General features: G+C 30.8%; 57 protein-coding genes, 1 pseudogene and 1 riboswitch (1 of these 59 running past the window's edge). Of the genes and pseudogenes, 40 read left to right on the top strand and 18 right to left on the bottom strand.

What is annotated here, in order from left to right; all coding sequences use genetic code 11:
- The 3 genes from purD to AC2FB1_RS03375 all read left to right on the top strand — a co-directional run.
- On the top strand, positions 1 to 422 hold the 3' end of the coding sequence (gene purD, locus AC2FB1_RS03385; RefSeq protein WP_490673874.1) for a phosphoribosylamine--glycine ligase. Its footprint begins 817 nt before the window's first position; 422 of the gene's 1239 nt are visible here — the last part of the coding sequence; the start codon falls outside the window, past its left edge; it ends in the stop codon at positions 420 to 422.
- 274 nt (positions 423 to 696) lie between these two features.
- Positions 697 to 870: a hypothetical protein gene (locus AC2FB1_RS03380; protein WP_490673873.1), complete on the top strand. Its 174-nt coding sequence runs from the start codon at positions 697 to 699 to the stop codon at positions 868 to 870.
- 79 nt (positions 871 to 949) lie between these two features.
- Positions 950 to 1114 carry a hypothetical protein gene (locus AC2FB1_RS03375; RefSeq protein ID WP_490673872.1) on the top strand — a complete coding sequence of 55 codons (165 nt, stop codon included), beginning with the start codon at positions 950 to 952 and terminating at the stop codon, positions 1112 to 1114.
- Positions 1115 to 1905: 791 nt separating this feature from the next.
- Here the strand turns inward: AC2FB1_RS03375 and AC2FB1_RS03370 are convergent.
- From AC2FB1_RS03370 to graF, 4 genes are all read right to left on the bottom strand, one after another.
- Positions 1906 to 2715, bottom strand: a complete 810-nt coding sequence (locus tag AC2FB1_RS03370; protein WP_490673871.1) for an energy-coupling factor transporter transmembrane component T family protein — start codon at positions 2713 to 2715, stop codon at positions 1906 to 1908.
- Positions 2708 to 4111, bottom strand: a complete 1404-nt coding sequence (locus AC2FB1_RS03365; protein ID WP_490673870.1) for an ABC transporter ATP-binding protein — start codon at positions 4109 to 4111, stop codon at positions 2708 to 2710. Before AC2FB1_RS03365 ends, AC2FB1_RS03370 begins: the two co-directional genes overlap by 8 nt.
- A 12-nt stretch (positions 4112 to 4123) precedes the next feature.
- A complete protein-coding gene (locus tag AC2FB1_RS03360) occupies positions 4124 to 4699 on the bottom strand; it encodes an ECF transporter S component (RefSeq protein WP_490673869.1) in 576 nt (191 codons plus the stop codon).
- 92 nt (positions 4700 to 4791) lie between these two features.
- Positions 4792 to 4893: riboswitch (TPP riboswitch) on the bottom strand.
- Between the two features lie 205 nt (positions 4894 to 5098).
- A complete protein-coding gene (gene graF / locus AC2FB1_RS03355; RefSeq protein ID WP_002448238.1) occupies positions 5099 to 5218 on the bottom strand; it encodes a glycopeptide resistance-associated protein GraF in 120 nt (39 codons plus the stop codon).
- Positions 5219 to 5368: 150 nt separating this feature from the next.
- Between graF and auxA the strand changes: the two genes are divergently transcribed.
- The 5 genes from auxA to ptsP all read left to right on the top strand — a co-directional run bounded on the left by auxA (position 5369) and on the right by ptsP (position 10858).
- The gene (gene auxA, locus AC2FB1_RS03350) at positions 5369 to 6664 is read left to right on the top strand and encodes a lipoteichoic acid stability factor AuxA (RefSeq protein WP_490673868.1); all 1296 of its coding nucleotides are present in this window, start codon (positions 5369 to 5371) and stop codon (positions 6662 to 6664) included.
- Between the two features lie 153 nt (positions 6665 to 6817).
- On the top strand, positions 6818 to 7990 hold the full coding sequence (locus AC2FB1_RS03345; protein ID WP_490673866.1) for a class I SAM-dependent rRNA methyltransferase: 1173 nt from the start codon (positions 6818 to 6820) through the stop codon (positions 7988 to 7990).
- 67 nt (positions 7991 to 8057) lie between these two features.
- Positions 8058 to 8600, top strand: coding sequence for a DUF697 domain-containing protein (locus AC2FB1_RS03340; RefSeq protein WP_490673865.1), 543 nt, complete (start codon positions 8058 to 8060; stop codon positions 8598 to 8600).
- Between the two features lie 273 nt (positions 8601 to 8873).
- Positions 8874 to 9140: a phosphocarrier protein HPr gene (locus AC2FB1_RS03335; protein WP_002448249.1), complete on the top strand. Its 267-nt coding sequence runs from the start codon at positions 8874 to 8876 to the stop codon at positions 9138 to 9140.
- Between the two features lie 2 nt (positions 9141 to 9142).
- The gene (gene ptsP / locus AC2FB1_RS03330) at positions 9143 to 10858 is read left to right on the top strand and encodes a phosphoenolpyruvate--protein phosphotransferase (RefSeq protein ID WP_490673864.1); all 1716 of its coding nucleotides are present in this window, start codon (positions 9143 to 9145) and stop codon (positions 10856 to 10858) included.
- A 53-nt stretch (positions 10859 to 10911) separates the two neighbouring features.
- Here the strand turns inward: ptsP and AC2FB1_RS03325 are convergent, their stop codons facing one another.
- A complete protein-coding gene (locus tag AC2FB1_RS03325; RefSeq protein ID WP_490673863.1) occupies positions 10912 to 11145 on the bottom strand; it encodes a glutaredoxin family protein in 234 nt (77 codons plus the stop codon).
- 196 nt (positions 11146 to 11341) lie between these two features.
- Here AC2FB1_RS03325 and AC2FB1_RS03320 point away from each other — a divergent pair, with 196 nt between their 5' ends.
- From AC2FB1_RS03320 to AC2FB1_RS03310, 3 genes are all read left to right on the top strand, one after another.
- On the top strand, positions 11342 to 12688 hold the full coding sequence (locus tag AC2FB1_RS03320) for a cytochrome ubiquinol oxidase subunit I (protein WP_490673862.1): 1347 nt from the start codon (positions 11342 to 11344) through the stop codon (positions 12686 to 12688).
- The gene (locus AC2FB1_RS03315; protein ID WP_490673861.1) at positions 12688 to 13704 is read left to right on the top strand and encodes a cytochrome d ubiquinol oxidase subunit II; all 1017 of its coding nucleotides are present in this window, start codon (positions 12688 to 12690) and stop codon (positions 13702 to 13704) included. The genes AC2FB1_RS03320 and AC2FB1_RS03315 overlap by 1 nt, the downstream gene beginning before the upstream one ends.
- Positions 13705 to 13828: 124 nt before the next feature.
- Entirely contained in the window at positions 13829 to 14488 is a 660-nt protein-coding gene (locus tag AC2FB1_RS03310; protein ID WP_490673860.1) for a potassium channel family protein, read from the top strand.
- Between the two features lie 49 nt (positions 14489 to 14537).
- Here AC2FB1_RS03310 and rnjA read toward each other — a convergent pair whose 3' ends face one another.
- From rnjA to def, 3 genes are all read right to left on the bottom strand, one after another.
- On the bottom strand, positions 14538 to 16217 hold the full coding sequence (gene rnjA, locus AC2FB1_RS03305; RefSeq protein WP_490673859.1) for a ribonuclease J1: 1680 nt from the start codon (positions 16215 to 16217) through the stop codon (positions 14538 to 14540).
- Complete coding sequence (locus AC2FB1_RS03300; protein WP_490673858.1) at positions 16217 to 16435, bottom strand: DNA-dependent RNA polymerase subunit epsilon; 219 nt, start codon at positions 16433 to 16435, stop codon at positions 16217 to 16219. Before AC2FB1_RS03300 ends, rnjA begins: the two co-directional genes overlap by 1 nt.
- 360 nt (positions 16436 to 16795) lie before the next feature.
- Complete coding sequence (def, locus tag AC2FB1_RS03295) at positions 16796 to 17347, bottom strand: peptide deformylase (protein WP_490673857.1); 552 nt, start codon at positions 17345 to 17347, stop codon at positions 16796 to 16798.
- 135 nt (positions 17348 to 17482) lie between these two features.
- Here def and AC2FB1_RS03290 point away from each other — a divergent pair, with 135 nt between their 5' ends.
- From AC2FB1_RS03290 to auxB, 12 genes are all read left to right on the top strand, one after another.
- Positions 17483 to 18112, top strand: coding sequence for a YkyA family protein (locus AC2FB1_RS03290; RefSeq protein WP_490673856.1), 630 nt, complete (start codon positions 17483 to 17485; stop codon positions 18110 to 18112).
- A gap of 166 nt (positions 18113 to 18278) precedes the next feature.
- Positions 18279 to 19391, top strand: a complete 1113-nt coding sequence (gene pdhA / locus AC2FB1_RS03285; RefSeq protein WP_070813312.1) for a pyruvate dehydrogenase (acetyl-transferring) E1 component subunit alpha — start codon at positions 18279 to 18281, stop codon at positions 19389 to 19391.
- Positions 19392 to 19394: 3 nt separating this feature from the next.
- Complete coding sequence (locus AC2FB1_RS03280; protein WP_490673855.1) at positions 19395 to 20372, top strand: alpha-ketoacid dehydrogenase subunit beta; 978 nt, start codon at positions 19395 to 19397, stop codon at positions 20370 to 20372.
- A 203-nt stretch (positions 20373 to 20575) separates the two neighbouring features.
- A complete protein-coding gene (locus tag AC2FB1_RS03275; protein WP_490673854.1) occupies positions 20576 to 21880 on the top strand; it encodes a dihydrolipoamide acetyltransferase family protein in 1305 nt (434 codons plus the stop codon).
- Between the two features lie 3 nt (positions 21881 to 21883).
- Positions 21884 to 23290: a dihydrolipoyl dehydrogenase gene (gene lpdA, locus AC2FB1_RS03270; protein WP_490673853.1), complete on the top strand. Its 1407-nt coding sequence runs from the start codon at positions 21884 to 21886 to the stop codon at positions 23288 to 23290.
- Between the two features lie 144 nt (positions 23291 to 23434).
- Positions 23435 to 23707: a UPF0223 family protein gene (locus AC2FB1_RS03265; protein WP_490673852.1), complete on the top strand. Its 273-nt coding sequence runs from the start codon at positions 23435 to 23437 to the stop codon at positions 23705 to 23707.
- Positions 23708 to 23872: 165 nt separating this feature from the next.
- Positions 23873 to 24412: a helix-turn-helix domain-containing protein gene (locus tag AC2FB1_RS03260; RefSeq protein ID WP_490673851.1), complete on the top strand. Its 540-nt coding sequence runs from the start codon at positions 23873 to 23875 to the stop codon at positions 24410 to 24412.
- Positions 24413 to 24425: 13 nt separating this feature from the next.
- Positions 24426 to 25520: an ABC transporter ATP-binding protein gene (locus AC2FB1_RS03255; protein ID WP_490673850.1), complete on the top strand. Its 1095-nt coding sequence runs from the start codon at positions 24426 to 24428 to the stop codon at positions 25518 to 25520.
- A complete protein-coding gene (locus AC2FB1_RS03250; RefSeq protein ID WP_490673849.1) occupies positions 25513 to 26316 on the top strand; it encodes an ABC transporter permease in 804 nt (267 codons plus the stop codon). Before AC2FB1_RS03255 ends, AC2FB1_RS03250 begins: the two co-directional genes overlap by 8 nt.
- 5 nt (positions 26317 to 26321) lie before the next feature.
- Positions 26322 to 27131 carry an ABC transporter permease gene (locus AC2FB1_RS03245; RefSeq protein WP_490673848.1) on the top strand — a complete coding sequence of 270 codons (810 nt, stop codon included), beginning with the start codon at positions 26322 to 26324 and terminating at the stop codon, positions 27129 to 27131.
- A complete protein-coding gene (locus AC2FB1_RS03240) occupies positions 27128 to 28201 on the top strand; it encodes an ABC transporter substrate-binding protein (protein WP_490673847.1) in 1074 nt (357 codons plus the stop codon). The genes AC2FB1_RS03245 and AC2FB1_RS03240 overlap by 4 nt, the downstream gene beginning before the upstream one ends.
- 72 nt (positions 28202 to 28273) lie before the next feature.
- On the top strand, positions 28274 to 29410 hold the full coding sequence (gene auxB / locus AC2FB1_RS03235; RefSeq protein ID WP_490673846.1) for a lipoteichoic acid stability factor AuxB: 1137 nt from the start codon (positions 28274 to 28276) through the stop codon (positions 29408 to 29410).
- 173 nt (positions 29411 to 29583) lie between these two features.
- Here auxB and AC2FB1_RS03230 read toward each other — a convergent pair whose 3' ends face one another.
- Together AC2FB1_RS03230 and AC2FB1_RS03225 are read right to left on the bottom strand one after the other, a co-directional pair.
- Complete coding sequence (locus tag AC2FB1_RS03230; RefSeq protein ID WP_490673845.1) at positions 29584 to 30930, bottom strand: Nramp family divalent metal transporter; 1347 nt, start codon at positions 30928 to 30930, stop codon at positions 29584 to 29586.
- A 241-nt stretch (positions 30931 to 31171) separates the two neighbouring features.
- Positions 31172 to 31783, bottom strand: a complete 612-nt coding sequence (locus tag AC2FB1_RS03225; protein WP_490673844.1) for a YktB family protein — start codon at positions 31781 to 31783, stop codon at positions 31172 to 31174.
- Between the two features lie 666 nt (positions 31784 to 32449).
- Here AC2FB1_RS03225 and AC2FB1_RS03220 point away from each other — a divergent pair.
- On the top strand, positions 32450 to 33265 hold the full coding sequence (locus tag AC2FB1_RS03220) for an inositol monophosphatase family protein (protein WP_490673843.1): 816 nt from the start codon (positions 32450 to 32452) through the stop codon (positions 33263 to 33265).
- A gap of 70 nt (positions 33266 to 33335) precedes the next feature.
- Here AC2FB1_RS03220 and AC2FB1_RS03215 read toward each other — a convergent pair whose 3' ends face one another.
- A complete protein-coding gene (locus AC2FB1_RS03215) occupies positions 33336 to 33527 on the bottom strand; it encodes a DUF5325 family protein (protein ID WP_207025827.1) in 192 nt (63 codons plus the stop codon).
- A 98-nt stretch (positions 33528 to 33625) separates the two neighbouring features.
- On the opposite strand from AC2FB1_RS03215, the gene typA reads away from it, so the two are divergent.
- Positions 33626 to 35470: a translational GTPase TypA gene (gene typA, locus AC2FB1_RS03210; RefSeq protein ID WP_490673842.1), complete on the top strand. Its 1845-nt coding sequence runs from the start codon at positions 33626 to 33628 to the stop codon at positions 35468 to 35470.
- 76 nt (positions 35471 to 35546) lie between these two features.
- Here the strand turns inward: typA and AC2FB1_RS03205 are convergent, their stop codons facing one another.
- Together AC2FB1_RS03205 and AC2FB1_RS03200 are read right to left on the bottom strand one after the other, a co-directional pair.
- Positions 35547 to 35741 (bottom strand): DUF2197 domain-containing protein, encoded by a 195-nt coding sequence (locus tag AC2FB1_RS03205; RefSeq protein WP_070718710.1) that lies wholly within the window; start codon positions 35739 to 35741, stop codon positions 35547 to 35549.
- 1 nt (position 35742) lies between these two features.
- On the bottom strand, positions 35743 to 36228 hold the full coding sequence (locus AC2FB1_RS03200; RefSeq protein ID WP_490673841.1) for a hypothetical protein: 486 nt from the start codon (positions 36226 to 36228) through the stop codon (positions 35743 to 35745).
- A gap of 138 nt (positions 36229 to 36366) precedes the next feature.
- Between AC2FB1_RS03200 and AC2FB1_RS03195 the strand changes: the two genes are divergently transcribed.
- The 3 genes from AC2FB1_RS03195 to AC2FB1_RS03185 all read left to right on the top strand — a co-directional run bounded on the left by AC2FB1_RS03195 (position 36367) and on the right by AC2FB1_RS03185 (position 41904).
- On the top strand, positions 36367 to 36642 hold the full coding sequence (locus AC2FB1_RS03195) for an Fpa/YlaN family protein (RefSeq protein WP_490673840.1): 276 nt from the start codon (positions 36367 to 36369) through the stop codon (positions 36640 to 36642).
- Positions 36643 to 36887: 245 nt separating this feature from the next.
- Positions 36888 to 38120 carry a cell division peptidoglycan polymerase FtsW gene (gene ftsW / locus AC2FB1_RS03190; RefSeq protein ID WP_490673839.1) on the top strand — a complete coding sequence of 411 codons (1233 nt, stop codon included), beginning with the start codon at positions 36888 to 36890 and terminating at the stop codon, positions 38118 to 38120.
- 334 nt (positions 38121 to 38454) lie between these two features.
- A complete protein-coding gene (locus AC2FB1_RS03185; protein ID WP_490673838.1) occupies positions 38455 to 41904 on the top strand; it encodes a pyruvate carboxylase in 3450 nt (1149 codons plus the stop codon).
- A 122-nt stretch (positions 41905 to 42026) separates the two neighbouring features.
- Here the strand turns inward: AC2FB1_RS03185 and AC2FB1_RS03180 are convergent, their stop codons facing one another.
- A complete protein-coding gene (locus AC2FB1_RS03180) occupies positions 42027 to 42947 on the bottom strand; it encodes a COX15/CtaA family protein (protein ID WP_490673837.1) in 921 nt (306 codons plus the stop codon).
- Positions 42948 to 43184: 237 nt separating this feature from the next.
- On the opposite strand from AC2FB1_RS03180, the gene cyoE reads away from it, so the two are divergent.
- Positions 43185 to 44096, top strand: a complete 912-nt coding sequence (gene cyoE, locus AC2FB1_RS03175; RefSeq protein WP_490673836.1) for a heme o synthase — start codon at positions 43185 to 43187, stop codon at positions 44094 to 44096.
- Between the two features lie 29 nt (positions 44097 to 44125).
- A complete protein-coding gene (locus AC2FB1_RS03170; RefSeq protein ID WP_490673835.1) occupies positions 44126 to 44587 on the top strand; it encodes a DUF420 domain-containing protein in 462 nt (153 codons plus the stop codon).
- 94 nt (positions 44588 to 44681) lie between these two features.
- On the opposite strand, the pseudogene AC2FB1_RS03165 reads toward AC2FB1_RS03170, so the two are convergent.
- Positions 44682 to 45885, bottom strand: a pseudogene (locus AC2FB1_RS03165) (transposase).
- A 394-nt stretch (positions 45886 to 46279) separates the two neighbouring features.
- Here AC2FB1_RS03165 and AC2FB1_RS03160 point away from each other — a divergent pair.
- Positions 46280 to 47341 carry a CAP-associated domain-containing protein gene (locus AC2FB1_RS03160; RefSeq protein ID WP_490673834.1) on the top strand — a complete coding sequence of 354 codons (1062 nt, stop codon included), beginning with the start codon at positions 46280 to 46282 and terminating at the stop codon, positions 47339 to 47341.
- 17 nt (positions 47342 to 47358) lie between these two features.
- The gene (locus AC2FB1_RS03155) at positions 47359 to 47793 is read left to right on the top strand and encodes a YlbF/YmcA family competence regulator (RefSeq protein WP_490673832.1); all 435 of its coding nucleotides are present in this window, start codon (positions 47359 to 47361) and stop codon (positions 47791 to 47793) included.
- Positions 47794 to 47946: 153 nt separating this feature from the next.
- Here the strand turns inward: AC2FB1_RS03155 and AC2FB1_RS03150 are convergent, their stop codons facing one another.
- The gene (locus AC2FB1_RS03150) at positions 47947 to 48882 is read right to left on the bottom strand and encodes a lysophosphatidylglycerol phospholipase D (protein WP_490673831.1); all 936 of its coding nucleotides are present in this window, start codon (positions 48880 to 48882) and stop codon (positions 47947 to 47949) included.
- 146 nt (positions 48883 to 49028) lie between these two features.
- Between AC2FB1_RS03150 and AC2FB1_RS03145 the strand changes: the two genes are divergently transcribed.
- Positions 49029 to 49280 (top strand): DUF2129 domain-containing protein, encoded by a 252-nt coding sequence (locus tag AC2FB1_RS03145; RefSeq protein ID WP_490673830.1) that lies wholly within the window; start codon positions 49029 to 49031, stop codon positions 49278 to 49280.
- A gap of 17 nt (positions 49281 to 49297) precedes the next feature.
- On the opposite strand, the gene AC2FB1_RS03140 is transcribed toward AC2FB1_RS03145, so the two are convergent.
- Positions 49298 to 49687 carry a DUF7147 family protein gene (locus AC2FB1_RS03140; RefSeq protein ID WP_490673829.1) on the bottom strand — a complete coding sequence of 130 codons (390 nt, stop codon included), beginning with the start codon at positions 49685 to 49687 and terminating at the stop codon, positions 49298 to 49300.
- Between the two features lie 70 nt (positions 49688 to 49757).
- Here AC2FB1_RS03140 and rsmD point away from each other — a divergent pair, with 70 nt between their 5' ends.
- Both rsmD and coaD read left to right on the top strand, forming a co-directional pair.
- On the top strand, positions 49758 to 50309 hold the full coding sequence (rsmD, locus tag AC2FB1_RS03135; protein ID WP_490673899.1) for a 16S rRNA (guanine(966)-N(2))-methyltransferase RsmD: 552 nt from the start codon (positions 49758 to 49760) through the stop codon (positions 50307 to 50309).
- Entirely contained in the window at positions 50302 to 50787 is a 486-nt protein-coding gene (gene coaD / locus AC2FB1_RS03130) for a pantetheine-phosphate adenylyltransferase (protein ID WP_490673828.1), read from the top strand. Before rsmD ends, coaD begins: the two co-directional genes overlap by 8 nt.
- Positions 50788 to 50828: 41 nt before the next feature.
- On the opposite strand, the gene AC2FB1_RS03125 is transcribed toward coaD, so the two are convergent.
- A complete protein-coding gene (locus tag AC2FB1_RS03125; RefSeq protein ID WP_490673826.1) occupies positions 50829 to 51968 on the bottom strand; it encodes a nucleotidyltransferase in 1140 nt (379 codons plus the stop codon).
- Positions 51969 to 52094: 126 nt separating this feature from the next.
- Between AC2FB1_RS03125 and AC2FB1_RS03120 the strand changes: the two genes are divergently transcribed.
- The 5 genes from AC2FB1_RS03120 to pheT all read left to right on the top strand — a co-directional run bounded on the left by AC2FB1_RS03120 (position 52095) and on the right by pheT (position 57574).
- Positions 52095 to 52649, top strand: a complete 555-nt coding sequence (locus tag AC2FB1_RS03120; RefSeq protein ID WP_490673824.1) for a YceD family protein — start codon at positions 52095 to 52097, stop codon at positions 52647 to 52649.
- 84 nt (positions 52650 to 52733) lie between these two features.
- Positions 52734 to 52907 (top strand): 50S ribosomal protein L32, encoded by a 174-nt coding sequence (gene rpmF / locus AC2FB1_RS03115; protein WP_001830121.1) that lies wholly within the window; start codon positions 52734 to 52736, stop codon positions 52905 to 52907.
- A 114-nt stretch (positions 52908 to 53021) separates the two neighbouring features.
- Positions 53022 to 53762, top strand: a complete 741-nt coding sequence (locus AC2FB1_RS03110) for a TrmH family RNA methyltransferase (protein ID WP_490673823.1) — start codon at positions 53022 to 53024, stop codon at positions 53760 to 53762.
- 351 nt (positions 53763 to 54113) lie between these two features.
- The gene (gene pheS / locus AC2FB1_RS03105) at positions 54114 to 55172 is read left to right on the top strand and encodes a phenylalanine--tRNA ligase subunit alpha (protein WP_490673822.1); all 1059 of its coding nucleotides are present in this window, start codon (positions 54114 to 54116) and stop codon (positions 55170 to 55172) included.
- Positions 55172 to 57574 carry a phenylalanine--tRNA ligase subunit beta gene (gene pheT, locus AC2FB1_RS03100; RefSeq protein WP_490673821.1) on the top strand — a complete coding sequence of 801 codons (2403 nt, stop codon included), beginning with the start codon at positions 55172 to 55174 and terminating at the stop codon, positions 57572 to 57574. The genes pheS and pheT overlap by 1 nt, the downstream gene beginning before the upstream one ends.
- Positions 57575 to 57671: the final 97 nt, after the last annotated feature.

The following is a 57671-nucleotide window of genomic DNA, read 5'->3' as shown; positions in this document are numbered from 1 at the left end:
GTGAAGGTCCTAAGGTTATTGAATTTAATGCACGATTTGGTGATCCAGAAGCGCAAGTATTGTTAAGTCGTCTAGAAAGTGACTTGATGGCACAAATCGTTGCTCTAGACCGTAAAGAACCTATTCGTTTTCAATGGATTAACGATTATGTGGTAGGAGTAATGCTTGCTTCGAAAGGCTATCCTGGGTCATATGATAAAGGTGCAGAGGTTTCAGGCTTTGAATTAAATAACCATTATTTCGTTAGTGGTTTGAAAAAAGAAAATGATACATTTCTTACATCTGGCGGACGAGTTGTATTAGCCATTGGAAAAGGAAAAACTATTCAACAAGCACAAAAAGATGCTTATGGAAATGTAGAAAAAATTAAGAGTGATCAACTATTTTATCGTAAAGATATTGGAAATAAAGCATTGAAATAAATTAAAAGAGGAGGCTAGGATATAATTCCTAGCAAAATAGCCAGTAAATGAGTGTATTATAAATTCATTTACTGGCTTCTTTATTTACAATACTACGTATTGTTGGCTCGCTTTCTTAGGGGACAGATTCTGCCTATAGTCTTCAGCTTGTCTTGTTCCCTCAAGAGTCTCGCCAAAACACTTTGTATTTATATATAATTTTACATTGAAATACTAAAAAAGTAAGGCACTTTCGTATAATTTAATAAATATCACTAAATTAACGAGGTATCTTATGTATAAAGAATATAACATGACTCTACTAATGGAAACGTCAATTCTTATTCCCACAAATGATATTGTAGAAATCATTCCTAAGACTGAATTCGATGAATTCAGACATCATCGTGGGGCAACATTATACCATCCGAATGATGTGGCTATCACAAAATCAAAAACCTTCTTATAAAACGATGAATTGATTTAGAGTCAATCCAAACGTAGAGGCTTTATTAACATCATTATTCATTCAATTTCATAGTCATTGTTTGAAACAACATCTTATAGATGATTTGGCCATTTTTATTGATGGTACGAAAGTTGAGACGAATGACAATCGATATACATGTGTATGGAAAAAGAGTATTCAAAACCATGAGTCAAAAATGAATGCAGATTTTAAAGCACTCTATCTTGAATTGGTGACAAAATAAAATCATATCTGAGATTAAAAAAGGTCACGGTAATGACTTAACAAAAGAAAAAATAGATTTGATTGATAGTCATTTAGATAAAGACATCGAAGATTTAAACCAATATATCGATAATAAAAAATGTACTAAAATAAGAAAATAAATACGGCTTAAAAGAACTAAAATTAAACAATACAAAAAGAAAATTAATGAGCGCTCTGAGCGAGAGCATAGATATGAAGTCCAAAAATCTATTTTAAATGATAGAAATAGTTATTCTAAAACAGACCATGATGCCACATTTATGAGAATGAAAGAAGATTATATGAAAAATGGACAACTCAAGCCAGGGTATTATTTACAAATAGCGACAAATTCCCAATTTATTTTGTCTTATTGTATCAAAATCCGATTAATACAAGAACGATGATACCATTTTTAAATTCAATTCAAAAACGAATAAAAAAAATAATGAAAAATTATAATTAGGAATATTTTAAAGCCCAAATTAATAAAAAGCTTTCAGAACCAAAAACAAAAGCCATATACAGTCAAAGAAAAATTGATGTGGAGCCTGTTTTTAGATTTATGAAGCTATTTTAAGGTTCACTCGAATGTCCGTTCAAGGGATAAATAAAGCCAAAAGAGAACTAGGATTTGTGCTAATGGCACTTAATTATGAGAAAAGTAACAGCTCAACAAGTTGAAAATAATCAAAAAATTATAAAAAAGACAATTTCTATATTATTTCAATAGAAATTGTCTTTTTTCACTTATCCGGAAACTTTATGTCCTGGACAACTCTTTATCAATTATCCTAACATTTCTGAAACACGAGCATCTTTGATACCAGTGATAGGAAAATATTGAGATAAATAAAAAGCACAAATTAATAAAGCAATTGTCATAATAACGAAAATAATATCTTTATATGAAAAAGGTGCTTTATAATAGTAAGTACGCGGCCCATCTTTAAATCCTTTTGATTCCATAGCAACTGATAATTGATGTGCTCGACGTATATTTTGACTTAGTATTGGAATTAATAAATGTTTTAGTCGTTTCAAACCTCGATAGTTGGAAGCATCAATCATTTGATAACGCATTTTTAAAGAACGTCGTAATTGAATAAATGATGTAAAAATAAGTGGCACCATACGAATAGCAGCCATAAATGCGTAAGCAATTTTAGGTTTTACTTTTAGATGTTGCATCAAACTATAAAAAATCATAACAATTTGTGATGTTAATGCAATTAATACACCAAACATTGAAACTGTAATTGTTCTTAGGGATAAATGAAGACCTCTTACTACACTTTCGGTACTAACATGAATAATTCCCCACTCAAACAACATGTGTGTACCATCACCATATAGAATCATAAATAACGATGATAGCAAAGCAAAGAAAATTGTTGCTGATAAAAATGCACCAATAACTTTAAAAGCTGTACCATTGAAAGCTAATAAAAATATAAACATTAATAAAGAGATATAAATCATATAGTCAAAGTTGTGAACAAAGATGATAAATATAAATAATAAAACTCCAAGAATTAACTTTGTAATAATATTTACATCATCAACAAGTGTATGACGCTTTTTCCAACGTTCAAACATGTGGTTCACCTTCCCAATCTGAAACTTTTCCATTTTCTACTTCTAGTCGACGTGTTGGATAACGATTAATAATTTCAGGGTCATGCGTCACCATTACGATTGTTTGACCTCGTTCAACACGTTGTTCAAATAGTTTAATAAGTTGAAATGTATTATGACTATCAAGTCCAAATGTGGGTTCATCTAACAATATAATGTCGGCTTTTGAACTTAGGGCAGTTGCTACACTTAATCGACGTTTTTGGCCTGTAGAAATTTCAAAGGGGTGTTGATGTTTAACTTTTTCTAAATGTAAAAGTTTTAAAAGATGTTCAGTTTCTTCTTTCGACTTTGTTTTATCAAGATGATTATAATGGATATTTATCTCTTCATAAACTGAATTTGTAATAAATTGAAGTTCAGGGTTTTGGTATACAAGATACATATGTCGTGCAGCATCTTTGATTTTTTTTAATAATTTCCCATTATAAAACATTTCACCTTTATATTTCACTAATTGCATCATTGATTCGAGTAAGGTAGTTTTACCAGCTCCATTTTTTCCAGTAATTGTAATCCATTCTCCAGGATGGATATTTAGTTCAGGAATCTTAAATAACAAATTCTTACCGCGAACAATTTGACCTTTTTGAAATTTAAAAAGTGTTTTAGATAATTGCGGAGTTAAGTCTTTTCGGATAGGAGCGTAATCCCATGCATGTGGATGCCATACACCGAATTCGGTTAGTAAAGATTCACAATGATTGAGTATGTAATCAGGTGTATTATCAGCTATAATTTCCCCATCATAGTTCATTAATATGACTCGATCTACATGGTGCCAAATATGTTCTACTTTATGTTCAACAATTAGTACTGTTTGATCAGTCCATAATTGAATTAATCGTTGCCATAAGTCAGCAGTTGCTTGGACATCTAACATAGCTGTAGGCTCATCTAAAAAGAGTGTATCAGCTTTTTGTAAAATAGTTTCGACGATAGCAAGTTTTTGTTTCATACCGCCACTTAAATTATTTACGAAGGTTGAATCATCCACATCTAAGTCTACTGACGCAAGTGCTTTTTTAATTTGTTCATTCATGTCTGCTCTTGGTACTTGTCGATTTTCTAAGACAAAAGCTAATTCTTCATAAACTTTTGGCATACAAAATTGTGTATCTGGATCTTGAAAAATGACCCCAGAATGAGGGTCAATATCTAGTTCATCATATTTCATAGGTAATTCTATGAGGTTAGGAACAATACCACTAAGGACATTAAGCAATGTGCTTTTACCAGATCCAGAAGGACCTAGTAAAAGCACTTTTTCTTTATCTTTAATTTCTATATTTAAATTATCGAAAATTTTTCGATCGCCATTAGGATATTTAAGGCGTAAATTTTTGACTTTTAACACAATCATTTCCCCTTATAGGTTGTCATAGTCTTTTTGAGAGGCAGGACGGAATAATTTAGTAACGCCAGTTTTATCTAATGCTCTTACAATTAGATAAGAGAGTATACCTGAAAGTACAATACCACTAATAGCGCGAAAAACAATAAATAGAAGTAAGTTCCATCCTGCAACTTCATTTAAATAACCGTAAAAATAGTCTACAGGGAAAGATACTAATGCTGTTACTAAGCCTGCTAACATTGCTACCATCATTGAGCGTGATTTATATTTAAAAATAGCAAATACAACTTCACATGCAAGACCTTGTAAAATTGCATATACTATAGTTGGAATATCAAATTTACCCATAACAATTGTTTCTCCGGCGCCAGCGGCAAATTCAGCGATTAAGGCAATACCTGGTTTAGGAATGATTAAGTAAGCGACAATAGCTGCCATAAACCAAATACCGTACGTAAGTTGTTCTAAATGAATACCTGCCACCTGTGCTAAATTATACGGTAACCACCATAGGTTATAGATAATTGCAAAAATGACAGCAATCAGTACAGTTACTAAAATTTCTGAAAGCTTTAAACCTTTAGACATAAAACAGTTCCTCCTAAAAAAACGCACAACCTTCCGTAGAAAAGTTGTGCGTAAATTTAAATAAAAATGCTATTGATTATTAAGAACATAATTTATTTAAGTTAACACTTTCCTACGCTAGTATTTAACTAGATCAGGTTCAAAGGGTTTGAGGATAAGCCTCATCTCAGTACTGTACACCCCTAGTGCGTTTATATTTTCTTTAATTTAAATGTATGACTTTTAAAAGTGAATGTCAAGGTACTTTTAAGTAATAGTAATTTAAAAAAATAATTATTAATTAATGGCTCTATACATTGAATGACTCGTATAAAATTGACATAAAAATAAAGAATAGCGTATAAAATAATTTTTTATACGCTATTCTTAAAAAAGTATAAGTATTTGAAAATTATTAAATTAGTCTAATGTATTTTGAACGTCTTGTTTAGTTTGTTCAATATCGTCAGTTTTTTCTTCTTTTTGTTCTTTTAATTTTTCTTCATATTCTTTTGCTTTTTTTGCATCTTCATGTGTCATAGGACAACACTCCTTTTCAAAAATTACTTTACAATAGTAATATACCCAATCAATAAATAGATAAACTTATCTCAGTCTAGAGAAGTATTTTATTTTTTATTAAAGACAAGAATAGAAAGTTCATATATAATTAATTTTGAGGTGAACTGTATGTCTTTTCTTAAGAAACACGCCGAGATTATCTATAGTTACTTAATCGGTATCGTTTCACTCTTCACAGGTCTCATTATCTTAATCAATTTGTCTTTAATTCATAAATTAAAGGATAAAGGAAAAGTTGATTTAAAAATACATAATATATGGGACTTTCTTAATGCATTTTTTAGTGAAATAATTAGAGTGATGAGTAGATTCATAGGCAACTTTCCAGTTGTAAGCGCAGTCATAATTATTCTGTTTGGTATTCTAGTTATATGGATTGGATTTACATTATTTAGAACAACCAAATATGATTACGACATCTCAATTTTCTTTTTAGTCATTGGCATTTTATACTTCCTTATTACAATTACATTGATGACTCAAGTATATGGCTTTTGGGCAATTATATTTGTTATTCCATTTGTGATTCATACAGGATATATCGTTTATAAAGATGAATTATATCAAGAAAATAGAAAAGTCCATTACTTATGGATTATTATTTCATATGGAATAAGTTACTTGATTACTCAAATATCATTATATGGTAAAATCGACGCAAATGAGATTGAGCCTATTGATATTTTAAGTGTAAATACATTCTTCATTATTATGTGGTTACTAGCTCAAGCGGCAATTTGGAACTTCTTATTCTTACGTCGTGCATTACCTTTAACAAAAGAAGAATTAGGGGAAGAAGAGCCTACATTATCAAGAACTCAAAAAGGAAACGTTTCGACTCAATCAAAAGTTCATTTTAAACAACTTCAAGATAAAACATCAGAATATGCACATAAGACAAGAAGAAGTGTGGATTTAGATAAAATTAGATCTAAACGCGATAAATTTAAAAGTAAATTTAAAAATATTGTAGATATAGAAGAAGATGATATTCCTAAGTGGATGAGACGTCCTAAATGGATTAAACCAGCATATGTAGAGATTTTCTGTGGTTTTATCTTGTTCTTATTCACATTTATAGAATTTAATAACAGAAATGCTCTATTTGTATATGGAGAATGGGAATTATCACAAACTCAATACGTGATTGAATGGATTACATTGTTAATATTACTCTTTATTATTATTATTTACATTGCTACGACATTCACTCATTTTTTAAGAGGCAAATTTTACTATTTACAGTTGTTCATGATTAGTATTCTATTTTTCAAATTGCTTACTGAATTTATTAATATAATGCTTCATGGTCTATTACTTTCAATATTTATTACACCTACACTAATTATTATGTTAATACCTGTAATTATAGCATTTTCATTACAATTAAAAGAAAAACCATAATCTGTGAAAGGGAGTGGGACACAATTCATTTTTTGAATTCTTGTTCCACTTCCTTTTTTGACTTAATGTTTAGGTGAGGGATTTTAAGTTTGTTAAAATAGTAGAGTAAATCATAACAGATTCATAAAAACAATTAAAATAGGAGAAATTAAAATGAAAATAGCAATTTTAAATAAAGGTAAAGAAACTAAGTATTTAAATCAATATCCTTTGGTTGAAGAAGAAGATATTTTTCAACATGATCATTTAAAAGAAGGCGATTTATTTAATATAGTTACTGAAAATAACCAATATATTGCAACAGCCTATGTAGGACGTCAACATAAAGGCTTAGGATGGGTAATCACATATAGCCAAAATGAAGATATCAATATTACTTTCTTTGAAGATTTATTTGAAAAAGCGCTAGAAGAAAGGGAGTATTACTATAATATAGAGGGAACCAACGCATTTAGATTATTTAATGCTGAGGGAGATGGCGTTGGAGGCTTAACTATTGATAATTATAATGGACATCTACTTATTCAATGGTATTCAAAAGGAATTTATAAGTTTCGTTATATAATTATTGAAGCAATAAAAAAAGTATTTAAATTTGAATCTGTTTTTGAAAAAATGCGTTTTAAAGATACGGAATACACAGGAGGACATGTACTTGGAGAAACTCCAGAATTTCCTATAGTCATTGAAGAAAACTTTACATTTTATAATGTTGATTTAAATGATGGATTGATGACAGGAATATTTTTAGATCAAAAAGAAGTTCGTAAAAAGTTACGTGATTACTTTTCTAATGATAGAAGTATTTTAAATCTATTTAGTTATACGGGTGCGTTCTCAGTGATAGCATCTAAAAATGCTAAAGTAACAACAAGTGTAGATTTAGCTAATCGTTCTCGTACATTAACGGAAGAAAATTTTGGATTAAATGGTATAGACCCTAAGAGTCAATATATCTATGTCATGGATACGTTTGATTTTTACAATTATGCCGCACGTCACGGAAAGCAATATGACACAATAGTCATCGATCCTCCTAGTTTTGCGCGTAATAAAAAGAAAACTTTCTCGGTACAAAAAAATTATGATGATTTAATTACTGGCGCTTTAGACGTTTTAGCACCAAATGGTACATTACTATTATGTACAAATTCAAGTGTTTTTTCTTTAAAAGCATTTAAAAATGTAATCAAGAAAACATTGGAACAAGCTAACGTAGAATATGAAATAGAAGAAGTCATGGGATTACCGAAAGACTTTAAAACTCATCCACATTATAAAAATTCTAAATATTTAAAAGCAGTATTCATAAATATTAAGCATTAAAGTACTGAAAAAGGGTATTAAATGTGTGTTAAATATATTATGGGAAAAATGAAAGGTGAGTTAGTAAATGAGTATTATCAATAAAATTACAAATGGAGTTACTGATAAAGTTGGTAAAAAAGTTTTTGATATAGAAGAAATTAACGAAAAAGATATCTTACCTAAAAATGAAAAAGAAATTGCACACCGTAGAGAAAAAGCTGAAGCAGTCGTTAAGAAAAAATCTTTATTATCTTCAGGAATGAGTGTTGTGCCAATTCCAGGATTAGACTTTGGTGTGGATATCAAATTGATGAGAGATATTATTGAAGATGTTAATAAAATTTACGGGCTTGATCAAAAACAAGTCAATTCTCTCGGCGAAGATATTAAAGAACGCATTTTATCAGCAGCAGCAATTCAAGGTAGTTCAATGATTGGTGAAAAAGTAACTAGTGGCGCGTTAAAATTAGTCATTAGAGATGTTGCTAAGCGTACAGCAGCAAAACAAACAAAATGGTTCCCGGTAGTAGGACAAGCTGTTTCAGCTTCAATTAGTTACTACTTTATGAATAAATTAGGTCAAGATCACATAGAAAAGTGTGAAAAAGTTTTACGTGATATTATTTAATTTTTTAAAATTGTAGTATAATAAAAGGGAAGAAAGTTAAATATAATAATAGAAAATTGGCTAACACAAAGCTATACTAATATAAGTAATCAAACTTTGTTTGATTACTTATATAATGACTGCTATTTTATTCACATAAGTGAATTTTTCTATAATAATTCAATTATATAAGAATTGAATTTAGTTATATATTTTGGTAGTGTTAGAGTATAAAACTTGTTATGTTAGATAATAAGAAGGTTAATTTTCTAACTTATGGAGGAGAAATAGATTATGGAACAAAAATCATATGTAATTGTTGACGAAACTGGAATTCATGCACGTCCAGCTACAATGTTAGTGCAAACTGCATCTAAATTTGACTCAGATATTCAATTAGAATATAACGGTAAAAAAGTAAATTTAAAATCAATTATGGGCGTTATGAGTTTAGGCGTAGGTAAAGATGCTGAAATCACTATCTATGCTGATGGAAGCGATGAACAAGATGCAATTCAAGCCATTAGTGAAGTTTTATCAAAAGAAGGTTTAACAGAGTAACTATGTCTAATTTAATTAAAGGTATTGCAGCTTCAGATGGAGTTGCAATTGCCAAAGCATACTTACTAGTAGAACCTGATTTATCATTTACGAATGAGAAGATTACTGACACTGATGCTGAAATAAAAAAATTCAGAAATGCTTTAGAAGCTTCCAAAATTGAATTAACAAAGATTAGAAATAATGCTGAAAAATCATTAGGTGCAGATAAAGCTGCTATTTTTGATGCACATTTACTTGTACTTGATGATCCAGAACTAATTCAGCCAATTGAAGATAAAATTGCGAATGAAAAAGTAAATGCACCCGAAGCATTAAATGAGGTTACGACTCAATTCATTACCATTTTTGAATCTATGGATAATGAATATATGAGAGAACGTGCAGCTGATATTCGTGACGTTTCTAAACGTGTACTTGCACATCTTTTAGGCGTGGATTTACCAAATCCTAGCATGATTGATGAAAGTGTAGTTATTATAGGAAATGATTTAACACCATCTGATACTGCACAATTAAATAAAGAATTCGTTCAAGGGTTTGTTACCAATATTGGTGGACGTACAAGCCACTCTGCAATTATGAGTCGTTCATTAGAAATTGCAGCGGTCGTTGGTACTAAATCGATTACTCATGAAGTAAAACAAGGAGATATGATTATTGTTGATGGTATTACTGGTGACGTTATCGTAGATCCAACTGAAGATGAACTCATTGCTTATCAAAATAAACGTGAGCGTTTCTTTGAAGATAAAAAAGAATTACAAAAACTTCGTGATGCTGAAACTGTAACTGTTGACGGTGAACATGCAGAATTAGCTGCTAATATTGGTACACCTGACGATTTATATGGCGTTATGGAAAATGGTGCTGAAGGAATTGGTCTTTATAGAACGGAATTCCTATATATGGGTAGAGATCAAATGCCAACTGAAGACGAACAATTTGAAGCGTATAAAAAAGTTTTAGAAACTATGAAAGATAAACGTGTTGTTGTGCGTACTTTAGATATTGGTGGAGATAAAGAATTACCTTATTTAAATTTACCTAAAGAAATGAATCCATTCTTAGGTTATCGTGCAATTCGTTTGTGCTTAGATCAACAAGATATCTTTAGAACACAATTACGTGCATTATTACGTGCATCTGCTTATGGTAAATTAAATATTATGTTTCCAATGGTAGCTACTATTAAAGAATTTAGAGATGCTAAGGCTATTCTTTTAGAAGAAAAAGATAAATTAACTAATGAAGGACAAGAGGTTTCTGATGATATCGAATTAGGTATTATGGTAGAAATTCCTTCTACTGCTGCGTTAGCTGATGTCTTTGCTAAAGAAGTAGATTTCTTTAGTATAGGAACAAATGATTTGATTCAATATACTATGGCAGCTGATCGTATGTCTGAACGTGTTTCATACTTATACCAACCATATAATCCAGCGATTTTACGTTTAGTTAAACAAGTCATTGATGCTTCGCATAAAGAAGGTAAATGGACAGGCATGTGTGGTGAAATGGCTGGCGATGAAACAGCAATTCCATTATTATTAGGTTTAGGATTAGATGAGTTCTCTATGAGTGCAACTTCTATTCTTAAAGCTAGAAGACAAATTAATGGTTTAAGTAAAAACGAAATGACTGAATTAGCAAATCGTGCCATTAACTGTGCAACACAAGATGAAGTTAAAGAACTTGTTCATCATATTTCTAAATAATATTAAAGAGTGAAAGAGAATTGTAATGATAAATTCTCTTTCACTCTTTTTTACTACGCTTGGATATCAAAAGCTTTGTTGATTTCTTCTAAATCTACATGATACATAGGCATCTCATTTAATAAGATAAATGGTGTAGAGAAGGCATCGTATTCTATCATTTCATTACGAAAAGAATGATTCTTAACATTTTTTTCAATATAATTAATATGATGTTCCGTTAAATAATGTTTTAAAAAATTACAAGGTGGGCAATCATCTTGTGTATAGATAACTATTTTAGACATAAATGATATTCTCCTTTTAATTATACATTTTCTACTATATATAAAGTAATAAAAAATTGCAAACTGTGAATTTTATGTGAATCTCATTTGAATTTTCTATTAAAAATTAATCAAAACTATTTTAGTTACTTATGCTTAGGGTATATAATTTAAATCTATTGTCTTTAATTTTAAATTATAGAAAAGGTGATTAGGTATGAATTCTGTCGAAATTAGTCGTTTTTTGACAGGTATGACATTAGGCGTTCATATTATTTTTGCTACCATAGGTGTAGGAATGCCATTAATGTTTGCAATCGCAGAGTTTTTAGGGATTAAAAAGAAAGATCCTAAATATATAGCATTAGCAAAACGTTGGTCGAAAGGTTATACGATTACAGTGGCAGTTGGTGTAGTAACAGGAACTATTATTGGATTACAGCTGTCACTTGTTTGGCCTACGTTCATGAAAATGGGTGGTCATGTTATCGCACTTCCTCTTTTCATGGAAACATTTGCTTTCTTCTTTGAAGCAATCTTTTTAAGTATCTACTTATATACATGGAATCGTTTTAAAAATCAATGGATACATTTTTTAATTAGTTTACCTGTTATTATTGGTGGTTCATTTTCAGCATTCTTTATTACTTCAGTGAACTCATTTATGAATACTCCTGCAGGTTTTGAAATGAAAAAGGGCAAAATGGTTAATGTTCAACCATTTGAAGCAATGTTCAATCCTTCGTTCTTAGTTAGAGCTTTTCATGTTGTAGCAACAGCTGGTATGACGATGGCGTTTATTTTAGCTGCAATCGCGGCATTTAAATTATTGAAAAATAAATATAGTGAAGATGCGCCATATCATAAAAAAGCGTTAAAAATGACTATGATTCTTGGATTTATCCAAACATTATTATCAATGCTAGCTGGAGATATATCTGCTAAGTTTCTTCATAAAGTACAACCAGAAAAATTAGCTGCGTATGAGTGGCACTTTGATACACATTCTAAAGCAGACTTAGTATTTTTCGGTGTTTTAAATGAAAAAACTCAAGAAGTTTCAGGAGCCATAAAAATTCCTGGATTACTTAGCTTTTTAGCTGATAATAATATTAATACTAAAGTAAAAGGTTTAAATGAGTTTCCAAAAAGTGATTTACCTCCATTAATCGTTCATTATTTCTTTGATTTAATGGTATCCATGGGAATCTTTTGTTTTATCGTATCAGGTATTTTCATATTAGCACTATTGCTTAAAAAACTACGTCCTATTATAACTAAAAAAGTGATGCTTTATGCAGTGCTTTTAACAGGTCCTGCATCAATGCTTGCTATAGAATTCGGTTGGTTCTTAACTGAAATGGGACGTCAACCATGGATTGTTAGAGGATATATGCGTGTCAGTCAAGCTGCTACACAAGCAGGTGGAATTACGTTAGTGACAATTCTATTTGGTTTACTATATTTTGTACTTCTCTTTACATCTGCTTATGTATTATTGAGAATGTTTAGAAATAAACCAGCTCGCGAGGATATTGATAAAGTGATTGGAGGTCAGGAATAATGGACTATACTGGTATCGGTATTACCGTATTATGGACTTTCCTATTTTGTTATATTATCGTAGCGTCCGTTGATTTTGGTGCTGGGTTTTTAACATTGCATACAAAATTAACTGGAGAAGAAAAAAAGATTAATCATCTTATAGAAAGATATTTAAATCCTGTATGGGAAGTAACAAATGTATTTTTCGTATTTTTCTTTGTAGGTTTTGTAGGATTTTTCCCAGATTCAGCTCTATATTTAGGTACAGTGTTATTAGTTCCTGGTTCAATTGGTTTAATTCTTATTTCTATTAGAAGCAGTTTTTATGCTTTTGAACATTATGGACAAGATAATAAATTACCTTGGATATTTTTATATGGTGTTACTGGACTTTTAATACCTGCATCACTTGCAACAGTGCTGACTATCTCAGAAGGTGGCTACATTAATGAAAAAGGTAATCATTTTGATTTAGATTGGATACAGTTATTATTAAGTCCTTTTGCTTGGTCAGTTGTATTTTTAGCAATTGTAAGTGTATTATATATATCATCAGGGTTTTTAACGTACTATGCTTCTAAAGCTAAGGATACTGTAGCTTATAAGTTTATGCGTCAATGGTTTATGTTCTGGGGACCACCGATGATTATTATTTCATTGTTTGTATTTTTATCATTAAGAATACAAAACTCTAATCATTTTTATAATGCAATTGCACATTATTGGTGGATGTTTGCAATTAGTTTTATTTTCTTTTTAATTGCGGGAATTTTAAATATGATTAAAAAGTACCACGGTTTAGCATTTATTATGGTTATCTTACAAATGGCTTTCGCTTTTTATGGATATGGCATGAGTAAGTTACCATATATTCTTTATCCATATATTAAAATTTCAGATTCAGGTGTAAATTCATCAATGGGCTTAGCTTTAACAATCGTCTTTATTTTAGGTTTACTTTTATTACTTCCATCGTTAATATTATTATTGAGATTGTTCGTTTTCGATAAACAATATGTGGAAGGTAAAAAGTAATTTAAATTAAGGGAGGAGCTGAAATGAAAGTGATTTATATTTATAGAACTTTAAATAAGTTTCTAGTATATAAATTAACTTATCATTTTAGCTCTTATTTTTTTAGATAGGAGTTTCCAAATTCATGGAGAAAGAGTACGTAGTAATAGGATTAGGTCGCTTTGGAGGAAGTATTGTAAGAGAGTTAAATGCTTTAGATATGGATGTTATGGCTATTGATAGAGATGAAGATCGAGTAAATGAATATAGTGAAATTGCGACACATGCTGTTGTAGCTGACACTACTGATGAAGCAGTAATGAAAAGTTTAGGTATACGAAATTTTGATCATGTCATTGTGGCAATAGGTGAGAATATTCAATCTAGTACATTAACAACTCTAATACTGAAAGAATTAGGTGTGAAAAAAGTTACCGCCAAAGCACAAAATGATTATCATGCAAAAATTTTGAATAAAATCGGTGCGGATACTGTAGTACATCCTGAAAGAGATATGGGTCGTCGTATTGCACATAATGTCGCAAGTGCAAGTGTACTAGATTACCTTGAACTGGCAGATGAACATTCTTTAGTAGAGTTAAAAGTAAGTGAAAAATTAACTGGTCAAACAATCAGAGATTTAGACATCCGAGCACAATTCGGGATTAATATTATTGCAATTAAAAGAGGAAGAGAAATTATCGTTTCACCAAATCCAAATATGAATATTGAAATTGGAGATATTATGATAATGATCGGACACGATAATGATTTAAATCGTTTTGAGAAAAAAATAGTAAGATAGTAAAAGAAGTGGGACAAAATTCATTTTGAATTATGTCCCACTTTCTTTTTTATGCTTCATTTACTTTCATAATAACGGGTAAAATCATCGGACGACGAGCTGTTTTTTCATATAAATACGGTTGTAATGTTTCAATAATTGAAGACTTAATTTGATGCCATTGAATATCATTATTTGAATTTAGTTTTGAAATAACGTCTGTTTTAATTTTTCGTTGTGCATCATAAATTAATTGGCCAGATTCACGCATGTAAACAAAACCACGTGAAATGATATCTGGACCTGAAAGAAGTTTATTTGTATTGAAATCAATACTTACTACAACAATAACCAGTCCTTCTTCAGATAATAATTTACGATCACGAATAACTACATTACCAATATCACCGATGCCACTTCCATCAACTAATACATTACCTGATGGAATTCGACCAGCTTTACGCGCAGAATCATGTGTTAAAGCTAAAACGTCACCTATATCTAAAATAAAGACATTTTCTTCTTTAACACCACAATCAATACCCGTTTGACCGTGCGCTTTTAGCATACGATATTCGCCGTGAATAGGTAAGAAGAATTTAGGTTGAATTAAGCGAAGCATTAACTGTTGGTCACCTTGGGAGCCATGTCCTGATGTATGAATGTTAGAAATCTTACTATGAATAACATCTGCACCAGCTTTATATAATGCATTAATCGTACGATTGATACTTTTAGTGTTTCCAGGAATAGGTGATGAACTAAATACTACAGTATCATCAGGTATAATTTTAATTTGTTTATGTGTACCATTAGCAATACGAGAAAGTGCAGCCATGGGTTCACCTTGAGAGCCAGTACATAAAATAAGTAACTCGTGTTTAGGAATATTATTAATTTTATTAGGCTCAACAAATGTTTCTGGTGGTGCTTTAATGTAACCAAGCTCCATACCAATCTTAATATTATTTTCCATTGAACGACCAAAAGTTACAATTTTACGATTATATTTAATTGCTGCTTCCACAGCTTGTTGGACACGATAGATGTTTGATGCAAATGTTGCAAAAATAATACGACCTTTACAATTACGGAAAATTTTATCGACATTTTGTCCAACTTCACGTTCACTTAATGTGAAATCAGGAACTAGTGCATTAGTAGAGTCAGATAACAAGCATAATACGCCTTCTTTACCAAGCTCTGCCATTTTTGCAATATTTGCAGGGGCGCCAACAGGTGTAAAATCAAACTTAAAATCACCAGTATGGACAATTTTACCTTCAGGTGTATCAACAACAACACCATATGCTTCTGGAATACTATGCGTAGTTAAGTAAAAAGAAATTTCAAAATGTTTAGATTTTATAACACTATCTTCAGTAATTTCATTCAAACTAGCATTACGCAATAAATTGTGTTCTTCTAATTTATTGCGAATTAAACCTAAAGCTAAAGGGCCACCATAAATAGGTACATTAATTTGTTTTAATAGGTAGGGCACACCACCTATATGGTCTTCATGTCCATGAGTAATAAATAAACCAACAATTTTATCTTGGTTTTGTTCTAAGTAGGCGTAATCAGGAATAACGTAGTCAATACCTAATAAATTATCATCAGGAAATTTGATTCCTGCATCGATGATAACAATCTCATCTTTATACTCCACAGCATAAGTGTTTTTACCAACCTCACCTAGGCCACCTAGAGCATATACACCTACTTCATTAGAATGTAGTTGTTTCATTATTGAGCGTTCTCCACATTAAAGTGATCAGAGTGTTCTTTTTCGTATTCTAAATGTGCGCCCTCTAATTTAGTAATAAATTCGATATTAAAATTACGATCTTTTAAATAACGTCTTACTTGTTCTTCAGTTTCACCTTCAACATAAATTGTATTGGTGTTCTCACGAACAATTACTTCGTCTTTATTATGTTGAAAAAATACTTTAAATACTGCCATTGTATATATTTCCTCCTAAATAAATGTTTATCTATTGTCTTATGAGCACTAGTAGAAATTAAATAGAATATACATGTTTATTTATTTTTACATTTAACCTGAATGCTATATAACAGGCAATTTAAATTTTTTAATATAAAATAATATTTATTTTACTGTGCTTAAAGGCAAATTATACATGTCGTTCAATTTTTGAAAGATAGTATTTTACTATGATTTCAGTTAACTTTTATTTTACCTTATGTATCAGAATAAATAAAGCAGTTTATATGTAGTAAAAGAAGTGGAGAACTGAGTGCTAAAAAAAGAAAAGCCTAATACATTTATTACAATAAAGTAAAAATGTATTAGGCTTGAATGTTAAACCTCAACTGAGTCTGGTAATGGAGTAAGAGGATGCTCTTTATCGATATAATCGTAGAACATAATACCGTTTAAATGATCGATTTCATGTTGGAATACAATTGCTGGATAACCTTTTAAACGTAATTTAACTTCATTACCATCAATATCATAAGCTTTAATTGTTGTTCTAAAGTGGCGATGAACTAGACCAGGTATATTTTCATCTACACTTAAACACCCCTCACCAGTAGGTAAATAAGCGTGCTGAACGCTATGGCTTATTACTTTAGGATTGACTAACATATAGTCGTATGACTTACCTTCACCATCATCAGGTAAATACACGGCAATCATTTTTTTTGAAATATTAATTTGTGGTGCAGCTAAACCCACTCCAGATCGTAAACCATATTTTTTGGCAATTTCGTCATCTTGACTATTAATTAAAAATTCACGCATATCACGTAAAGTGTTTTTATCTTCTTCAGAAAGAGGTAAACTCACGTCTTTTGCTTTTTCGCGCAACGTAGGATGTCCATCTCTAATAATGTCTTTCATCGTTAACATGTCATACACCTTCCTTATATAATATAAAATATAACAGATTATATACATATACGTACATTAATATAGTTTCATTTGATTTATAAACTATCTTTATATAATATTACAATCGGACCACTATGAGGAGGAATGACATTAATGAAATTACGTAAAACCATAGTTGTTGTAGCTACCTCTACACTTTTATTAGCTGGTTGTACAACTGATAAAAAAGAGGTAAAAGCTTATGACGATAATGTTCAAAAAGCATTTGATAAAGAACAATCTATAAATGAAGTTAGTAAAAAATTGAACTCACTTGAAGAAAAGAAACAAGGTTTGTATAAAAAGGCAAACAGTAATGACAGTAGTACACGTGAGAAAGCAGCCGACGATGTACTTAATAATATTGATAAACGAGAAAAAACCTTTGATAAAGAAGTTTCAATTTTAAAAGATTCCGAAAAGCAATTTAAAAAAGGAGATTCTCATATTAACGATATTAAAAATGATAATAAAAGAAAAGAAGTTCAACAACTTGATGATGCTATAAAAAATAAATATAAAACGCATGACGAATATGCTAAGGCATATAGAAATGTATTAAGTAAAGAAAAAGATTTATTTGAATTAATCAAACAAGATGGAGTTACTCAATCACAAGTAGACGAAAAAAACAGTGCTCTTAATACAGCTCAAAAAAACTTTAAGAAAAAATTTAAAGCTTATGCTAAAGCAATGAATACAGTTAATAAAGAGAAACAAGACGTCGATCATTTAATCTCTTAATATTACTAATACAGTGCTAATTATTTTATTGATACAGTTTCTTATACTGTATCTTTTTTTAGTAATACAGAACTTTATGAAAATGTTTAACAGTGTAAAATAATTGTGGTACACTATGAGTGGATAAAATGAATTTCTATTATATGGGAAAGGTATGGTGAATTGAATGGCTCCTAAGTTACAAGCCCAATTCGATGCAGTAAAAGTATTAAATGATACGCAGTCGAAATTTGAAATGGTTCAAATTTTGGACGTAGATGGTAATGTCGTAAATGAAGACTTAGTACCTGATTTAACTGATGAACAATTAGTAGAATTAATGGAAAGAATGGTATGGACACGTATTCTTGATCAACGCTCTATTTCTTTAAATAGACAAGGTCGTTTAGGTTTCTATGCACCGACAGCAGGACAAGAAGCATCTCAATTAGCTTCTCAATATGCTTTAGAAAAAGAAGACTTCATTTTACCTGGTTATCGTGATGTACCACAACTTATTTGGCACGGTTTACCTTTAACTGATGCTTTCTTATTCTCAAGAGGTCACTTTAAAGGTAACCAATTCCCTGAAGGCGTAAATGCATTCAGTCCACAAATTATTATCGGTGCACAATACATCCAAACAGCTGGTGTAGCATTTGGTATTAAAAAACGTGGTAAAAAAGCAGTTGCTATCACTTATACTGGTGATGGTGGTTCTTCACAAGGTGATTTCTACGAAGGTATTAACTTTGCTTCTGCTTACAAAGCACCAGCAATCTTTGTTATCCAAAACAATAACTATGCAATTTCTACTCCACGTAGTAAACAAACAGCTGCTACTACATTAGCTCAAAAAGCAATTGCAGTAGGTATTCCTGGTATCCAAGTTGATGGTATGGATGCATTAGCTGTATATCAAGCTACTAAAGAAGCTCGTGATCGTGCAATTAATGGTGAAGGTCCAACATTAATAGAAACTATGACTTATCGTTATGGTCCACATACAATGGCTGGAGATGACCCAACTCGTTACAGAACTTCAGATGAAGATGCAGATTGGGAGAAAAAAGATCCATTAGTTCGTTTCAGAAAATTCTTAGAAAATAAAGGATTATGGAATGAAGAGAAAGAAAACGAAGTTATTGAACGTGCTAAAGACGACATCAAGAAAGCAATTAAAGAGGCTGACAATACTCCAAAACAAACTGTTCTTGATTTAATGGATATCATGTATGAAGATATGCCTCAAAATTTAGCTGAACAATATGAAATTTACAAAGAGAAGGAGTCGAAATAAGCCATGGCACAAATGACAATGGTTCAAGCGATTAACAATGCGCTTAAAACTGAATTGCAAAATGACGAAAACGTTTTAATTTTCGGTGAAGACGTTGGTGTTAACGGCGGTGTATTCCGTGTTACTGAAGGTTTACAAAAAGAATTCGGTGAAGACCGTGTATTCGACACACCATTAGCTGAATCAGGTATTGGTGGTTTAGCTCTTGGTTTAACTGTAGAAGGTTTCCGTCCTGTAATGGAAATTCAATTCTTAGGATTCGTATTTGAAGTGTTTGACGAAGTTGCTGGTCAAATCGCTCGTACGCGTTTCCGTTCAGGTGGTTCTAAAACTGCTCCTGTAACAATTCGTACACCATTTGGTGGTGGGGTACACACTCCAGAATTACACGCGGATAACTTAGAAGGTATTTTAGCTCAATCACCAGGTATTAAAGTAGTTATTCCATCTGGTCCTTATGATGCTAAAGGTTTATTACTTTCATCAATTAGATCAAACGACCCAGTTGTATATTTAGAACATATGAAATTATATCGTTCATTCCGTGAGGAAGTTCCTGAAGAAGAATTTACAATTGAAATTGGTAAAGCAAATGTCAAAAAAGAAGGTAATGACATTACGTTAATTGCATACGGTGCAATGGTACAAGAATCTGAAAAAGCTGCAGAAGAACTTGAAAAAGAAGGTTACTCTGTAGAAGTTATCGATTTACGTACAGTTCAACCAATCGATATTGATACATTAGTTGCATCAGTTGAAAAAACTGGTCGTGCAGTAGTTGTTCAAGAAGCTCAACGTCAAGCTGGTGTTGGTGCTACTGTAGCAGCTGAATTAGCTGAGCGTGCTATTCTTTCATTAGAAGCTCCAATTGCACGTGTTGCTGCTGCTGATACTGTATATCCATTTACTCAAGCTGAAAATGTTTGGTTACCAAATAAAAATGATATTATTGAACAAGCTAAAGCTACTTTAGAATTCTAATAGTATAGATAGTAAGTTATATATGAATGTATGTATTTAAAATAAGTGCTTGTTATTTATTTTATGTATATATAATTAAGTGTAAATTAGAGACGTAGGACAAAATGATAAGGTGTTAACAGACACAAAATATTATTCTGTCCTTCCTCTATATTATAAATTTATTTAAGTAATAAATATTTAAATCTTAGGAGGATAAGAACGTGGCATTTGAATTTAGATTACCCGACATTGGTGAAGGTATCCACGAAGGTGAAATCGTTAAATGGTTTGTTTCAGCCGGAGATACAATTGAAGAGGATGACGTATTAGCAGAGGTTCAAAATGATAAATCTGTAGTAGAAATCCCTTCTCCTGTAAGCGGTACAATTGAAGAAGTTGTAGTTGATGAAGGTACTGTAGCAGTTGTAGGTGATGTAATCGTTAAAATTGACGCACCAGATGCAGAAGAAATGCAATTTAAAGGTCATAATGATGACGATGCTTCATCTAAAGAAGAAGAACCTACAAAAGAAGAAGCTAAAACTGAAGAAACTCCAGCAGCTTCAACATCACAAGATGAAAAAGTAGACGAAAACAGACGAATTAAAGCAATGCCATCTGTACGTAAATATGCACGTGAAAAAGGCGTGAACATTAAAGCAGTTTCTGGTTCAGGTAAAAATGGACGTATTACTAAAGAAGACATCGATAACCACTTAAATGGTGGCGGTGCTCAAGTAGCAACAGCTTCAAATGAAAGTGCAGCTGCTTCAACATCAGAAGATACTTCTGCAGTTCAAACTCAATCAGTACCTGAAGGAGACTTCCCTGAAACTACAGAAAAAATCCCTGCAATGCGTAAAGCAATTGCTAAAGCGATGGTTAACTCAAAACATACTGCTCCACACGTAACGTTAATGGATGAAATTGATGTTCAAGATTTATGGGATCACCGTAAAAAATTCAAAGAAGTTGCAGCTGAACAAGGTATTAAATTAACATTCTTACCATATGTTGTTAAAGCACTTGTTTCTGCACTTAAAAAATACCCAGCACTTAACACTTCATTTAATGAAGAAGCTGGTGAAATCGTACACAAACATTACTGGAATATTGGTATCGCAGCAGATACTGAAAGAGGTTTATTAGTACCTGTAGTTAAAAATGCAGATCGTAAATCTATTTTCCAAATTTCAGATGAAATTAACGAATTAGCTGTTAAAGCTCGTGATGGTAAATTAACATCTCAAGAAATGAGCGGTGCTACATGTACAATTAGTAACATCGGTTCAGCTGGTGGACAATGGTTCACTCCAGTTATCAATCACCCAGAAGTAGCTATTTTAGGTATTGGACGTATTGCTCAAAAACCTATCGTTAAAGATGGTGAAATTGTAGCAGCTCCAGTATTAGCATTATCATTAAGCTTTGACCACAGACAAATTGATGGCGCAACTGGTCAAAATGCAATGAATCATATCAAACGCTTATTAAATAATCCAGAATTATTATTAATGGAGGGGTAAAACATGGTAGTTGGAGATTTCCCAATTGAAACAGATACTATTGTAATCGGAGCAGGTCCTGGTGGATATGTTGCTGCAATCCGTGCAGCTCAATTAGGTCAAAAAGTTACTATCGTTGAAAAAGGTGACTTAGGTGGCGTATGCCTAAACGTTGGATGTATTCCATCAAAAGCATTATTACATGCTTCTCACCGTTTCGTAGAAGCTCAACACTCTGAAAATTTAGGTATTATTGCTGAAAGCGTATCACTTAAATTTGATAAAGTTCAAGAATTCAAACAATCAGTTGTTAATAAATTAACTGGCGGTGTTGAAGGTTTATTAAAAGGTAATAAAGTTGAAATCGTTCGTGGTGAAGCTTATTTCGTAGATGAAAATAGCTTACGCGTAATGGACGAAAAAAGTGCTCAAACATATAACTTCAAAAATGCTATTATTGCAACTGGTTCAAGACCAATTGAAATCCCTAATTTCGAATTTGGAAAACGCGTTATCGATTCAACAGGTGCTTTAAATTTACAAGAAGTTCCTGGTAAATTAGTAGTTGTCGGTGGCGGTTATATTGGTTCAGAACTTGGTACTGCATTTGCTAACTTCGGTTCTGAAGTTACAATTTTAGAAGGTGCTAAAGAAATTCTTGGTGGTTTCGAAAAACAAATGGTTCAACCTGTTAAAAAAGGTATGAAAGAAAAAGGCGTTGAAATCATCACTGAAGCTATGGCTAAAAACGCTGAAGAAACTGAAAACGGTGTTAAAGTTACTTACGAAGCTAAAGGTGAAGAAAAAACAATTGAAGCTGATTATGTATTAGTAACTGTAGGTCGTCGTCCAAATACAGACGAATTAGGTTTAGAAGAATTAGGCCTTAAATTTGCTGATCGTGGATTATTAGAAGTAGACAAACAAAGTCGTACTTCTATCAAAAACATCTTCGCAATTGGTGATATCGTACCTGGTTTACCACTTGCACACAAAGCAAGCTATGAAGGAAAAGTAGCTGCAGAAGCAATTTCAGGTCAACCATCAGAAGTTGATTACATTGGTATGCCTGCTGTATGCTTCACTGAACCAGAACTAGCTCAAGTTGGTTACACTGAAGCTCAAGCTAAAGAAGAAGGTTTAGATTTCAAAGCATCTAAATTCCCTTATGCTGCTAATGGACGTGCATTATCATTAGACGATACAACTGGTTTCGTTAAATTAATTACATTAAAAGAAGATGACACAGTTATTGGTGCTCAAGTAGCAGGTAACGGTGCTTCTGATATTATTTCTGAATTAGGTTTAGCTATCGAAGCAGGTATGAATGCTGAAGATATCGCATTAACTGTTCATGCTCACCCAACTTTAGGTGAAATGACTATGGAAGTTGCTGAAAAAGCTATTGGTTTACCAATCCATACTATGTAATTTCCTTTTGAAATAATTATGAATTAAATCAACGTATTTAATTGAAATATTTAAAATAACCATTTATGGTGGGACTATGATTTTTATCGGGAATCTAGTTCCACCTTTTTTTATAGAAATAAATTTATATTTTGGAGGGTAACTATGGAATATCAATATCCAATGGATTTAGATTGGTCTAAAGATGAAATGGTTGATGTTATTAAATTCTTTAATCAAATTGAAAATTATTATGAGGAGTCAGTAAAAGGCACTGAGTTAATGGAACAATATAAAAAATTTAAGGAAATTGTGCCAGGAAAAGCAGAAGAAAAACAAATTTTTAAAGAGTTTGAAGAAAAGAGTGGCTATAATAGTTATAAAGTAATTCAAGAAGTAAAAAAACATCCTGATCAAGTGACTTTTAGCAAAAATTAAGATTTTAAATAGATGATTATATTTGTTTTGGTTATTAAAGAATGTATTATAAAAATTTTTTAAGATATCTATTGAATATAAAGCTGTATTTTGTTATTTTTATTAAGCATTAAACAAAATGTTTGATAATAGTAAACAATATACAGCTTTTTTAGGTGGTTAGTTATGCAAATTGGATATAAATTAAAAAATTTAAGACGTCAAAAAAATCTTACTCAAGAAGAGCTAGCAGAAAGAACAGATTTATCAAAAGGATATATATCTCAAATTGAAAGTGAGCATGCGTCTCCAAGCATGGAAACATTTTTAAATATATTAGAAGTATTAGGTACTACACCAAGCGATTTTTTTAAAGAAAAAGTGAAACAAAAAGTATTATATAAAAAAAGCGAAAGAACTATTTATGATGAATATGATAGAGGTTATATATTAAATTGGGTTGTTCCCAGTTCAAATGAATATGAAATGGAACCTCTCATATTAACAATTAAGCCTGGATCGTCATACAAATCTTTTGAACCTTCAGAATCGGATACCTTCATTTATTGTTTAGAAGGCTGTGTATCACTTACATTAGGTAAAGAGCGCTATCAAGCTTATAAGGGAGATGTACTGTATTTTAGGGCAGATGAACTACATCAATTACATAATGATTCAAAAAATGAAGTTAAAATTCTAATTGTAGCTACATCATCATATTTATAAAGGAGGAAATGGATTGAAGCCACTATTATCTTTTAAAAAGGTTACTAAGAAATTTGCTGATACAACAATATTAAATAACATGAACTTAGATATTGAATCGGGATATTTTTACACTTTACTTGGTCCCTCGGGATGTGGTAAAACAACAATTTTAAAACTGATTGCAGGATTTGAACAACCTAATGAAGGTCAAATTATATATAGAAATCAGTCTATCGAAAAATTACCAGCAAATAAGCGTAAAGTAAATACAGTATTTCAAGACTATGCTTTATTTCCTCACTTAAATGTATATGAGAATATTGCTTTTGGTTTAAGACTAAAAAAGTTTTCTAAACAAGAGATTGATAAGGAAGTCAAAGAGGCATTAAAACTTGTTAAGTTAACAGGATATGAACAACGTCATATTGATGAAATGAGCGGGGGTCAAAAACAAAGAATAGCCATTGCCAGAGCTATTGTAAATAAACCAGAAATTTTATTATTAGATGAATCACTGTCGGCACTAGATTTGAAATTACGTACTGAAATGCAATATGAACTTCGCGAATTACAAAAACGATTAGGAATCACTTTTGTGTTTGTGACTCATGATCAAGAAGAAGCATTAGCACTTAGTGATTATATTTTTGTAATGAAAGATGGTAAGATACAACAATTTGGTACGCCAACAGATATTTACGATGAACCAGTAAATCGCTTTGTGGCAGATTTTATTGGAGAATCTAATATTGTTGATGGCACAATGGTTAAAGATTTTGTAGTGAATATTTATGGTCAGGATTTCGAATGTGTTGATGCGCGTATTCCATCTGGAAAAAAAGTAGAAGTAGTGATTCGTCCAGAGGATATTTCTTTAGTTGAATCGACACAAGGCTTATTTACTGCAACTGTCGATTCAATGCTTTTTAGAGGTGTACATTACGAAATTTGTTGCATTGATAAGAAAGGATATGAATGGGTCATTCAATCTACTAAAAAGGCAGCAATAGGAAGCCAAGTAGGTTTGATTTTTGAACCTGAAGCTATTCATATTATGGTTCCTGGAGAAACTGAAGAAGAATTTGATAAACGTATTGAAAGTTATGAGGATATTGAACATGCGTAATTTAAATAAATTTCTTATCATTCCATATTTATTATGGATGATTGTTTTTATTATAATTCCTGTGCTTTTACTTGTATATTTTTCATTTACCGATATAAATGGTCATTTTAGTTTTATGAATTATCGCCAAGTATTTTCTATGAAATATTTAAAAATGATATGGGATTCAATTTTTTATGCAGCACTTATAACGATTGTTACGTTAATTATTAGTTATCCTGCAGCATATTTTATTAGAGGTTCAAAATTTCAGAATATTTGGCTACTTATATTAATCATACCAACATGGATTAATTTACTGTTAAAAACTTATGCTTTTATTGGAATTTTAAGTCATGAAGGTATGGTTAATAAAATGTTAGGTACAATTCATATTGGCCCACTGAATTTGTTATTTACATCAGGTGCGTTTTTACTTGTTGCAAGTTATATTTATATACCATTTATGATTTTGCCTATTTTTAATAGTATGAAATCAATTCCTAATAATTTATTACAAGCTTCAAGTGATTTAGGTGCAAATGCGTTTACTACTTTTCGCAAAGTTATACTTCCTTTAACAAAAGAAGGTGTCATGACAGGGGTTCAAGTCACATTTATACCAGCTTTATCATTATTTATGATTACTAGACTTATAGCTGGAAATAAAGTGATTAATATTGGTACATCTATTGAGGAACAATTTTTGGTTATTCAAAATTACGGAATGGGATCGACAATAGCTATCTTTTTAATTGTATTTATGGCGTTTATCTTAATTATTACTAAATCTAAAGAAACAAATGGAAGAGGGTGAATTAAATGAAATGGTATGGAAAATTATATATAGGAGTATTACTTCTTGTACTATACGTTCCTATTTTTTTCTTAATGTTTTATTCGTTTAATTCAGCTGGAAATATGGTGCATTTTGAACATTTCACATTAAAACATTATCAAACATTATTTCAAGATGATCATTTAATGTCAGTAATATTCAATACAATAACAGTTGCATTACTAGCTGCAGCAATATCTACTGTTATTGGAACATTTGGAGCAATATCTATTTATTATTTGAGAAATAAAAAGTTTAAATTAACATTACTTACATTAAATAATGTATTAATGATTTCATCCGATGTTGTCATAGGCGCTTCATTTTTAATCATGTTCACAGCTTTAGGACATATATTTGGACTAGGATTAGGATTTGGAACAGTATTAGCATCTCATATTGCATTTTGTATACCTATAGTAGTCATTCTTGTGCTACCACAGCTATATGAAATGAATCATAATATGTTAAATGCAGCTCGTGATTTAGGTGCTACAGAAACTCAAATACTCGGACGTATTCTTTTACCAAACTTAATGCCTGCAATAATTGGTGGTTTTTTTATGGCACTTACATATTCCTTAGATGATTTTACTGTAAGTTTTTTTGTGACAGGTAATGGATTTAGTGTTTTATCAGTAGAAGTGTATGCTATGGCTCGAAAAGGTATCAGTATGGAAATAAATGCTATTTCAACGATTTTATTCTTAGCTATTGTGCTAGGAATTATTGGATACTATGCACTTCAAAATATATTGAAACGTAGAAGTACTAAAAGAGGTGCAATAGAATGAGACAATTTTTGCAGTTAATTATAGGTGCCATTATACTAGGACTGATATGTTTAGGAATAAGTCATTGTTTTAGTTCTCAAGATAATACAAAAGCTGGCAAAAAAGTGTATGTATATAACTGGGGAGAATACATTGATCCTGATTTAATAAAGAAATTTGAAAAAGAAACGGGTATTCAAGTTGTTTATGAAACTTTTGATTCAAATGAAGCGATGGAAGCAAAAATTAAAAATGGAGGTACACATTATGATGTTGCATTTCCAAGTGAATATACAGTTCAGAAATTAAAAAGAGAACATTTGTTAGAACCTTTAGATCATAAAAAAATGCCCAATATTAAAAATTTAGATTCTAATTATATGAATATGGCTTACGATCCTCATAATAAATATTCAATACCGTACTTTTTTGGAACAGTAGGTATTCTATATAATAAAAAAGCATATCCTAATGAACATTTTGATAGTTGGAGCGATTTATATCAATCTAAATATAAAAATGATATATTACTGGTTGATGGTGCTAGGGAAATTATAGGATTAGCTTTAAATAAATTGGATTATAGTTTAAATGATTCAAATCCTGTTCATATTAAGCAAGCAGAACAAGATTTACAATCTCTTACACCTCAAGTTAGAGGTGTAGTAGGCGATGAGATTACTATGATGCTTCAACAAAAGGAAGGCCATATTGCTGTAGTATGGAGCGGTGTAGCAGCACCACTTGTTCAAGACGGAGATACGTATGATTATGTTGTTCCTAAAGAGGGCTCGAATTTATGGTTCGATAATATGGTCATACCTAAAACTGCGCAAAATAAAGAAGGAGCATATCAATTTATAAACTTTTTATTAGATGCAAAAAATAATAAGCAAAATACAGAATGGGTTGGATATGCTACTCCAAATAAGGCTGCTAGAAATTTATTACCAAATAAAATAAAAAATGATTATCGTTTTTATCCAACTCCAAAAGAACAAAAACGCTTAGAAGTTTATAAAGATTTAGGAGAAAAAACATTAGGAGAATACAACGAAAGTTTCTTAAATTTTAAAATGTCGTTAAAATAAGCGATAAATAGTAGTTATTTTTTTATAAATTAGATATAATAATTTGACAAGTTAATTAAGGAGTTGTAATAAATGTCAGGAGAACGATACACACAAATCAAACGACCTGTGAGCCGTTTAACTGAGAAACTTTTAGGTTGGATTAGTTGGATTTTCTTATTAATATTAACGGTTATTACAATGTTTATTGCACTCGTATCATTCAGTAATGATACATCTATTCAAAATCTTGAAAATTCCATGAATAATAATCAATTAATACAGCAAATATTAGCTAATAATAGTCTAAATACTACTCAATTTGTTATATGGTTACAAAATGGAGTTTGGGCAATTATTGTGTACTTTATTATTTGTTTATTAATTTCATTTTTAGCATTAATTTCTATGAATATTAGAATTTTATCTGGAATATTATTTTTAATTGCTTCTATCATTACTTTACCTTTAGTGTTATTATTCATTACATTAATTATTCCAATTTTCTTCTTCATTACAGCGATTATGATGTTTGCAAGAAGAAGTAAGGTAGAATCTGTTCCAGCATATGGTCCTACTTATGATTATCCGCCTTATTATAATCAAAGAGATGATTATGATGAGGGACATTATTATGAAGAGGAACCTGTTTATTATAATGATGAAGAAGAGTACATAGAACCACCTCGTAAGGCTAAAAAATTAGAACGTCGTACTCGTCGTGAACAGTCAAGCTATTATAATGAAAGAGAAAATAATTATGAAGACTATAATCATTTAACTCAAAATAAAAATGAGCACGATTTTAATGACGATATTGAGGAAGATAAATATAATCAGTATCCTAAACGAGCTGTAACGAGTGAATATCAACAATCTTCAAATGATGATGATAATTCTGGTGTGCTTTCAAGACAAAGAAAATATAAATATAACTCAAAAAATAATATACCGAATGAAGTTAATGATGATGAAAATGTATTCAATGAGAATAATGTAGAAACAGATTCATATATTGATAAGAAAGAACAAAAAGCTCAACGTAAAAAAGAAAAAGCGGAATTGCGTGCTAAGAAAAAAGAGAAACGTAAAGCTTATAATCAACGTATGAAAGAAAAAAGAAAGAATCAACCAAGTGCTGTTAATCAGCGTCGAATGAATTATGAAGAACGTAAACAAATTTTAAATAAAGAAGAAAATAAAGAGACACATTCAGACGATCATAAATAATTAATGTTATTAGTTACGTATCACCCCCAATCAATTTGAATCCAAATTGATTGGGGGCTTATTTATAATCAATAAAAATATAATTAGATAAATACTAATAATAGAGAGAATTAAAGTAAAAGAAAAAAGCTATTGTTAAAATATAGACACTATATCTTAACAATAGTTTCGTTTTATGCAAAAAATTCTTTAAATGTTTCAATAATTAAATAAACATTGAGCAAACTTAGAATAATAATTAAACTCCAAGAACAAATGTTAATCCAGCTTTTATTATAGAAAGAACCCATTAATTTTTTGTTACTTGTTGCAAGTTGTAAAGGAATAAGTGAGAATGGTAAAGCAATACTTAAAAATACTTGAGAAAATACTAAAAGTTGTTCCATTTTTCCTTCATTACCTTTAAATATAATTAAACAAACAATAACAGGAATGACAGCTAACCCTCTAGTAATTAATCGTCTTAACCAGTTTGGAATAGATAATTTTAAAAAACCTTCCATAACAATTTGACCAGAAAGTGTACCAGTAATTGTAGAGTTTTGTCCAGATGCAAGTAATGCAATAGCAAATAATATACTCATTATACTGCCAAGTACTGATCCCAGAAGCGGCTGTGTTTTAAGGGCATGATATAAATCATAAAATCCACCTAATTTATCAGCATTTACACCATAAAATAGTGCAGCACCTAGTACAAGTAACAAACAATTTACTATAAAAGCGATGCTTAACTGTATATTAGAATCAATTGTTGCATATTTAATTGCTTGTGCTTTATCGTTTTCATTATTTCTATCATATTTACGGGATTGTACAATCGAAGAATGTAAATAGAGATTATGAGGCATGATTGTAGCGCCAATAATTCCTAAAGCAATATATAGCACACTATGATTTGTAACGATTTCCTTGTGAGGAATAAAACCGTTAAGAATATCAATCACTTTTGGTGATGAAATATAAACTTCGAATAAAAAAATAATAAGAACGGTGAAAATTAATGTTCCAACAATAGCTTCAATTTTTCTGAAACCAAATTTCATAATAAAAAGTAAAAGAAAAACATCTAAAACTGTTATAAGTGCACCTATAATTAAAGGAATATTAAATAATAAGTCTAGAGCTATTGCACTTCCGATAATTTCAGCAATATCCGTAGCAATAATTGCTAATTCTGCTATAATCCAAAACATAATTGCTAATGGGCGATTTAAATAATGACGAGTCATTTGTGCTAAATCCATATCCGTAGCAATTCCTAATCTAACAGTCATACTTTGTAAAAGCATTGCGGATAAACTAGAAATTAAAATAATGAAAAGAAGGATATAGCCAAATTGTGCTCCGCCTTGCATAGACGTAATCCAGTTACCTGGATCCATGTATCCAACCGCTACTAATAATCCTGGACCTAAAAAAGCTAAGAATTTTTGACTTGCACTTTTGTTACTATTGAAGTCTACTGTATTGTTAATTTCGTCTAAACTACGTTGTTTTTTGTCATTATAATGATTCATTTATAAACTCCTAAACCTTTTTTAATTATATTAACCTAATTATATTTTTAGGTCAACCTAAAAATATAATGAAAAGATAAAATAGAACTTAGGAGAATTTTAAATTCAGTCATTGACTGCCAATACAATAAAAAGGGTTGATTTTGAATAAAAAAATCAACCCTTTTGTTAATTATTTACTTGTCTATTTGACTTTAACTGGGGGCACTTTATAATAAAATCCCAGATTCAAAAATAGTATTTATTCATATAATTTTAAGAATTCATCAAAGGTTTCTTTAATAAAAGTTAAAAATGCTTTGTCTGATTTTAATCGTTCATCATTAGGCGCTAAAGTTCGTGCTACAAAAAACTCACCTTTTTTTACATTCTTAACACGATCAATAGCTTGATGTAATTCAGTATCACTTAAATCTTTAATGTATTGTTTATCTTTTTTCATGTGATCTAAACTGACTTGATAATCATTTGGAAGTTGTTTTAATATTTTAAAATGTTTATCAAAAACCTTAACACGTTGTTCTTTATTTTTTCCTTCATGCATTATTCCATACATGATAAATAATTGATCTCTAAAAAGGCCAATTTGGAAATGAGGTAACATTTTATAACCGCGTTTATTAGGTGCAAAGGCAACCCAAGTATCTATAGGAGGATTAACACTTCTACGCGCATGTTTAGCAACGTGTGCATAAAAAGTTTCTCCAGTTTGAGAAGTGAAATATTCACTAAAATAATCGCCTAATTGATGTAATTGAGGTCTAATATATTTGTTTAAAGCTTCCATTCGTTCTTCTAAACCTTCAACGTCAAAAGCTTTAAAGTCCTTAGGTGTAAATGTATATTGTGTCATTGACTTGCCTCCTATTTTAATAATCTGTTTAGTTTATTGTAGCATACATTTCACAATGATAATGACAGTATAGCATTTCAATATAGATAGTTGATTTATGATAAAAAGAGATAAACCATTGTTGCGAATATATACTTAGATATCAGCCATTTAAATTTTTAGGATTTTATGTCGTGTGATTAGAAAGGTATCATGAAGTTAATAAAGGAAAAAGATTATAGTACAATATTAAAAATATGTAGATGAATATCTATAGTTTCAGATAATATAATGAGTTTCAAAAAGACCATCAAGGCAAAGATTACCAATGTTATATTTAAGATTAGCTTAATGTATAGGTGCTTAATTTTTTCTTTCATAATTATAAAATTATTCTTATATTTAAATGAAATTTTTGTAAAAATATAAATTATAATGGACAATTTCAAAAAATATATTCATAATATTTTTTGGAACTGATTTAATAGTTCCTTGTTAATTAGTATAGTTTAAATGTTTTTAGTCTTTTATATCAAGATTATGGTAGGTTGCCTTTATTGGCGACCTATTTTTATACATTATAAATGTTTCTTAAAAGTTTAATATATAGTGATGAAGGTATAAAATGATGTATAACAATTATAAAATAGAATTGATGTATAATAGTAAGCAACAGGAGATGATAGTATGTCACTATATGATTTTGCCAAAGGCTTAGTTTTAGAAGCAGGAAATAAAGTTAGAATAATGATGAAAGAAGAATTAAATATTGAAACAAAATCAAATCCGAATGATTTAGTTACAAATGTCGATAAAGCTACTGAAAATTATATATATGATGCAATTACGCATAGTTATCCAGAACATCGTGTTATTGGAGAAGAAGGACATGGACATGACCTAACTCATGTTGAAGGTGTTGTATGGGTAGTGGATCCAATTGATGGCACGTTAAACTTTGTACATCAAAAAGAGAATTTTGCTATTTCCATCGGTATCTACCGAAATGGTAAACCTTACGCTGGCTTTGTATATGACGTAATGAAGGATGTTTTATACCATGCTAAAGTAGGTGAGGGAGCTTTTGAAAATAAACATCCATTATCTGTAATTGAATCTACTACTTTGAAGAAAAGTTTAATTGGGATTAATCCAAACTGGGTAACCAAACCTAAAATGGGACCTATATTTCAAGATATAGTGAATGATGCAAGAAGTTGTAGAGCATATGGTAGTGCAGCTTTAGAAATTATAAGCGTAGCTAAAGGACAATTAGCCGCCTATATCACACCTAGATTACAACCTTGGGACTTTGCTGGTGGGCTTATTGTATTAAATGAAGTTGGAGGCATAGCTAGCAACTTATTAGGTGAACCATTAAATATTTCAAACGCGAATTCAGTACTAGTAGGAAATTCAAATATTCATAAAGAAATATTAGAAAGTTACCTAGCACCTAATACGGCTACTTTAATTGAATTACATCAGCGCTTTAAAAAATAAATGGCCTTGATTACAATAAAAAAAAGCTTGAGACAAAAATATCTCAAGCTTTATATATCTTAATAGTTGCTTACAACCAATTGTTTTCACGATACTTTTTCTTAAGTGTAAATCCAGCACCAAACGTTGCAATGAAAAGTATAAATGTTAAAATCATCATTGGAATACTACCAGCACCCACGCTAAAACTAAAGAGTACTAAAAATATAATTGCTATAATAGAAAGAATCCAGAATATACCTTTAGATTTTGTTTTTTCCATCCCTGTCCCCACCTTTTAGTTATCTTTTGCTAATATTATGATATAATAAAAAAGTTGTAATTAAAAGTGGGAATTAACTCAAGAAAGGATATTATAAAATGACTAATAAAAGAGAAGATGTTCGTAATATTGCAATTATTGCTCACGTCGACCATGGTAAAACAACATTAGTTGACGAATTGCTTAAACAATCTGGAATCTTCAGAGAAAATGAGCATGTTGATGAAAGAGCAATGGACTCTAATGATTTAGAAAGAGAACGTGGTATTACAATTCTTGCAAAAAATACTGCGATAAATTATAAAGGTACAAGAATTAACATCTTAGATACACCAGGTCATGCTGACTTTGGCGGCGAAGTTGAACGTATTATGAAAATGGTAGATGGTGTTGTACTTGTTGTAGATGCATATGAAGGTACTATGCCACAAACACGCTTTGTACTAAAAAAAGCATTAGAACAAGATTTAAAGCCTGTTGTAGTAGTTAATAAAATTGATAAACCATCTGCTAGACCAGAAGCTGTAGTAGATGAAGTATTAGATTTATTTATTGAACTTGAAGCAAATGATGAACAACTTGATTTCCCAGTTGTTTATGCATCAGCTGTAAACGGAACAGCGAGTCTTGATTCTGAAAAACAAGATGAAAACATGCAGTCTTTATATGAAACAATTCTTGATTACGTGCCTGCTCCAATTGATAATAGCGATGAACCACTACAATTCCAAGTAGCATTATTAGATTATAATGATTACGTTGGTCGTATTGGTATTGGTCGAGTATTTAGAGGTAAGATGCGTGTAGGAGATAACGTATCGCTTATTAAATTAGATGGTACAGTGAAAAACTTCCGTGTAACAAAAATCTTTGGTTTCTTTGGTTTAAAACGTGAAGAAATAGAAGAAGCACAAGCAGGAGATTTAATTGCTGTATCAGGAATGGAAGATATCAACGTAGGTGAAACTGTTACACCTCATGATCATCAAGAAGCATTACCAGTATTGCGTATTGATGAACCTACACTTGAAATGACGTTCAAAGTAAATAATTCACCATTTGCTGGTCGTGAAGGTGATTTTGTAACCGCTCGTCAAATCCAAGAACGTTTAGATCAACAACTTGAAACAGATGTATCATTAAAAGTTACACCAACAGATTCTCCAGATACATGGATTGTAGCTGGCCGTGGAGAGTTGCACTTATCTATTTTAATTGAAAATATGAGACGTGAAGGATTTGAACTTCAAGTTTCTAAACCTCAAGTTATTTTACGTGAGATTGATGGTGTATTAAGTGAACCATTTGAACGTGTTCAATGTGAAGTTCCATCTGAAAATGCTGGAGCAGTTATTGAATCGCTTGGTGCTCGTAAAGGTGAAATGTTAGATATGTTAACAACTGATAATGGATTAACACGTCTAATCTTTATGGTGCCTGCACGTGGTATGATTGGATATACAACTGAATTTATGTCTATGACTCGTGGTTATGGCATTATTAACCATACCTTTGAAGAATTTAGACCCCGTGTCAAAGCACAAATTGGTGGCCGTCGTAATGGTGCATTAATTTCAATGGATCAAGGACAAGCAACTGCATATGCCATCATTGGTTTAGAAGATAGAGGCGTAAACTTCATGGAACCAGGTACTGAAGTTTATGAAGGTATGATTGTAGGAGAACATAACCGTGAAAATGATTTAACCGTTAATATTACTAAAGCTAAACATCAAACTAACGTTCGTTCAGCGACTAAAGATCAAACTCAAACTATGAATCGTCCAAGAATTTTAACATTAGAAGAAGCATTAGAGTATATTAATGATGATGAATTGGTTGAAGTAACTCCTCAAAGTATCCGTTTAAGAAAGAAAATCTTAAATAAAGCGGCACGTGAAAAAGAAGCTAAACGTGTAAAACAAATGATGCAAGATCAATAAAATTAAAAAAGACGCAAAATCAAGTTTGATTTTGCGTCTTTTTATTATTGAAAAATATAAGAACATATATGATGTGTTATTCGTTTTCATCTGAAAAATGGAGGTTAAATTTACGATTCTCATTTGGTCGCTGTCTAGGTGTATCTAATCGACTTTTACAGTCACTACACATAAATGTTTTAATTGGATTATTCCTTAGACGTTTAGCTTCAACTGTACGTTCATCAATTAAGACCTTAGTATCACAAATAATACATTGAACTTCTCGCAATTTAAATCACCTCAATATGAGTTACATACTTAAAATGATATGAATATGCTTTATCCTCAGGATTATAAACAAAGCTATCTACTGAATTATCATCGTACAATCTCTTGCCATCTTTAGCAAATTGGAAAAATAGATAAGGTAATAATTCTAGTGGTATTTCAATTGAAGATGTATCATTTGAAAGTTTAATTGCAGTTGCACTTTCTAAAGGTTCAGCATTTTTAAAAAATGGTGTCATATTTATTGCAAATGAATCTTCTAATACAGCACGTTTACGATACTTAATTTCAGAGTTTAAAGTAGGAGGATTGGTTTGTCCTTCTAAAATAGCTCTATTCCATTCGCGGTTATCTTCAAATTTAATAGGTTTAGTTCCTTCAAAAATACCGTTTTCAATATCCTCTATTTTTACTTTTCTATCATCAAAAATCCATGTTGTACTATCTAAAGTAATAGGAAAATTGACGTCTCCTTTAATTTGAATCATCTTGCCCACTCCCTAGTTTCAATCTAACTATTATTTTATCATATTTAAAATAAAGGGTTTATCGAATAAACTTGCTTTTTAAAAGGTAGTAGGATAAACTTCTGATATGGAGATATTTAATGATGGGGGGAGTATGTGATGCCGAAGCAAACGAACATAAATAGTGAAGCTTATGAGCAATTAAATCAAGATGCTGATAGAATCTTGCATTTAATTAAAGTTCAAATGGATAATTTAACTATGCCATCTTGCCCACTATATGAAGAAGTTCTCGACACACAAATGTTTGGTTTACAAAAAGAAGTAGACTTTGCTGTAAAACTTGGTTTAGTTGATAAAGAAGACGGTAAAAGTTTAATGCTTCGTTTAGAAAAAGAATTATCTAAATTGCATGAAGCATTCACAAACGTATAACTCTAAGTCTAACGGTTTTGATATTAAAGTATTATAATGAGTAAGATTTAATACATGTAATAATTTTATGATAGTGACTGAAATGTTATGTAAATAATATTTTCAGTCCTTTTATTTTATTTTTTACGTTTATGTTTGTTAATTAATAATTACAAAGTATATAATAGTTTAGACAGAATTTAATTTGATAAATCGTTTTAATGAACATATATAGTTTAAAATTTTAGAATTGGATGATCTTTTTTATGAATAATTTAAAGAATATATTTCGATACATAGGTAGAACCTCTAAGTTTATCGATTATCCATTATTAATTTCATACGTTATTTTGTGTTTAATAGGTTTAGTGATGGTTTATAGTGCTAGCATGGTGGCAGCTACTAAAGGGACATTAACAGGAGGCATTGAGGTTTCAGGTACATATTTTTATAATAGACAATTGATTTATGTAATCATGAGTTTTGTTATTGTTTTTTTAATTGCATTTATGATGAATATAAGAGTCTTTCAACAAGCAAAGATACAACAGTGGATTATGATAATTATCTTTGTCCTTTTATGTTTAACATTAGCGATAGGTAAAAATATTAATGGTTCAAAAAGTTGGCTTAACTTGGGATTTATGAATTTACAAGCCTCAGAGTTATTGAAAATTGCTTTAATTCTTTATATTTCTTATGTATTAAGTAAAAAATTACCACAGATACGAGGCAATTTAATTATTATTAAAGGCCCAATTTTTTTAATCATACTTTGTTTAGTTCTAGTGCTTTTACAAGGAGATATTGGACAAACATTATTAATATCAATCATTGTTTTGTCAATGTTTTTATTTGTCGGTATTGGTGCAAAAAAAATAGTAAAAGGTCCTGTATTATATATTATCCTTGGATTTATTCTTATTGCTAGTCTCTTTATTTCTGCTGGGTGGATGCCAGGATATTTAAAAGCACGTTTCAGTACAATTTATGATCCTTTTAGTAGTTCTTCAGGTACTGGTTATCATTTATCCAATTCATTAATGGCAATCGGAAATGGAGGATTGTTTGGTCGTGGATTAGGGAATGGGATTATGAAGCTTGGTTATCTTCCAGAAGCGCATACAGACTTTATTTTCGCAGTAATTTGTGAAGAATTGGGACTTGTAGGTGCCTTATTAGTAATAGGATTATTGTTTTTTATTGTATTCCGTGCATTTATATTAGCAACTAAAACATCTTCATATTTTTATAAATTAATATGTGTCGGTGTAGCGAGTTATATTGGTAGTCAAACCTTCGTAAACTTAGGAGGTATATCAGCTACAATTCCACTAACAGGTGTGCCTCTCCCATTTATAAGTTTTGGTGGTTCTTCGATGATTAGTTTAAGTATTGCTATGGGGTTGTTATTGTTAGTAGCAAGACAAATTAAAGTTGAAGAAAAAAGAGCAATAAAAAATAAAAAACAAAAAGTAGATATACCAAGACAATATTAGGATCACTAAAATATAAATATGTACATGATGTCATTGAGAGTGGAAGTGAGAATTTAAAAATAATTCTTGCTTCCACTTTTTTTACATTTATGTGACAAGTTAAAGTATTACTAGTCCAGAGTAGCGTCTTGAAAATATAAATGATAATATTAAGTTATTAAAAGTAATAAATATTAATGATTATATTTTAAAATAGTGGTTAAGCTTACTTAGTTACTATATTTTCATTGTATAAATTGTATGTAAAAAAGTAATAGCTTTCTCATATATTTTAAGATAAAATTTTATTATCTAATTAGTTAGAATTTTCAAAATATAAAGGGGTGTTTCTTCTTTGAATCATATAAAAAAATTATTAGTAGCCAATCGTGGTGAAATTGCAATTAGAATTTTTAGAGCAGCAACAGAATTAAATATTCAAACAGTAGCAATTTATTCAAATGAAGACAAAAATTCATTACATAGATACAAAGCAGATGAATCATATTTAGTAGGAAAAGATTTAGGACCAGCCGAAAGTTATTTAAATATTGAGCGAATTATTGAAGTAGCAAAACGTGCAAATGTTGATGCAATACATCCAGGTTATGGTTTTTTAAGTGAAAATGAAGAATTTGCAAGACGTTGTAATGAAGAAGGCATAACTTTTATCGGTCCACATCTTGACCATTTAGATATGTTTGGCGATAAAGTAAAAGCAAGAACAACTGCAATTAAAGCAAATTTACCAGTTATACCAGGAACAGATGGACCAATTGAAAGCTTTGATGCAGCAAAGGCATTTGCTAAAGAGGCAGGATTCCCTCTGATGATTAAAGCCACAAGTGGCGGTGGAGGAAAAGGAATGCGTATTGTTCGCGAAGAAAAAGAATTAGAAGATGCCTTCCATCGTGCGAAATCTGAAGCACAAAAATCTTTTGGTAATAGTGAAGTATATATTGAAAGATATATCGATAATCCAAAACATATTGAAGTTCAAGTTATTGGTGATGAATATGGTAATATTATTCATCTATATGAGCGTGATTGTTCTGTACAACGTCGTCATCAAAAGGTAGTTGAAGTAGCACCATCTGTAGGATTGCCTAATGAATTAAGAGAACGTATTTGTCAAGCTGCATTACAATTAATGAAAAACATCAAATATGTTAATGCTGGAACAGTGGAATTTTTAGTATCTGGGGATGAATTCTTTTTCATTGAAGTCAATCCACGTGTTCAAGTAGAACATACAATTACAGAAATGATAACAGGGATTGATATAGTTAAAACTCAAATTTTAGTAGCAGATGGAGCAAGTCTATTTGATGAACGTATTGCTTTACCGCATCAAGAAGATATTCAAACGCTTGGATATGCTATTCAATGTCGTATCACTACTGAAGATCCTACAAATGATTTTATGCCAGATTCTGGTACGATTATTGCTTATCGCTCTAGTGGTGGTTTTGGTGTACGTTTAGATGCAGGAGATGGTTTCCAAGGTGCTGAAATTTCACCATACTATGATTCGTTATTAGTGAAATTATCTACTCATGCCATTACATTTAAACAAGCTGAAGAAAAAATGGAACGATCTTTACGTGAAATGCGTATTCGTGGTGTGAAAACAAATATTCCATTTTTAGTTAATGTCATGCGTAATGAGAAATTCCGAAGTGGAGATTATACGACAAAATTTATCGAAGAAACACCGGAATTATTCGATATTGCGCCTACATTAGATCGTGGTACTAAAACATTAGAATACATTGGAAATGTAACGATTAACGGTTTTCCAAATGTTGAAAAACGTACGAAGCCAGACTATGAATCAACTTCGATTCCACAAGTTTCTAAAAAGAAAATTCAAAAACTACATGGCACAAAACAATTACTAGATGAAAAAGGACCTAGTGGAGTTGCAAATTGGGTTAAAGCACAAGAGGATGTTTTAATTACTGATACTACATTCCGAGATGCACACCAATCTTTACTTGCTACGCGTGTGCGTACAAAAGATATGTTAAATATAGCTTCTAAAACTGCTGAAGTGTTTAAAGATAGTTTTTCTTTAGAAATGTGGGGAGGAGCTACATTTGATGTAGCCTACAACTTCTTAAAAGAAAATCCTTGGGAACGTTTAGAAAAACTTAGAAAAGCTATTCCAAATGTATTATTCCAAATGTTATTAAGAGCATCAAATGCTGTGGGTTATAAAAACTATCCTGATAATGTAATCCAAAAATTTGTAGATGAAAGTGCTAAAGCAGGTGTAGATGTTTTCCGTATTTTCGACTCATTAAACTGGGCAGATCAAATGAAAGTAGCAAATGAAGCGGTTCAAAAAGCAGGTAAAATTTCAGAGGGTACTATTTGTTATACAGGTGACATTTTAAATCCAGAACGTTCAAATGTGTTTACTTTAGATTACTATGTTAAATTAGCTAAGGAATTAGAACGTGAAGGCTTCCATATTCTAGCAATTAAAGATATGGCTGGTTTATTAAAACCTAGAGCAGCGTATGAACTTGTTGGAGAATTAAAAGCTGCAGTTAATTTACCAATACATTTACATACACATGATACGAGTGGAAATGGTTTATTAACGTATAAACAAGCTATCGATGCAGGTGTAGATATTATCGATACAGCTATTGCATCGATGAGTGGCTTAACAAGTCAACCAAGTGTGAACTCTTTATATTACGCCTTAGATGGATTTAAAAGAAATGTGCGCACAGATATTCAAGGTTTAGAAGAATTAAGCCATTATTGGAGTACTGTTCGTCCATACTATGTTGATTTTGAAAGTGATATTAAGTCACCTAATACAGAAATTTATCAACATGAAATGCCAGGTGGTCAATACTCTAATTTAAGTCAACAAGCTAAAAGTTTAGGTCTTGGTGAACGTTTTAATGAAGTCAAAGATATGTATCGTCGCGTTAATTTCTTGTTTGGAGATATCGTTAAAGTTACACCATCTTCAAAAGTGGTAGGAGATATGGCGTTATATATGGTACAAAATGATTTAGATGAACAATCTATTATTGAACAAGGTTATAAATTAGATTTCCCTGAATCAGTAGTGTCATACTTTAAAGGTGAGATTGGTCAACCAGTGAATGGTTTTAACAAAAAATTACAAGATATTATCTTAAAAGGACATCAACCGTTAACTGAACGTCCAGGAGAATATTTAAAACCAGTAGATTTTGAAGAGATACGAGAAGAATTAGTTGATAAAAATTATGGTGATGTTACTGAGCAAGATGTTATAAGTTATGTACTTTATCCAAAAGTATTTGATCAATTTATCCAAACTAGACAACAATATGGTAACTTATCATTACTTGATACACCGACATTCTTCTTTGGTATGCGTAACGGTGAAACAGTAGAAATTGAAATTGAAAACGGAAAACGTTTGATTATTAAGCTTGAAACAATTAGTGAAGCGGATGAAAATGGTAACCGAACTATTTATTACGTAATGAATGGTCAAGCACGTCGTATTATGATTAAAGATGAAAATATAAAAACAAATGCCAATGTAAAACCTAAAGCAGATAAGACAAATCCTAATCATATAGGTGCTCAAATGCCAGGAAGTGTGACTGAAGTTAAAGTTTCAGTAGGCGATGAAGTTAAAGTAAATCAACCATTATTAATTACCGAAGCAATGAAAATGGAAACAACAATTCAAGCTCCATTTAATGGTGTGATTAAAAAAGTTACTGTTAGTAATGGTGACGCTATTGCAACAGGAGATTTATTAATCGAAATTGAAAAAACTGAATAGGTATTAAATAGTTTAAAAGCATGAGATAGAAAGGAAAATGACATTCTATCTTATGCTTTTTTTGCATAAAAAAACGTTAGAGATTATATAAGTTTTACAATAACTCTAACGTTTTTAAAACTTTATCTAATTTTTGATTTTTCACTTCTAATTGAACGAAGCATAAGTAAAATAAAGTAGGCAATTAAACCAAATAGTATAGTAATACAAAGTGCGTGTATTAATGCAATGATTAAATTAACATGTGTTATCACAGACAATGCACCTGTAATCACTTGCAATATAATTAAAATAAATGCAGTAGTATAACCATATCTAATTGTACGATTCTCAGAATAATTTTTGATGGCATGAATAAATGTAATCATAATCCAGAAAAAAGTGATAAATGCCATACCGCGGTGTGCAAATTGTACCCAATCTTGTTCAGTATGTGGCACTAAATCATTAAAAGGTAAAGGCCAACTTCCATATGCTAGACTTGCTTTAGCATGGCGGACTAAAGCACCAGTATAAATAGTGACATAAACAACACCAGTCATAATCCATGTAAGATTGCGTAATGGTTTTTTAATGAATAATTCATCAGCTTCATATTTTTTATCCACTTCAAAAATAATTAACATTAGCACGAACACAGAAGAAAAACTGATTAATGAAATTCCAAAATGTAAAGCTAAAACGTAAGAATTTTGTTGCCAAATAACAGCTGCTGCACCAATCAAGGCTTGAATTAATAGGAAAGCAACACTAATAATTGCTAGAGGCTTAACCTCTCTGATATATCCTATATTTTTCCACACTGTAATGGCCAACCATAGAACAATAATTAATGACAAGCCTGATACAGCTCGATGACTCAATTCAATTATTGTAGCAATTGGCAAATTCTGAGGTAGTAAAGCGCCGTGGCATAGAGGCCATGAAGCACCACAACCGTCTTCAGACCCCGTCTTAGTTACTAAGGCACCTCCAAGTTGTACCAATGCCATAATAATCGTTGCTACGATTGATAACCATTTAAGGTTTCGTTTATTAAACAAGTTTAAACACCCCACCATTAATTCAGAATGTTTTGTAATATGACATACATTTACGCTCTGAGTATAATGCAAAATTAAAATTATAAATATCACAATTATTATACAACAATAATTAAAGACAAAAAATTAGTGAGTCAGAATGTCGTTAAAGTGTCACAATTTAAATAGATATAACCTAGCCTTTTATTAGTAATTGCTATATCATAGTACTATATGAAAATTTTAAGGAGGGGAACCATGAGTAAAGAACACACTCTATCGCAGCCATCAAGTAGAGTATCTTTTAAAGAACTACAACAAATTATTAAAATGGGCTTGGTACAGGGTAACTTAATTCCTGCTTTTGCAGGCGCTTGGTTAGCTATTGTAATGACAAATCATTCCTTCCTATCGTCAATACCTCAAATCTTATTAATGTTGATAGGTTCGACATTAATTATGGGTGGTGCTTGTGCATTAAATAATTATTACGATCAAGATATCGATAAAATTATGCCAAGTAAACAAAGTAGACCAACAGTAAACGATAGAATTTCAGATAAACATTTATTAATGCTAAGTTTCGGTATGATGTTAGTAGGAGAAGCATGTTTATTCTTATTAAATGTGCCATCAGGTGTTTTAGGACTTTTTGGTATAGTAGGATATGTATCATATTATTCAATCTGGTCTAAAAGACATACGACTTGGAACACGGTAGTAGGAAGTTTTCCAGGTGCGGTACCGCCTTTAATTGGGTGGGTAGCTATTGATGAACAAATAAGTCTTGTAGCTTTTGCATTATTTTTAGTTGTCTTTTGTTGGCAACCTATTCATTTTTACGCTCTAGCTATTAAACGTAGTGATGAATATTCATTAGCCAATATTCCTATGTTACCTTCAGTAAAAGGATTTAAACGTACAAGAGTGAGTATGTTTATTTGGTTAGTGTTTTTATTACCACTACCTTTCTTATTATCTAGTTTAGGCACTACGTTTGTTGTATTAGCAACTTTATTAAATATTGGATGGATTTTTGTAGGTTTAACAACATTTAAGAAAAATACTAATCAAACTAAGTGGGCAACAAAAATGTTTATCTATTCACTAAATTATTTAGTAGTATTTTTTGCATTAGTTGTTGTCATCTCTTTAATAAAAATGATTTAAAATATCTAAGTTAAATAAGGATGGAACATATGAGTTTACCAATTCTACCAACTATTAGTACAAGCTGTATCGTAATTAGTGCTATTTTAGTAGCGATAGGATGGTGGCAAATTGCACATCGTCATGTTAATACACATAAAAAAGTTATGTTATGGGCAGCATTTTTTGCATTAACGTTTTTTATCATCTACGCAACTCGAACAATATTTATAGGTAATACAGATTTTGGTGGGCCAGATTCTGTTAGAACATATTATAAAATATTCTTAATATTCCACATTAATCTTGCTACGATAGGTGGCGTATTAGGATTAGTTCAAATTATTACTGCATTTAAAGATAAATTTAAATGGCATAGAAGAATCGGACCTGTCGCTTCAATTATATGGTTCTTTACTGGAATTACAGGTGTTACAGTATATTTATTACTATATGTATTTTATCCAGGTGGAGAAACTACATCGGTGATTAAAGCAACACTAGGTTTATAACAATATTGAAATTTTTAAAGAAGGGCTCTGAGACTAAAACTGAAAAATTTTTAATACAAGCATATTTTCAATTTAGTTGCCGTTTGCCAATATATTAAAAAAGAGTACGGGACAAAAAGTTTATGGATAAGTGAAAAAAGACAATTTCTATTGAAATAATATAGAAATTGTCTTTTTTATAATTTTTTGATTTTTTTCAGTTCGTTGAACTGTTACTTTTCTCATATTAAGTGCCATTAGCACAAAATCTTAGTTCTCTTTTGTCTTTATTTATCCCTCGAACTGACATTCGAGTGAAACTCAAATTAGTCTTCATAAATCCAAAACAGTCTCCACATCAATTTTTCTTTGACTGTAGATGGCTTTTGTTTTTGTTCTGAAAATTTTTTATTAATTTGGGCTTTAAAATATTCCTAATTATAATTTTTCATTATTTTTTTTATTCGTTTTTGAATTGAATTTAAAAATGGTATCATCGTTCTTGTATTAATCGGATTTTGATACAATAAGACAAAATAAATTGGGAATTTGTCGCTATTTGTAAATGATATCCTGGATTGAGTTGTCCATTTTTCATATGATCTTCTTTCATTCTCATAAATGTGGCATCATGATCTGTTTTAGAATAACTATTTCTATCATTTAAAATAGATTTTTGGACTTCATATCTATGCTCTCGCTCAGAGCGCTCATTAATTTTCTTTTTGTATTATTTAATTTTAGTTCTTTTAAGCCGTATTTATTTTCTTATTTTAGTACATTTTTCATTATCGATATATTGGTTTAAATCTTCGATGTCTTTATCTAAATGACTATCAATCAAATCTATTTTTTCTTTTGTTAAGTCATTACCGTGACCTTTTTTAATCTCAGGTATGATTTTATTTGTTACCAATTCGTGATAGAGTGCTTTAGAATCTTCATTCATCTTTGTCTCATGGTTTTGAATACTCTTTTTCCATACAAATGTATATCGATTGGCATTCGCCTCAACTTTCGTACCATCAATAAAAATGGCCAAATCATCTATAAGATGTTGTTTCAAACAATGACTATGAAATTGAATGAATAATGATGTTAATAAAGCATCTACGTTTGGATTGACTCTAAATCAATTCATCGTTTTATAAGAAGGTTTTTGATTTTGTGATAGTCACATCATTCGGATGGTATAATGTTACCCCACGATGATGTCTGAATTCATCGAATTCAGTCTTAGGAATGATTTCTACAATATCATTTGTGGGAATAAGAATTGACGTTTCCATTAGTAGAGTCATGTTATATTCTTTATACATAAGACACCTCGTTAATTTAGTTTAGTGATATTTATTAAATTATACGAAAGTGCCTTACTTTTTTAGTATTTCAATATAAAATTATATATAAATACAAAGTATTTTGGCGAGACTCTTGAGAAAACAGGACAACCTGATGACTACAGGCTGAAGCTGTCCCCTAAGAAAGCAAGCCAACAATACGTAGTATTGTAAATAAAGAAGCCAGTAAATGAGTTTGTAATACACTCATTTACTGGCTATTTTGCTAGGAATTATATCCCAGCCTCCTCTTTTTTATAAATAGATATAACGTAATTTAATAATAAATCTGGAGTTTAGAAAACATGAATGGCTTGATTATTAAAATAGTTATTTTGTACAATATATATAATTCTAAAGAGGTGGGTGAGCAATGACAAAATTAGTAATCAAAGTGTTAGGAGTTGTATTTTTAATTACTTTCCTAATCTATTTATTTTACTCACCAAGATTAAAATTTGATGTTCTTGAAAATCCTAATAACAATAATAATATAAATCATACAAATCAAGTCTCACATTCTGAGAAAAAACAATCTGAAAACCCTTCTCCAAAAAGTGGAATAGGTACTTGGATAGGCAAAGATATTAATTATCTTACAAATAAATATGGACAAGCCAATCGTACTTATCCTGTTAAAGGAGGCTATACCGATTATATTTTTAAAAGAAAGCAACAGTATTATATTGTTACTACGAAACATGATGAAATTCATTCTGTTTATGGCACTGGAGAAAAAGCTCAAACTGAGTCATTAAAAATCAATGAAAATGCCTCACATATATTTGATAACACGAGTATTAATCCAGATCCTTCTTTTAAAGTGAATGGAAAGCAATATAATTTTGAGTTATCAGATGAAGATATTAAAACTCAAACTCTAATTAAATATGGTAATATTTATGCTCAGGTTTATGTAGATCAACAATCAAATCGAATTATGGGTATTCGATATCTAGATAAAGAAATGTTAGCATTTCTAAAACCTTATCAATTAACCGATGAAGAGGAAGTATCAGATAATAAATTTAAAAATGATAAAAATCATAAAGATTCATTACCATATGAACAAAGTCCAAATCAATTGATAACACTTTATGAAATTACTAATCAAATGAGAGATTTAAAACATATTCCACCATTGAAAGTAAATTCAGACTTAGCACATATTGCTTCAGTTAATTTATATGAAGCAACTGGTACAGAAGATGTTGAATTTACAGAAGACGCACTTAAGAGCCAACTTAATAATGAAAATATTGACTTTATATCTACAAGTCAAAATGTTGGTTATGACTTCGATGACGTGCCTACATTAATTCATAGTTGGATAAACTCAGATATGCACCGTTCAAGAATGTTAAATAAAAAGTATAATGAAATGGGTGGAGAAGTAATGAGAAATTATTATTCACTTATATTTGTACAAAAATAGGTTAAGGGGTGACGATAATGTATACTGAGGAAACATTATCAATTTTAGATGAAATTGAAGAATTATCAGATATGATTGTACAATCAAAAGTGTATTTTAATTATAGAGAAGCACAAAAAAAACTTGAAAAAGATGATGAAGCACATTTAATGTATCAAGCATTTTTAAAATCAAAAGAACGTTATGATGAAGTGATGCGTTTTGGTAGATATCATCCAGATTATCAAAATGTAATGTTAGATACACGTCGACGTAAACGAGCTTATGAAATGTTACCTAATGTAATGGATTATAAATCTAAGGAAGTACAATTACAAAACTTAATAGATGAAGTGTTGACTAAAATTGCGTTGTCTGTATCGGAGAATGTAAAGATTGAAGCGGGTAGTCCATTTTTTAAAGTGGATTCTAAGGGGTGCGCTACAGGAGGCACTTGTAATTGTAGCTTATAAATAGGGATAAGAGTGAGTCATTCAGAGTTTGAGTTACAAATTGAGAGATAAACGTATTTTTAATTTTAATTAGTGATGGTCCATATATTAAAAGAGTCTGAGACAATTATGAGTATGTCTCAGACTTTTCTATGCAGTTATTTATGATTGTATTTAATTTGAGGTATGTGGGGTTAGTTGTGATTTAAATTGTTTACCTAAATCAGGACGATCAGTAACAATAGTATGAACACCTTTTTGATATAAATCATACATTAAATCAACACTATTGATTCCATAATAACCTGGCACAATATTTAATATGTTAAGCCATTGAATAAAGTGAGTTGATGATAATGGAATGCCTTTAAATTTCAGAGGCATTTGAAATGTATCAGCTTGAGGATGATAATGGTAACCTAAGCCTAAAATAAATTTAACAACACCTTCAGTCACTTCAGATTGACTTGCGCCAGTAGCAATCTCTCCATTGCTTAATGCTCTAAAACGTTCATTTTGTTTTTTATGAAAACTTGTTACAAGCACGCGTTTCTCAGCATGATGATGTTTTATAATATCATATATTTTTTTAGGAGCAATAGATCCTTCATAACTATTTGGAGTATCTTTTAAATCTACATTGATATATTTGCTTGGATACATTTCCAATAGTTCTCCAAAAGTTAAGATTTTAGCTTGTGGATGACCTCTGTAAATATGTCGACCATTGATATCAGTAAAATGAAATCCAGCATCTAACTTTCTTAATTCTTTTAATGTGTAATCACATACTTTTCCTGAACCATTAGTAGTGCGATCGACTGTAGCATCATGAAAAACGATTAGTTCTTCATCTTTAGTTAGTCTCACATCTGTTTCAAAGCCATCTAAACCATAATCAACCGCATTATCGAAAGCTAATTGTGTTTGTTCTGGTCGAACTGACATTCCGCCCCTATGTGCAAAAATATAAGGTGTTGGTCCATTAAAAAAATGAGGTATGTTTTTAAGCATTTTAGGATTTTGATTTCTTTTTAAAAGCAATAAACTACTTAATATCCCCATGCTAGTTATACTCAAATTTAAAAAATTTTTCTTAATATATTTCAAGATATAACCTCCTAAAGTTCATTTAAGTTTAATTATTAGAGAAATGGTTTCATTGAAAGTTAAGTGTTGAGATATTCAATGTATTTTATAAAATTATCAGTCATGGTATAGTAATTATGCATAATAAATGGAGTGAGTGAAATAATATGGAATTAATTCCAAGAGTTAGCTTAATTATTTACTTAAAGCATATTAAGCACGAAAGACAGATACGTAAATATGGACATATCGTATACACTAATAAACCGCGAAAGTATGTAGTAATGTATGTTAATGAACAAGAAGTAGACGATATTCTTCAGAAATTAATGAAATTAAAATACGTCTTACATATTGATGGATCACCATACAAAAACTTGAAAAAAACATATGATAAAGAAAAGCATGAAATGCTTTAAGATTTATTAAAAAATTGTTATTGCATCGGGGGAATCCAATTTTGTAAACGAAGTACGCTAATTAAATATTTAAAATATAAGTCATTCGTATGAAATGCATTTGGCGGTTGAACATCGATGCCAATAATAGGAATGTCATACGATTGGGCTTTTTCATTAATCATATCAAATTTTTTATTACTATTTGGATATGGATATTTTAAAGCATCTAACATCATATACATGGCTTGAAATTGTTTGCCAGTCGTAGGATTCATAATAATTGCTACTGATGATAATTGTTTATCTGATTGTGGTGTATGGAAATAGACTATTTTGTCTATTCTTGCATGATTATATTCAATAAGAGTAAGAAATTCGAATAAATCTGTAAGTCCTTCTCCTAAAATAATAAATGATTGTTTCATAAATATTTAATTCTCCTTTTTCAAAACAAATTATAGTAAATAAATGAATGAAATGGAAGTGAAAGTCAAAATGAGAGTCATTGCTGGAAAACATAAAAGTAAACCATTAGAAAGTTTAGAAGGACGTAACACTCGTCCGACAATGGATAAAGTTAAAGAAGGTATGTTTAATAGTTTACATGAAGTATACGGCTTAGGTTTAGATTTATTTGCTGGTAGTGGTGCTTTAGGAATTGAAGCACTATCTAGAGGTATGGAAAAAGTCATATTTGTAGACCAAAACTTTAAAGCAGTTAAAGTCATTCAAGCTAATTTGAAACAATTAAATTTAGAGGAACAATCAGAAGTATATAAAAATAATGCAAATAGAGCGTTAAAGGCTATCAATAAAAGAGAAATTCAATTTGATTTCATTTTTTTAGACCCTCCTTATAACAAAGGGTTGATAGACAAGGCACTAGAACAAATTTCTAAGTTTAATTTATTAAAAAAACATGGTATTATCGTTTGTGAGTTTAGTAATCAAGAAAAAATCAATACATATGATTTTGAAGTGATTAAACAATATCATTACGGTTTAACTGATACTTTGTTATTAAAAAAAGGAGAACACAATGACTAAGACAAAAGCAGTCATTCCAGGTAGCTTTGATCCTATTACTTATGGACATTTAGATATTATTGAAAGAAGTGCTGATCGATTTGATGAGCTTCATGTGTGTGTATTAAAAAACAGTAGCAAAGCGGGTACATTTTCTATTGAAGAACGGATGAAACTAATACGTGAATCTGTAAATCATTTGCCAAATGTGAAAGTGCATAATTATAATGGCTTACTTGTCGATTTTTGCAATAAAGTAGGCGCTAAAACAATAATTCGTGGCTTAAGAGCGGTGAGTGATTTTGAGTATGAATTACGCTTAACTTCAATGAATAAAAAATTAAATAGTGATGTTGAAACCATGTACATGATGACAAGTACAAACTATTCATTCATTAGTTCAAGTGTTGTAAAAGAAGTCGCTCAATATAAGGCAGATATTTCAGATTTTGTACCTAGTAACGTTGAAAAAGCATTAAAAGAAAAATTTAAAGATTAAAAAATGAGCGTATAGAACAGAAATGTTCCATACGCTTTAATTTAATTATTTAATCTAATGACAGGTGTATTAAAATCATTTTTCTTTTGACCTGATAATAAGTTATAAATATCGATAGCTTTAATTTCATTTTTAAAAAAATGAGCAGATGTTTTATTAATATTAGTGATGAATTGACGCTCCGGAAATTTGGTTTTTAATTGTTTTAGATAACTTTGTCCGCGACGATTCATTCCTAAAATTCTTACAGCTGAAATGGATTGAATATAATCTTCTTTTTTAACATTTAAAAGAATTTGCATAAGTATACGTTGTAAATGAGTATAGGTAAAACGTTTTGTTTTAATTAAAGACATAAATGATTCAAAAGAGGTTGCTTGATTAATATATTTTTTCAAACGATGCTCTAATCCTTCAGACATGGTGTATATATGAGCTAATTCATGAGTTGAATGACTTAAGATACGATATTTAATAAAGCTAAATGTATCCTCTTTAGTTAAATGAGGTGTTGTATAAAGCGCTTTAATAGAAGGAGGGACAACTGCAGTCCACTGATTTTCTTGAGTTATTAACGCCTGTCTTATTGCAGAACCACTTGCAAATGGTGATGTTTTAATTGTCACATCATGATGATGGGCATGTACACGTTGAACAGCAAGTCCTTTTAGATGAGGTGCAAATTGCTGTATAGCTTTTAAGTAAGTGACTGCTAAAATATTATTAGGCAATTTTAGTAAAGTATCTTCGCTAATTAAATCATTTATAATTTTTGCATAACTGTTACCTTCTTTTATTTTTTGATTAAAAATTGGACTATGTTCTAAATTGATAATTTCATTAGCGACGTTTTTAAGACGGGTGATATCAGGTGTTTCACTTCCAAAAGCAATAGTATCAACATCTAGATAATGAGCAACTTGAATAGCTATTTTCGCAAAATAATCACTTGAAGAAAGACTAGCGATAAGAGGTAATTCAACAACTAAATCGACATTTGACAGTGCCATTTGCGTACGTAGAAATTTGTTATAAATAGCAGGTTCACCCCGCATAACGAAATTACCACTCATGATTGCAATAGAAACCTTTGCATTGGACTGTAGTTTTGCTTGTTGCGCATGATATGCATGGCCATTGTGAAATGGATTATACTCTGTAATCAATCCAACACTTTTCATTTGCAATTCATCCTTTCAGTATTCATTATTAGTATTGTAACAGATGATAAGTTGTTAAGAAAAAATCTTGACAACTTTTAATAGTAAAGTTAAAATAAATTTTGTGTTTGTTAGAGGTGAAGCCATATGAAATGGTCAATAACGCAATTGAGAAAATATCAAGGTAAACCTTTTGAATTCAATGAAAAGGCGAACTTTGACGATTTAATAGAACCTTTAGGTCTGATTGATTTATCAGAGATTAATATCGAAGGTGAATTAACCATAAAATCAAATGAAGTGATAGCAGATATGCATGTTACTGGTATGTACACTATGCCTTGTGCTCGTACATTAGTGCCTGTAGATGTGCCACTTGATGTCAGAACTTCCGAAGTATTTGATTTAGAAGGTTATAATAGTTATACCGAAGAAGAAGTAGATGAAGATGAACATTATCATCTTGCTACAGATGGTATGATTAATATCCGAGATATTGCTAAAGAATTGGTTATTATTGAGAAGCCAATGCGTGCATTTTCTAAGAATAGTGATCAAATGCTTACAGAAGGTAACGGTTGGGAAGTTATTGATGAAGAACAAGCGCTTGAGCTTGAACACTCTAAAGATAATGACGATTCCCAAACACGCCAAGTTGATCCTAGGCTTCAAAAATTACAACAGTTATATGATAAAGAGTAATAGCAGGTTGATTTAATTTATAGTATAATAATTAAATGACCGAATACTTGAGATTATGTGTTTTAATATTAAGGAGGATATATCATGGCAGTACCAAAAAGAAGAACGTCTAAAACTAGAAAAAATAAACGTCGTACTCATTTCAAAATTTCAGTACCTGGTATGACTGAATGCCCAAACTGTGGCGAGTACAAATTATCTCACCGCGTATGTAAAAACTGTGGTTCTTACAATGGTGAAGAAGTCGTTTCTAAATAATTTATATCTATTTAAAAAAGGTGGAATACGAATTCATTATGAATTCTATCCACTCTTTTTTTATATTATCTCAATCTATACCATTGCTATCAAAAATAATTTGGAGAGAATATTATGGAACAGATTACTTCAACGCAAAACAATAAAATAAAATTAGCAAATAAACTGAAAAAGAAAAAAGAACGCGATAAAACAGGATTGGCTCTCATCGAAGGCATACATTTAATTGATGAAGCATTTAAAAGTAATATGATAATTAAACAATTATTTGTAATTGAGCCAGAAAGAACAGATTCTAGACTTTTAGAGTATGCAAAAGAAGCTTATGAAATTAATATGAAAGTAGCTGAATCATTATCAGGGACTATTACACCGCAAGGTTTTTTTGCAGTCATTGAAAAACCTAAACATGATATCTCAAAAGCGAAACAAGTGTTATTACTTGATCGTATACAAGATCCTGGTAACTTAGGCACGTTAATTCGTACAGCAGATGCTGCGGGTATAGACATGATTGTAATGGAAAAAGGTACAGCAGACGCATACCAAGACAAAGTAATGAGAGCAAGTCAAGGAAGCGTATTTCACATTCCTATTGTCACAACAGGATTAAATGAATTTATTGAACAATTTGATGGCCCAGTGTATGGTACAGCCTTAGAAAATGCGGTATCTTATAAAAATATCGAATCACAAAATACATTTGCCTTATTACTTGGTAATGAAGGGGAAGGTGTCAATAAAGAATTATTAGCCCATACCTCGAAGAATCTTATTATACCTATATATGGTAAAGCAGAAAGTTTAAACGTGGCAATTGCCGGAAGTATTTTGCTTTATCATTTGAAAGGTTGACCTTTTGATTTAAAATCGACTATACTTAATTGTACACAAATTTAAAATGATATTTTATTTAAAGATAAATATAAACCGATAAAAAGACGTAAACTAAATGATTCATTGCACAGGGAAAGTAAGCGTGACTGAAACTTACTTCAATATACATTAGTTTTTTTCACCTTTTTGGTTACTTAAAGAAATTTAAGTCGGAGTGCATCTTCGTTAACAATGCTAACAAGTGTATGCTTAGACATAAATTTGGGTGGTACCACGGAAGACTTTCGTCCCAGTTATTTAGGGATGAAAGTCTTTTTTTTATTTAATAAAGTAAATTTTATGATAAATAGAAAGTATGAGGTGTAAGTCATGACTCAAAATGATTCAATGACAGAATTAAGACAACAAGCTTTAGTAGACATTAACGAAGCGCAAGATGAACGTGCTTTACAAGATGTTAAAGTAAAGTACTTAGGAAAAAAAGGTTCTGTAAGTGGTTTGATGAAAAATATGAAAGATTTGTCAAATGAAGAAAAGCCAGCTTATGGTCAAAAAGTAAATGAGTTAAGACAAGCGATTCAAAAAGAACTTGAAGAAAAACAAGAATTATTAAAACAAGAAAAGTTAAATCGGCAACTTGCTGAAGAAACAATTGATGTAACATTACCTAGCCGTCAAATTAATATTGGCTCAAAACATCCATTAACTAGAACAGTTGAAGAACTTGAAGATTTATTCCTTGGATTAGGATATGAAATTGTTGATGGATATGAAGTAGAGCAAGATTATTATAACTTTGAAGCTTTAAATCTTCCTAAATCACATCCAGCACGAGATATGCAAGATAGTTTTTATATTACAGATGAGATTTTAATGCGTACTCATACGTCTCCAGTACAAGCACGTACAATGGAGAAACGTCATGGTCAAGGACCAGTAAAAATTATTTGCCCTGGTAAAGTGTATCGACGAGATTCAGATGATGCTACACATAGTCATCAATTTACACAAATTGAAGGTTTAGTGGTAGATAAACATATCAAAATGAGTGATTTGAAAGGAACACTAGAGTTGGTGGCTAAAAAACTATTTGGTGCTGATCGTGAAATTCGATTACGCCCAAGTTATTTCCCATTCACAGAGCCATCAGTAGAAGTAGATGTTTCTTGTTTCAAATGTAAAGGTAAAGGATGTAACGTATGTAAATATACTGGATGGATCGAAATCTTAGGCGCAGGTATGGTACACCCTAATGTTCTTGAAATGGCCGGTTTTGATTCAAATGAATATTCTGGCTTTGCATTCGGTATGGGACCCGATCGTATAGCAATGTTAAAATATGGAATCGAAGATATTCGTCATTTCTATGCAAATGATGTACGATTTCTTGATCAATTTAAAGCTGTAGAAGATAGAGGTGAAGCATAATGTTGATTTCAAATGAATGGTTAAAAGATTACGTAAATGCTGGCGTATCTGTTGAAGACTTAGCTGAGCGTATTACACGTACGGGAATTGAAGTAGCAGATATTATAGATTACTCAAAAGATATTAAAAATTTAGTGGTAGGATATGTAAAATCTAAAGAAAAACATCCAGATGCAGATAAATTGAATATATGTCAAGTTGATATTGGTGAAGGAGAGCCAGTTCAAATTGTTTGTGGGGCACCAAATGTTGATGAAAATCAATATGTGATTGTAGCTAAAGTAGGCGGACGTTTACCTGGAGGTATTAAAATAAAACGTGCCAAATTACGTGGAGAACGTTCAGAAGGTATGATTTGTTCCTTACAAGAAATTGGCATCTCAAGTAACGTTGTACCAAAAGACTATGAAAATGGCATCTTCGTATTTCCTAATGAAGTGACACCGGGAACTGATGCATTAGACGCACTATATCTTAATGATCAAATCATGGAATTTGATTTAACACCTAACCGTGCAGACGCATTAAGCATGGTAGGAACTGCATATGAAGTTGCAGCATTATATCAAATTGAGATGACTAAACCAAAAATAACGCTTAACGAAGCAGAGACTTCAGCAACAGATGAGTTATCAGTGACAATTGATAATCCAGAAAAAGTTCCTTATTACAGTACAAGAGTTGTTAAAGATGTGAGAATTGAACCATCACCTATTTGGATGCAAGCACGTTTAATTAAAGCTGGTATCCGTCCAATTAATAACGTAGTTGATATTTCTAACTATGTACTACTCGAATATGGCCAACCACTCCACATGTTTGATCAAGATCATATTGGTTCTAAAGATATTGTTGTACGTCAAGCAAATGAAAATGAAACAATAACAACATTAGACGATACTGAAAGAACACTTATTGATACAGACATTGTTATCACAAATGGTAAAGAACCTATTGCATTAGCGGGTGTTATGGGTGGAGACTTTTCAGAGGTTACTGATCAAACAACAAATGTCATAGTAGAAGGTGCAATTTTTGATTCTGTATCTATTCGCCATACATCACGTCGTTTAAATTTACGAAGTGAGGCTTCAAGTCGTTTTGAAAAAGGTATTGCAACAGAATTTGTTAATGAAGCAGTGGATAGAGCTTGTTATTTACTTGAACATTATGCTTCAGGTAAAGTTTTAAAAGATAGAGTAGCACAAGGAGATTTAGGTTCACTTGTTACGCCAATTAATATTACTGCTGAAAAAGTAAATCAAACGATTGGTTTTAATTTATCAAATGATGAGATTAAAGTTATTTTTGAACAATTAGGGTTTAAAACCCTTCAAAATGACGATATTTTAACAGTACATGTACCTTCACGTCGTAAAGATATTTCAATTAAAGAAGATTTAATTGAAGAAGTAGCGAGAATATATGGGTATGATAATATTCCTTCAACTTTACCAGTATTTGATGATGTGACTAGTGGAGAATTGACAGATCGTCAGTATAAAACACGTACAGTAAAAGAAACACTTGAAGGTGCAGGATTGAATCAAGCTATCACATATTCACTCGTATCTAAAGAACACGCCAAAGATTTTGCATTACAAAAACGTCCTACAATTAGTTTACTCATGCCGATGAGTGAAGCGCATTCTACATTACGTCAAAGCTTATTACCACATTTAATTGAAGCGACAGCTTATAACGTAGCACGTAAAAATAAAAATGTAAGATTATATGAAATTGGTCGTGTGTTCTTTGGTAACGGTAAAGATGAATTACCTGATGAAATAGAATATTTAAGTGGTATTTTAACTGGAGAATATGTGGTTAACACTTGGCAAGGAAAAAAAGAAGAAATTGATTTCTTTATTGCTAAAGGTGTCGTCGATCGAATTGCTGAAAAATTAAATTTAGACTTTACCTATAAAGCTGGCGAAATCAGTGGTCTTCACCCAGGTAGAACTGCTATCGTTTCTTTAGCAGGTAAAGAAATAGGGTTTGTAGGAGAATTGCATCCTCAATTAGCAGCTGAAAACGATCTTAAACGAACATATGTCTTTGAATTAAACTATGATGCAATGATGCAAGTGGCTGTAGGTTATATAAATTATGAACCAATTCCAAAATTCCCTGGTGTGTCAAGAGATATCGCTATGGAAGTAAAACGTGACATACCTTCATCAGAATTATTAGACATCATTCATGAGAATGGAGAAGATATTCTTAAAAATACACTTGTATTTGATGTGTATGAAGGTGAACACTTGGAAGAAGGTAAAAAATCAGTAGCCATTCGTTTGAATTATTTAGATACTGAAGATACGCTTACAGATGAACGTGTCTCTAAAATTCATGATAAAATTTTAGAAGCATTAAAAGCTAAAGGCGCTACAATTCGATAATAAAAATAAAGAAGAGGCTGGGACATAATTCCTAAAAAATAGCCAGTAAATGAGTTTTTTATAAATTCATTTACTGGCTTCTTTATTTACAATACTA

The organism is Staphylococcus sp. CoH_129_LAB_1, from assembly GCF_058191515.1.
The sequence above is the reverse complement of the archived record's forward strand: the minus strand, read 5'-3'. Positions and strand labels throughout refer to the sequence as shown.

What these genes read in the sequence shown, in the direction of transcription:
- AC2FB1_RS03240 (WP_490673847.1), top strand. Translation starts at nt 27,128, where the DNA reads ATGAGACAATTTTTGCAGTTAATTATAGGTGCCATTATACTAGGACTG.
- ftsW (WP_490673839.1), top strand. Translation starts at nt 36,888, where the DNA reads ATGAATAATTTAAAGAATATATTTCGATACATAGGTAGAACCTCTAAG.
- AC2FB1_RS03360 (WP_490673869.1), bottom strand. Translation starts at nt 4,699, where the DNA reads ATGTCTAAAGGTTTAAAGCTTTCAGAAATTTTAGTAACTGTACTGATT.
- AC2FB1_RS03325 (WP_490673863.1), bottom strand. Translation starts at nt 11,145, where the DNA reads ATGTCTAAAATAGTTATCTATACACAAGATGATTGCCCACCTTGTAAT.
- AC2FB1_RS03310 (WP_490673860.1), top strand. Translation starts at nt 13,829, where the DNA reads ATGGAGAAAGAGTACGTAGTAATAGGATTAGGTCGCTTTGGAGGAAGT.
- graF (WP_002448238.1), bottom strand. Translation starts at nt 5,218, where the DNA reads ATGACACATGAAGATGCAAAAAAAGCAAAAGAATATGAAGAAAAATTA.
- coaD (WP_490673828.1), top strand. Translation starts at nt 50,302, where the DNA reads ATGACTAAGACAAAAGCAGTCATTCCAGGTAGCTTTGATCCTATTACT.
- AC2FB1_RS03200 (WP_490673841.1), bottom strand. Translation starts at nt 36,228, where the DNA reads ATGATTCAAATTAAAGGAGACGTCAATTTTCCTATTACTTTAGATAGT.
- AC2FB1_RS03245 (WP_490673848.1), top strand. Translation starts at nt 26,322, where the DNA reads ATGAAATGGTATGGAAAATTATATATAGGAGTATTACTTCTTGTACTA.
- AC2FB1_RS03370 (WP_490673871.1), bottom strand. Translation starts at nt 2,715, where the DNA reads ATGTTTGAACGTTGGAAAAAGCGTCATACACTTGTTGATGATGTAAAT.
- pheS (WP_490673822.1), top strand. Translation starts at nt 54,114, where the DNA reads ATGACTCAAAATGATTCAATGACAGAATTAAGACAACAAGCTTTAGTA.
- AC2FB1_RS03110 (WP_490673823.1), top strand. Translation starts at nt 53,022, where the DNA reads ATGGAACAGATTACTTCAACGCAAAACAATAAAATAAAATTAGCAAAT.
- AC2FB1_RS03250 (WP_490673849.1), top strand. Translation starts at nt 25,513, where the DNA reads ATGCGTAATTTAAATAAATTTCTTATCATTCCATATTTATTATGGATG.
- pheT (WP_490673821.1), top strand. Translation starts at nt 55,172, where the DNA reads ATGTTGATTTCAAATGAATGGTTAAAAGATTACGTAAATGCTGGCGTA.
- AC2FB1_RS03315 (WP_490673861.1), top strand. Translation starts at nt 12,688, where the DNA reads ATGGACTATACTGGTATCGGTATTACCGTATTATGGACTTTCCTATTT.
- rpmF (WP_001830121.1), top strand. Translation starts at nt 52,734, where the DNA reads ATGGCAGTACCAAAAAGAAGAACGTCTAAAACTAGAAAAAATAAACGT.
- AC2FB1_RS03195 (WP_490673840.1), top strand. Translation starts at nt 36,367, where the DNA reads ATGCCGAAGCAAACGAACATAAATAGTGAAGCTTATGAGCAATTAAAT.
- AC2FB1_RS03340 (WP_490673865.1), top strand. Translation starts at nt 8,058, where the DNA reads ATGAGTATTATCAATAAAATTACAAATGGAGTTACTGATAAAGTTGGT.
- typA (WP_490673842.1), top strand. Translation starts at nt 33,626, where the DNA reads ATGACTAATAAAAGAGAAGATGTTCGTAATATTGCAATTATTGCTCAC.
- AC2FB1_RS03155 (WP_490673832.1), top strand. Translation starts at nt 47,359, where the DNA reads ATGTATACTGAGGAAACATTATCAATTTTAGATGAAATTGAAGAATTA.
- AC2FB1_RS03170 (WP_490673835.1), top strand. Translation starts at nt 44,126, where the DNA reads ATGAGTTTACCAATTCTACCAACTATTAGTACAAGCTGTATCGTAATT.
- AC2FB1_RS03260 (WP_490673851.1), top strand. Translation starts at nt 23,873, where the DNA reads ATGCAAATTGGATATAAATTAAAAAATTTAAGACGTCAAAAAAATCTT.
- def (WP_490673857.1), bottom strand. Translation starts at nt 17,347, where the DNA reads ATGTTAACGATGAAAGACATTATTAGAGATGGACATCCTACGTTGCGC.
- cyoE (WP_490673836.1), top strand. Translation starts at nt 43,185, where the DNA reads ATGAGTAAAGAACACACTCTATCGCAGCCATCAAGTAGAGTATCTTTT.
- AC2FB1_RS03140 (WP_490673829.1), bottom strand. Translation starts at nt 49,687, where the DNA reads ATGAAACAATCATTTATTATTTTAGGAGAAGGACTTACAGATTTATTC.
- auxB (WP_490673846.1), top strand. Translation starts at nt 28,274, where the DNA reads ATGTCAGGAGAACGATACACACAAATCAAACGACCTGTGAGCCGTTTA.
- pdhA (WP_070813312.1), top strand. Translation starts at nt 18,279, where the DNA reads ATGGCTCCTAAGTTACAAGCCCAATTCGATGCAGTAAAAGTATTAAAT.
- auxA (WP_490673868.1), top strand. Translation starts at nt 5,369, where the DNA reads ATGTCTTTTCTTAAGAAACACGCCGAGATTATCTATAGTTACTTAATC.
- rnjA (WP_490673859.1), bottom strand. Translation starts at nt 16,217, where the DNA reads ATGAAACAACTACATTCTAATGAAGTAGGTGTATATGCTCTAGGTGGC.
- AC2FB1_RS03120 (WP_490673824.1), top strand. Translation starts at nt 52,095, where the DNA reads ATGAAATGGTCAATAACGCAATTGAGAAAATATCAAGGTAAACCTTTT.
- AC2FB1_RS03380 (WP_490673873.1), top strand. Translation starts at nt 697, where the DNA reads ATGTATAAAGAATATAACATGACTCTACTAATGGAAACGTCAATTCTT.
- AC2FB1_RS03335 (WP_002448249.1), top strand. Translation starts at nt 8,874, where the DNA reads ATGGAACAAAAATCATATGTAATTGTTGACGAAACTGGAATTCATGCA.
- AC2FB1_RS03300 (WP_490673858.1), bottom strand. Translation starts at nt 16,435, where the DNA reads ATGGCAGTATTTAAAGTATTTTTTCAACATAATAAAGACGAAGTAATT.
- AC2FB1_RS03215 (WP_207025827.1), bottom strand. Translation starts at nt 33,527, where the DNA reads ATGGAAAAAACAAAATCTAAAGGTATATTCTGGATTCTTTCTATTATA.
- AC2FB1_RS03145 (WP_490673830.1), top strand. Translation starts at nt 49,029, where the DNA reads ATGGAATTAATTCCAAGAGTTAGCTTAATTATTTACTTAAAGCATATT.
- rsmD (WP_490673899.1), top strand. Translation starts at nt 49,758, where the DNA reads ATGAGAGTCATTGCTGGAAAACATAAAAGTAAACCATTAGAAAGTTTA.
- AC2FB1_RS03230 (WP_490673845.1), bottom strand. Translation starts at nt 30,930, where the DNA reads ATGAATCATTATAATGACAAAAAACAACGTAGTTTAGACGAAATTAAC.
- AC2FB1_RS03265 (WP_490673852.1), top strand. Translation starts at nt 23,435, where the DNA reads ATGGAATATCAATATCCAATGGATTTAGATTGGTCTAAAGATGAAATG.
- AC2FB1_RS03220 (WP_490673843.1), top strand. Translation starts at nt 32,450, where the DNA reads ATGTCACTATATGATTTTGCCAAAGGCTTAGTTTTAGAAGCAGGAAAT.
- AC2FB1_RS03280 (WP_490673855.1), top strand. Translation starts at nt 19,395, where the DNA reads ATGGCACAAATGACAATGGTTCAAGCGATTAACAATGCGCTTAAAACT.
- lpdA (WP_490673853.1), top strand. Translation starts at nt 21,884, where the DNA reads ATGGTAGTTGGAGATTTCCCAATTGAAACAGATACTATTGTAATCGGA.
- AC2FB1_RS03225 (WP_490673844.1), bottom strand. Translation starts at nt 31,783, where the DNA reads ATGACACAATATACATTTACACCTAAGGACTTTAAAGCTTTTGACGTT.
- ptsP (WP_490673864.1), top strand. Translation starts at nt 9,143, where the DNA reads ATGTCTAATTTAATTAAAGGTATTGCAGCTTCAGATGGAGTTGCAATT.
- AC2FB1_RS03320 (WP_490673862.1), top strand. Translation starts at nt 11,342, where the DNA reads ATGAATTCTGTCGAAATTAGTCGTTTTTTGACAGGTATGACATTAGGC.
- AC2FB1_RS03125 (WP_490673826.1), bottom strand. Translation starts at nt 51,968, where the DNA reads ATGAAAAGTGTTGGATTGATTACAGAGTATAATCCATTTCACAATGGC.
- AC2FB1_RS03160 (WP_490673834.1), top strand. Translation starts at nt 46,280, where the DNA reads ATGACAAAATTAGTAATCAAAGTGTTAGGAGTTGTATTTTTAATTACT.
- AC2FB1_RS03345 (WP_490673866.1), top strand. Translation starts at nt 6,818, where the DNA reads ATGAAAATAGCAATTTTAAATAAAGGTAAAGAAACTAAGTATTTAAAT.
- AC2FB1_RS03290 (WP_490673856.1), top strand. Translation starts at nt 17,483, where the DNA reads ATGAAATTACGTAAAACCATAGTTGTTGTAGCTACCTCTACACTTTTA.